The 55,886-nt window shown below is 68.7% G+C and carries 54 protein-coding genes and 1 tRNA gene (2 of these 55 cut by a window edge); 23 read left to right on the top strand and 32 right to left on the bottom strand.

Features of this window, described 5'->3' with window-relative positions; genetic code table 11:
- A protein-coding gene (locus AC3IF3_RS02080) for a glycosyltransferase family 4 protein (protein WP_489227050.1) crosses the window boundary here: on the bottom strand, positions 1–359 show its start. It extends 925 nt beyond the left edge of the window; 359 of the gene's 1,284 nt are visible here — the first part of the coding sequence; the start codon lies at positions 357–359; the stop codon falls past the left edge of the window.
- Positions 360–500: 141 nt separating this feature from the next.
- Between AC3IF3_RS02080 and AC3IF3_RS02075 the strand changes: the two genes are divergently transcribed.
- A tRNA-Pro gene (locus AC3IF3_RS02075) sits at positions 501–577 on the top strand.
- Positions 578–763: 186 nt separating this feature from the next.
- Here AC3IF3_RS02075 and AC3IF3_RS02070 read toward each other — a convergent pair.
- Positions 764–940, bottom strand: coding sequence for a hypothetical protein (locus AC3IF3_RS02070; protein ID WP_489227048.1), 177 nt, complete (start codon positions 938–940; stop codon positions 764–766).
- 213 nt (positions 941–1,153) lie between these two features.
- On the opposite strand from AC3IF3_RS02070, the gene AC3IF3_RS02065 reads away from it, so the two are divergent.
- Complete coding sequence (locus AC3IF3_RS02065; RefSeq protein ID WP_489227046.1) at positions 1,154–2,026, top strand: MipA/OmpV family protein; 873 nt, start codon at positions 1,154–1,156, stop codon at positions 2,024–2,026.
- Positions 2,027–2,349: 323 nt separating this feature from the next.
- Positions 2,350–2,472 (top strand): hypothetical protein, encoded by a 123-nt coding sequence (locus AC3IF3_RS02060; RefSeq protein WP_489227045.1) that lies wholly within the window; start codon positions 2,350–2,352, stop codon positions 2,470–2,472.
- A gap of 296 nt (positions 2,473–2,768) precedes the next feature.
- Here the strand turns inward: AC3IF3_RS02060 and AC3IF3_RS02055 are convergent, their stop codons facing one another.
- Together AC3IF3_RS02055 and AC3IF3_RS02050 are read right to left on the bottom strand one after the other, a co-directional pair.
- Complete coding sequence (locus AC3IF3_RS02055; RefSeq protein WP_489227043.1) at positions 2,769–3,137, bottom strand: hypothetical protein; 369 nt, start codon at positions 3,135–3,137, stop codon at positions 2,769–2,771.
- A complete protein-coding gene (locus AC3IF3_RS02050) occupies positions 3,137–3,685 on the bottom strand; it encodes an HNH endonuclease signature motif containing protein (RefSeq protein WP_489227042.1) in 549 nt (182 codons plus the stop codon). The genes AC3IF3_RS02055 and AC3IF3_RS02050 overlap by 1 nt, the downstream gene beginning before the upstream one ends.
- A 470-nt stretch (positions 3,686–4,155) precedes the next feature.
- Here AC3IF3_RS02050 and AC3IF3_RS02045 point away from each other — a divergent pair, with 470 nt between their 5' ends.
- From AC3IF3_RS02045 to AC3IF3_RS02035, 3 genes are all read left to right on the top strand, one after another.
- Positions 4,156–4,413: a hypothetical protein gene (locus AC3IF3_RS02045; RefSeq protein WP_489227040.1), complete on the top strand. Its 258-nt coding sequence runs from the start codon at positions 4,156–4,158 to the stop codon at positions 4,411–4,413.
- A gap of 159 nt (positions 4,414–4,572) precedes the next feature.
- On the top strand, positions 4,573–4,809 hold the full coding sequence (locus AC3IF3_RS02040; protein WP_489227039.1) for a hypothetical protein: 237 nt from the start codon (positions 4,573–4,575) through the stop codon (positions 4,807–4,809).
- 406 nt (positions 4,810–5,215) lie between these two features.
- Positions 5,216–5,743 carry a hypothetical protein gene (locus AC3IF3_RS02035; protein ID WP_489227037.1) on the top strand — a complete coding sequence of 176 codons (528 nt, stop codon included), beginning with the start codon at positions 5,216–5,218 and terminating at the stop codon, positions 5,741–5,743.
- A gap of 289 nt (positions 5,744–6,032) precedes the next feature.
- On the opposite strand, the gene AC3IF3_RS02030 is transcribed toward AC3IF3_RS02035, so the two are convergent.
- The 18 genes from AC3IF3_RS02030 to AC3IF3_RS01945 form a co-directional block, all read right to left on the bottom strand.
- Positions 6,033–7,103 (bottom strand): ATP-dependent nuclease, encoded by a 1,071-nt coding sequence (locus AC3IF3_RS02030; protein ID WP_489231214.1) that lies wholly within the window; start codon positions 7,101–7,103, stop codon positions 6,033–6,035.
- Between the two features lie 11 nt (positions 7,104–7,114).
- Positions 7,115–8,050, bottom strand: a complete 936-nt coding sequence (locus AC3IF3_RS02025; RefSeq protein ID WP_489227035.1) for an AAA family ATPase — start codon at positions 8,048–8,050, stop codon at positions 7,115–7,117.
- Positions 8,051–8,185: 135 nt separating this feature from the next.
- Positions 8,186–8,653, bottom strand: a complete 468-nt coding sequence (locus AC3IF3_RS02020) for a hypothetical protein (protein WP_489227034.1) — start codon at positions 8,651–8,653, stop codon at positions 8,186–8,188.
- On the bottom strand, positions 8,650–9,702 hold the full coding sequence (locus AC3IF3_RS02015; RefSeq protein ID WP_489227032.1) for a phage late control D family protein: 1,053 nt from the start codon (positions 9,700–9,702) through the stop codon (positions 8,650–8,652). Before AC3IF3_RS02015 ends, AC3IF3_RS02020 begins: the two co-directional genes overlap by 4 nt.
- 14 nt (positions 9,703–9,716) lie before the next feature.
- Positions 9,717–12,413: a phage tail tape measure protein gene (locus tag AC3IF3_RS02010; RefSeq protein WP_489227031.1), complete on the bottom strand. Its 2,697-nt coding sequence runs from the start codon at positions 12,411–12,413 to the stop codon at positions 9,717–9,719.
- A gap of 17 nt (positions 12,414–12,430) precedes the next feature.
- Complete coding sequence (locus tag AC3IF3_RS02005; RefSeq protein WP_489227030.1) at positions 12,431–12,655, bottom strand: hypothetical protein; 225 nt, start codon at positions 12,653–12,655, stop codon at positions 12,431–12,433.
- A gap of 103 nt (positions 12,656–12,758) precedes the next feature.
- A complete protein-coding gene (locus AC3IF3_RS02000; protein WP_489227028.1) occupies positions 12,759–13,406 on the bottom strand; it encodes a phage tail assembly protein in 648 nt (215 codons plus the stop codon).
- Positions 13,407–13,588: 182 nt separating this feature from the next.
- Positions 13,589–13,924 (bottom strand): hypothetical protein, encoded by a 336-nt coding sequence (locus AC3IF3_RS01995; protein ID WP_489227026.1) that lies wholly within the window; start codon positions 13,922–13,924, stop codon positions 13,589–13,591.
- Positions 13,921–14,778, bottom strand: a complete 858-nt coding sequence (locus AC3IF3_RS01990; protein WP_489227025.1) for a hypothetical protein — start codon at positions 14,776–14,778, stop codon at positions 13,921–13,923. The genes AC3IF3_RS01995 and AC3IF3_RS01990 overlap by 4 nt, the downstream gene beginning before the upstream one ends.
- Positions 14,779–14,861: 83 nt before the next feature.
- Positions 14,862–15,893, bottom strand: coding sequence for a major capsid protein (locus tag AC3IF3_RS01985; RefSeq protein WP_489227023.1), 1,032 nt, complete (start codon positions 15,891–15,893; stop codon positions 14,862–14,864).
- A 55-nt stretch (positions 15,894–15,948) separates the two neighbouring features.
- The gene (locus AC3IF3_RS01980) at positions 15,949–16,608 is read right to left on the bottom strand and encodes a head decoration protein (RefSeq protein ID WP_489227021.1); all 660 of its coding nucleotides are present in this window, start codon (positions 16,606–16,608) and stop codon (positions 15,949–15,951) included.
- 30 nt (positions 16,609–16,638) lie between these two features.
- Positions 16,639–17,907 (bottom strand): S49 family peptidase, encoded by a 1,269-nt coding sequence (locus AC3IF3_RS01975; protein ID WP_489227019.1) that lies wholly within the window; start codon positions 17,905–17,907, stop codon positions 16,639–16,641.
- Between the two features lie 70 nt (positions 17,908–17,977).
- A complete protein-coding gene (locus AC3IF3_RS01970; protein WP_489227017.1) occupies positions 17,978–18,316 on the bottom strand; it encodes a hypothetical protein in 339 nt (112 codons plus the stop codon).
- Positions 18,317–19,225: 909 nt separating this feature from the next.
- Positions 19,226–19,645, bottom strand: coding sequence for a hypothetical protein (locus tag AC3IF3_RS01965; protein WP_489227015.1), 420 nt, complete (start codon positions 19,643–19,645; stop codon positions 19,226–19,228).
- Complete coding sequence (locus tag AC3IF3_RS01960) at positions 19,642–20,064, bottom strand: DUF6074 family protein (RefSeq protein ID WP_489227013.1); 423 nt, start codon at positions 20,062–20,064, stop codon at positions 19,642–19,644. The genes AC3IF3_RS01965 and AC3IF3_RS01960 overlap by 4 nt, the downstream gene beginning before the upstream one ends.
- An 11-nt stretch (positions 20,065–20,075) precedes the next feature.
- On the bottom strand, positions 20,076–20,279 hold the full coding sequence (locus tag AC3IF3_RS01955) for a helix-turn-helix transcriptional regulator (protein ID WP_489227011.1): 204 nt from the start codon (positions 20,277–20,279) through the stop codon (positions 20,076–20,078).
- 97 nt (positions 20,280–20,376) lie between these two features.
- On the bottom strand, positions 20,377–21,045 hold the full coding sequence (locus AC3IF3_RS01950; protein ID WP_489227009.1) for a hypothetical protein: 669 nt from the start codon (positions 21,043–21,045) through the stop codon (positions 20,377–20,379).
- Positions 21,042–22,295 (bottom strand): tyrosine-type recombinase/integrase, encoded by a 1,254-nt coding sequence (locus AC3IF3_RS01945; RefSeq protein WP_489227007.1) that lies wholly within the window; start codon positions 22,293–22,295, stop codon positions 21,042–21,044. Before AC3IF3_RS01945 ends, AC3IF3_RS01950 begins: the two co-directional genes overlap by 4 nt.
- 459 nt (positions 22,296–22,754) lie before the next feature.
- On the opposite strand from AC3IF3_RS01945, the gene AC3IF3_RS01940 reads away from it, so the two are divergent.
- Together AC3IF3_RS01940 and AC3IF3_RS01935 are read left to right on the top strand one after the other, a co-directional pair.
- Positions 22,755–23,411 (top strand): carboxymuconolactone decarboxylase family protein, encoded by a 657-nt coding sequence (locus AC3IF3_RS01940; protein ID WP_489219512.1) that lies wholly within the window; start codon positions 22,755–22,757, stop codon positions 23,409–23,411.
- A 97-nt stretch (positions 23,412–23,508) separates the two neighbouring features.
- On the top strand, positions 23,509–23,808 hold the full coding sequence (locus AC3IF3_RS01935) for a hypothetical protein (RefSeq protein WP_489219511.1): 300 nt from the start codon (positions 23,509–23,511) through the stop codon (positions 23,806–23,808).
- A 137-nt stretch (positions 23,809–23,945) separates the two neighbouring features.
- Here AC3IF3_RS01935 and AC3IF3_RS01930 read toward each other — a convergent pair whose 3' ends face one another.
- The 9 genes from AC3IF3_RS01930 to AC3IF3_RS01890 form a co-directional block, all read right to left on the bottom strand.
- On the bottom strand, positions 23,946–24,119 hold the full coding sequence (locus tag AC3IF3_RS01930) for a hypothetical protein (RefSeq protein WP_489219510.1): 174 nt from the start codon (positions 24,117–24,119) through the stop codon (positions 23,946–23,948).
- Between the two features lie 138 nt (positions 24,120–24,257).
- Positions 24,258–25,082 carry an alpha/beta hydrolase gene (locus AC3IF3_RS01925; protein ID WP_489227005.1) on the bottom strand — a complete coding sequence of 275 codons (825 nt, stop codon included), beginning with the start codon at positions 25,080–25,082 and terminating at the stop codon, positions 24,258–24,260.
- 89 nt (positions 25,083–25,171) lie between these two features.
- Positions 25,172–26,479, bottom strand: a complete 1,308-nt coding sequence (locus AC3IF3_RS01920) for a hypothetical protein (protein WP_489227004.1) — start codon at positions 26,477–26,479, stop codon at positions 25,172–25,174.
- On the bottom strand, positions 26,476–28,254 hold the full coding sequence (locus AC3IF3_RS01915; protein WP_489227003.1) for an alpha/beta fold hydrolase: 1,779 nt from the start codon (positions 28,252–28,254) through the stop codon (positions 26,476–26,478). The genes AC3IF3_RS01920 and AC3IF3_RS01915 overlap by 4 nt, the downstream gene beginning before the upstream one ends.
- Positions 28,244–30,679: a glycosyl hydrolase 2 galactose-binding domain-containing protein gene (locus AC3IF3_RS01910; protein ID WP_489227001.1), complete on the bottom strand. Its 2,436-nt coding sequence runs from the start codon at positions 30,677–30,679 to the stop codon at positions 28,244–28,246. Before AC3IF3_RS01910 ends, AC3IF3_RS01915 begins: the two co-directional genes overlap by 11 nt.
- Before the next feature lie 9 nt (positions 30,680–30,688).
- Entirely contained in the window at positions 30,689–31,624 is a 936-nt protein-coding gene (locus tag AC3IF3_RS01905) for a DUF1839 family protein (protein WP_489226999.1), read from the bottom strand.
- Positions 31,625–31,663: 39 nt separating this feature from the next.
- Positions 31,664–32,620: an amino acid--[acyl-carrier-protein] ligase gene (locus tag AC3IF3_RS01900; RefSeq protein WP_489226998.1), complete on the bottom strand. Its 957-nt coding sequence runs from the start codon at positions 32,618–32,620 to the stop codon at positions 31,664–31,666.
- Complete coding sequence (locus AC3IF3_RS01895) at positions 32,620–33,783, bottom strand: acyl-CoA dehydrogenase family protein (RefSeq protein ID WP_489219501.1); 1,164 nt, start codon at positions 33,781–33,783, stop codon at positions 32,620–32,622. Before AC3IF3_RS01895 ends, AC3IF3_RS01900 begins: the two co-directional genes overlap by 1 nt.
- Positions 33,780–34,034 carry an acyl carrier protein gene (locus tag AC3IF3_RS01890; RefSeq protein ID WP_243970667.1) on the bottom strand — a complete coding sequence of 85 codons (255 nt, stop codon included), beginning with the start codon at positions 34,032–34,034 and terminating at the stop codon, positions 33,780–33,782. Before AC3IF3_RS01890 ends, AC3IF3_RS01895 begins: the two co-directional genes overlap by 4 nt.
- 374 nt (positions 34,035–34,408) lie before the next feature.
- Here AC3IF3_RS01890 and AC3IF3_RS01885 point away from each other — a divergent pair, with 374 nt between their 5' ends.
- The 15 genes from AC3IF3_RS01885 (at position 34,409) to rpoN (ending at position 54,288) form a co-directional block, all read left to right on the top strand.
- Positions 34,409–35,551, top strand: a complete 1,143-nt coding sequence (locus AC3IF3_RS01885; RefSeq protein ID WP_489226996.1) for an acyltransferase family protein — start codon at positions 34,409–34,411, stop codon at positions 35,549–35,551.
- A gap of 463 nt (positions 35,552–36,014) precedes the next feature.
- Complete coding sequence (locus AC3IF3_RS01880) at positions 36,015–37,184, top strand: glycosyltransferase (RefSeq protein WP_489226994.1); 1,170 nt, start codon at positions 36,015–36,017, stop codon at positions 37,182–37,184.
- Positions 37,185–37,195: 11 nt separating this feature from the next.
- Positions 37,196–39,391, top strand: coding sequence for a GumC family protein (locus AC3IF3_RS01875; protein WP_489219499.1), 2,196 nt, complete (start codon positions 37,196–37,198; stop codon positions 39,389–39,391).
- 20 nt (positions 39,392–39,411) lie between these two features.
- Positions 39,412–40,608 (top strand): glycosyltransferase, encoded by a 1,197-nt coding sequence (locus tag AC3IF3_RS01870; RefSeq protein ID WP_489220450.1) that lies wholly within the window; start codon positions 39,412–39,414, stop codon positions 40,606–40,608.
- A 44-nt stretch (positions 40,609–40,652) separates the two neighbouring features.
- Entirely contained in the window at positions 40,653–41,789 is a 1,137-nt protein-coding gene (locus AC3IF3_RS01865) for a glycosyltransferase family 4 protein (protein ID WP_489219498.1), read from the top strand.
- Positions 41,770–43,017: a glycosyltransferase family 4 protein gene (locus tag AC3IF3_RS01860; RefSeq protein WP_489219497.1), complete on the top strand. Its 1,248-nt coding sequence runs from the start codon at positions 41,770–41,772 to the stop codon at positions 43,015–43,017. Before AC3IF3_RS01865 ends, AC3IF3_RS01860 begins: the two co-directional genes overlap by 20 nt.
- A gap of 110 nt (positions 43,018–43,127) precedes the next feature.
- The gene (locus tag AC3IF3_RS01855; protein ID WP_489231213.1) at positions 43,128–44,351 is read left to right on the top strand and encodes a glycosyltransferase family 4 protein; all 1,224 of its coding nucleotides are present in this window, start codon (positions 43,128–43,130) and stop codon (positions 44,349–44,351) included.
- On the top strand, positions 44,348–45,871 hold the full coding sequence (locus AC3IF3_RS01850) for a lipopolysaccharide biosynthesis protein (RefSeq protein ID WP_489226992.1): 1,524 nt from the start codon (positions 44,348–44,350) through the stop codon (positions 45,869–45,871). Before AC3IF3_RS01855 ends, AC3IF3_RS01850 begins: the two co-directional genes overlap by 4 nt.
- 123 nt (positions 45,872–45,994) lie before the next feature.
- Entirely contained in the window at positions 45,995–47,245 is a 1,251-nt protein-coding gene (locus AC3IF3_RS01845) for an O-antigen ligase family protein (protein ID WP_489226990.1), read from the top strand.
- Between the two features lie 144 nt (positions 47,246–47,389).
- Positions 47,390–48,979 (top strand): putative bifunctional diguanylate cyclase/phosphodiesterase, encoded by a 1,590-nt coding sequence (locus AC3IF3_RS01840; RefSeq protein WP_489226988.1) that lies wholly within the window; start codon positions 47,390–47,392, stop codon positions 48,977–48,979.
- A gap of 160 nt (positions 48,980–49,139) precedes the next feature.
- Positions 49,140–49,805, top strand: coding sequence for an SCO family protein (locus AC3IF3_RS01835; RefSeq protein WP_489226986.1), 666 nt, complete (start codon positions 49,140–49,142; stop codon positions 49,803–49,805).
- A gap of 160 nt (positions 49,806–49,965) precedes the next feature.
- On the top strand, positions 49,966–51,555 hold the full coding sequence (locus AC3IF3_RS01830; protein ID WP_489226985.1) for an OpgD/OpgG family glucan biosynthesis protein: 1,590 nt from the start codon (positions 49,966–49,968) through the stop codon (positions 51,553–51,555).
- A gap of 106 nt (positions 51,556–51,661) precedes the next feature.
- Positions 51,662–51,892, top strand: a complete 231-nt coding sequence (locus AC3IF3_RS01825; protein ID WP_489226983.1) for a hypothetical protein — start codon at positions 51,662–51,664, stop codon at positions 51,890–51,892.
- 4 nt (positions 51,893–51,896) lie between these two features.
- Positions 51,897–52,277, top strand: a complete 381-nt coding sequence (locus AC3IF3_RS01820; protein ID WP_489226981.1) for a hypothetical protein — start codon at positions 51,897–51,899, stop codon at positions 52,275–52,277.
- Between the two features lie 436 nt (positions 52,278–52,713).
- The gene (gene rpoN / locus AC3IF3_RS01815; protein WP_489226979.1) at positions 52,714–54,288 is read left to right on the top strand and encodes an RNA polymerase factor sigma-54; all 1,575 of its coding nucleotides are present in this window, start codon (positions 52,714–52,716) and stop codon (positions 54,286–54,288) included.
- Between the two features lie 43 nt (positions 54,289–54,331).
- On the opposite strand, the gene AC3IF3_RS01810 is transcribed toward rpoN, so the two are convergent.
- Positions 54,332–55,886, bottom strand: the 3' portion of a protein-coding gene (locus tag AC3IF3_RS01810; protein WP_489226977.1) for a M23 family metallopeptidase. Its footprint extends 470 nt past the window's final position; the window shows 1,555 of its 2,025 coding nt (coding positions 471–2,025); its start codon lies off the right edge, out of view; it ends in the stop codon at positions 54,332–54,334.

The raw sequence follows: 55,886 nt of genomic DNA, 5'->3' as shown, positions 1-55,886 counted from the left end.
GCCGTCCGGGCCTGGATCCGGCGCCGCGCATGGGTGCCGGTCCGCCGACCCGAGGCCTCAGACGCCGCGTCGAGCCCGGCTGCGCCGCAGCGCGAAGCCAAGCGGTGGTAGATCGGATCCGCCTGCGCCTCCCGGTCCTCGACCCAGCCGGCCGCCACGGCCTCGACGATGGCGAGGGACCGGTCGCGGTCGAGGACCCGCGGCCCGAACGCCGTGGAGACGACGCCGAAGCCGGTTCGGTCACGACCGAGAAAAGCGCGGGCGTAGGCGAGATCGACGCGATCGATTCCCGAGGGGCTGGCGTGGCGCAGGCGCGTGACGAGGCGCGTGAGATCGAAGGCGATCGGTCGGTCGGTCATGATCCTCGGGCGAAACCGGGGGCAGGCGCTCCCCGTAGCGGCCGAAGACGGCGAGCGCCAGCGCGTCCGGCCCGGAGCAGCGGTTCGAAGGGGTTGCACCGGCGGGGCACGAAGGCTATGAGCCCGGAGCCCTTGGGGCATCGGAGTGTAGCGCAGCCCGGTAGCGCACCTGTCTGGGGGACAGGGGGTCGTCGGTTCAAGTCCGGCCACTCCGACCAAAATACCCTATTATTTGCAGTGCTTTATGCGAGGCGGCCGATAGGTCGCCTTTCGCATTTTCGCGCTCTGGGGTTCAGCTGGGGTGCGGATTTTTCGTTGGGGACCGCCGGGGTTCGGAACCCCAAACGCACCCCAGGCGGCCGAGATCAGCTCATCGACAACCGGTCAGCATAACGCAGCGGGCGTCAGCTTGCCTTCGACCACAGCAGGATGCCAGCAGCAGCCAGCAGGAGCCACGCGGACACCCGGGCGATACCGGCCGCCGGCTCTTGCTCCTTATCGCGATCGTAGGCAGCCTCAGCCAGGATCGCGGAGCACAGCGCGGTCTCAAGGCTCAGGACGGCAGCCAACCACGGCGACATGCTCGATCCTCATCGAATACAGCCCCCCGGCAAGCAAGAGGAAAGCCCCGCCCGTAGGCCAAAGTGTGGCTCGCTTGATCACTGGCAGGCGCTTGATCGCATCGCATGAAACGTTGCGGAATCATCACGGGCAGCTCGATTGCACGACCTTCAGAGGGAGGACGGGCCCTTACCCAATGCGGCCGGGATGAAACTGCAGCATAAAGCGTGGCCATGGATTCACCGCTTCAGTGCCTATCGCGTTTCCGCGCTGTTTTCGGCGCGGGCGCACTCTTCGCTGCCTACGGCACCGCGGCCGCAAGTGCTGCGGATCTCGGCGCTGTGATGCCGCGCCCGATACCAACCTTTGCACAGGTCGATCCTACCACGTGGATCGTGACGCTCAGTGGCTCGCTTCAGGTCGTGCCGCGGTATCCCGGGTCGAGCGACTACACCGCGGTTGGCTACCCATCGATCGACATCCGCCGGGTCGGCGAGCCGCGGCGGTTCTCGGCACCCGATGATGGGTTCAGCCTTTCCCTCTACGATGATCCGATGTTCCGGATCGGTCCAACCGTCCGCGTCGTACCGGGTCGCTACTACGGTGATGACCGCGCTCACCTGCTCGGCATCCGCGATGCACGCTTTGCGCTCGAGCCCGGCGTGTTCGCGGAGTTCTACCCGGTTTCCTTCATCCGGACGCGCGTCGAGGCTCAGCAGGGCGTCTACGGCCATCACGGCACAGTCGGCTCGGTGGCGGCCGACTACCTGATCCCAACGGATAAGCTCCTGTTCTCGATCGGGCCGCGCTTCAACATAGGTGATGCCAGCTTCGCTCGAAAGTACTTTGGCGTGTCGCCCACTGAGGCGGCGATCAACGGGCGGGTTACCGCGTACGATCCGCGCAGCTTCTATTCGGCGGGCGTGCTCGGTGCCGTAACCTACACACCGAACGAGACCTGGGCCTACACAGCCTATGCCGGCTATACCCGCATCCTAGGCGCCTCCGCTGACAGCCCGTTGGTACGGCGTCCCTTCGGCAGTCCCGATCAATTCCTGTTTGGCGTCAAAATCGACTTCTCGTTCACTACCCCAGCCCTGCTCTGATCCGCTTCTTTGCGCGCGCATCGATAGCGCCGGCTCGCGGATGAGTACGACGCCGCGCAGGAGCGGGGCGAGGTGGCCACACAGTCGCGGCACGGCGGCAGTGTTCCAGCCGGGAACACTGCCCCGGCCACCGCCGCCGACCTCGGTCTGACCCGCAAGCAGGTGCACGAGGCCCGGCAGCTGCGCGACGCTGAGGTGGCCGACCCGGGCGAGATCCGTCGTACGCTCAAGCTTTTGCGCAGCAGTTGTGGAGTAATGGTCTGGTGGCCTTGCGCGCGAAAACTGATTCTGTTTCGTTCGTCTCTTCATTCAGGAGGGAAGCTATGGTCACCGGCAAAAAGGCAGCATCTGACGCCAGCAAAGAACTCAGCAGCAAAAGCTCTACGAAGAAGGAAAAGGAGGTCGCCGCGTCCGACCTGTCTCAGGCCAAGAAGAAGAAAAAGTGACCTCGAATTTGGTTGAGACCGAAGACGTTCGAGCCCCGGACCGCTGAGCGGCCGGGGCTCTTTTGTTCATTCAGCGGTGCGGGAGAGGCCGGCGGTTCGGAGATCCTCGTCCGTCATCTTAAATGTGCCGGTACCGTACGCCTCCTCATAGGCTGCGAGGCGACGGCTCAACGTCGCCATCGCCTACCGGACGCGCTTGAGCCTCCAGGCATGCAGCAAGAGGCCGAGCGGGCTCCGGCTGATCGCGCGGCGCTTCTCATCGCGAATGGCGCCGGGCGATAGCTTTGGGGGCAGGCTCATTGCTCGCCAGCCTTCCAGTCGCATCCGACCGCGCTCAGGACGAGCGCGGCGCGGTGCTGCGCATCTGCGCCGGAAGTCCGCCAAGCCTGTGGGCCGCCGGTGCCAGGCTTGAGATCGTGAAAGTACGCGCCCGCGTTGGACATCGGCACGAACTTCGAGAAAGTCCCGGGCTCCTCGAGCGGCCAGGTCACCGCGTGGAGGTAGCGCCGCTCAAAATAGAGGAAGGCGCTGTAGCTCTCCAGCAGCTCGCGGCTGATGGGCTCGGCCACCGCAGTGGGCCGGCCGGTGAGGATCACGCCGCCGCCGATCAGCGGGAGCGTGGTGAGGCCGCGGAGGATCCCGCGGCGGGATGTAGGGTTGGACATCAGGCGCGCCCTCCCTGGTTATGCACAGGGACATGCCGCCAGATTTCACCCCGGACGATCTGGCGAATGGTGCTGCTGTCGAGACCGAATTGCCGCCCAAGCACGCTGCTTGATATGCCTGCCGATGCTCGCGCCCTGATCGTAGCAACAGCTGTTTCCGTGATCTTCGCCGCGCCGTGCGCCTCCCCGCATACTCGATGATGGCTGCTAATGGCCTTGCGGCCCTTCGCAATCATGTCGGCTGTGTTATCGGCGGCAGATCTTAAAAAGAGGTGGTCGGGATTGACGCAACTCGGGTTGTCGCATCGATGACAGACCAGCGACCCAACAGGATCAATTTGGGTCGCAATCTGAAACGACACGCGGTGGGCGTAAGCAGTGTCGTTATTCTTCGTACCCCTATGCAGAACGCCATATCCGCCGTTCTGTGTTTTGCCTGTCCATAACCAACAGGCAGTCGATCCGGCCGATTTATCAACCTTCAGCCAAGAACGCCGCTTGAGATCAAGTGTCACCTCGATCTTTCGGGTCGGTATCTCAGATGTCATCGTAGTCAGTCTCTGTGAGAACCGGCTTCTCACGGCCGGCCACTATCCAAATCTGGACAGTGGATGCCCACGGTCAGCGTGGGCGCCAGGAGTGTGAGAACACGCCACAGAGAACGTGCGCCACGGCCTTCACCCGAAGGCTCTTGTATGACCCGTCGAGATCGCTCTTGACGGTGCCGTGGCACTCCCGGCATAGTTTCACCGGTCGCGTCGCACACCTAAGTGCGACACGTTCATACAGCGGGATCGAAGCCCTGCAAGGCTGTGATTTCCGCTCTGTGGCTGAACCGCCAACCCCTGCAAGGGTCCGGTTCGGGAGGTCTCACGCTCCACAAAACAGGTTGTACGCAAAACCCGCCGGGCGCAAGCCGGGGCGGGTTTTCTGCTTCTTGGCCGAGAGATCGTTAAGCCGGCCGCCGTAGCCCTGGGGCTCCTAAATGAGCGCGGGTGCCATGCCGAGACTGAGCCATATGATCGTCGACGGGACGGCCATCGTCCTGATCGGGGTCGGTCTGACCGCGGTGTTCATTGGGCATGAGCGCCCCCGGACAACCCCGGTTGAGCAGGTCGTTCAGGCCGGACCGGTTTGGACAGACCCTGACACCACCGGCTCGATTATGCTGAAGGCCGAGTCGGCCGCGGCCCTCGAGGCTGCGGCGAAAGTCGATGAGGCCGAGCGGGTACCGGCTATAGGCCCGAGGGTCTGGAGCGATCCGCCCCAAAGGTGATCGGATCCTGTGAAGTTCAAGAATCCCGTGCCTGGCAAGGCGGCGGGGTTTTTGCGTTTCAGGGCCCTATGGCCGCACCGCCCATCCGGCCTCCTTTACCCGCCGATAACCCTATCGCTCAATTATGCCGGCACAGGCCTATCGGTGAGGGGCGAACGGATGAGCATGCAAGCCCAGATTGATGCGGTGAGCGAGCTGGCTCAGAGCCACGGGCCGACTATCATCGCCCAAGGCGCCGCCATCCGTTTCCTCAGCAATATGATGAGGACCGTGCTCGGGGACGATTTTGATACCGAGGCGCAGAACATCATATCGATGTACGAAGATGCCCTCGCCAATGGGCCGCTGAAGGCCGCGACGATGGACGAGCTGAAAAGCCTCCTGACCAACGAATAGGGGCATCCCGCCAAGCTGGCGGCGCGCTCGTGGCGCCGCCGCATCAGAGCGCCTTTGCACCTGGGATTGAGCCTACAGGGAACACGATCAGGGCCTGATGGCTTTTCCCGCCTCTGTCCTGCCGTATCTGCAGGGCTCGGTTACCCCGGACCCGGTTTCGCCTTGCGGAGGGCGAAACCACATGACAACCTCGTACGGTAAGGGAGGGGCACATGGCAGCGAACGGTCATCGGACCCCACCGCGGAACTCACCGATCCCAGGTCGCATCACCAGCGGTCAGGCAAATCCGCCACCTCGGAATCCGCCAAGCCCACCATCGCACATGACGCTGGCCCGCGTTGAGCGCGCCATGGAACGAGCGAGCAACGCAACAGGGGCGTTCAAGCCGGCCGCTCCGAAGCGCTGATGCCCGAGAACGATCGCGAGGTTTTCGAGAAGCTTACCGGAGCAGACGACAGCCCGGCGCCTATCGACTTCATCACGTACGCGCTTTTCGCCTTCGAGCGCCGCGAGTGGATCGGGCACTTCGAGCAGCGCCACGGTCATCCGCCATCGGACGCTGAGATCGATGGCTGGATCAGCAACTTCACGGACTCGCAGTTCCAGGGCCTCCGGGCGAGCGCCGGCAGCTTCTTCGATGCTGCCGCGCGTGCCTACCTCGCCGACGAAATCGAGCAGGGGAAAAAAGCTGTCCTTGAGACCGCGATCGTGAGTGCGGTGAAAGAGGCCGGATCGTTCAAGAAGCAGTTCGGCATCGCGTTGCTCACCGCGATCCTGGCGCCGCTGCTCATCGGCGCTGTCATCGCTTCGGCCCTGGTGTTCAGTGACCGCGTTCCCTCTTTCCGCGACATCGCGGCGGCGTATGCCGCGCGTGACGTTCACGGAAAATCTCCGGGTCCAGCACCGCAGACGAACAGCGCTCCCGTTCAGTAGGCCCGCGACCGCTCGACGCACTGTCGGACTGGTACCAGCTCACCTATCCCCGCGAGGCCTCCGCGATCGAGGAGCAGGTGCGGGCGGAGGGCTGATCGAGCCGTGCCGGCAAATGTGGGAGATACCCACATTTGCACGCCGGCCAGGTTATCGCCACACCGCTCGGCGAAACGCCCCCTGCCAAAGGCTGTGCGGGCAAACTGAGAAACGCCGGGCTTGTGACCAATGCCGGTTTTCCCGGCATTGGCAGTCTGCGCGCCACTCAGTTCTTCGCCTTACCCTGTGTTTGCTATTTTAGAGCGCCATTGATGGCAGAGATAAGTTTCGACCACCCCTGCCTTTCACTCTCGTCCAACTCCGTCGCGGTATGATCTCGCGTCCAGCGTATATACGCTTTCGCAAGATTGTATTTCGAAAAATTTGCCTTATCTTTGCGCTCCAGCAAATCGACTAAAGGTTTGTCTGGCGAGGCCGCAACTTCCGTTTCAACATCGATACCAAGCGCCGACTTGGCAACTTTGACCAACGTTACTCGGAGCAAATCTTCAATCTCCGCTTTTTGAATTTTAGGTTCGGTGTAATCGGCGGTTCGCAGAATGCGCTTTGCGCCTAGCTTATGGACAAGGACCTCCTGCTTGGCAGCCTGATCTCCGGCGTTATCGCTATCGAGCAGAGCCGCCACTTTAAGGTTATGTGCCGTCAATATGGTCGCAAAGTACATAACCTTCCCGGCAGTATTCGAAGGGATTAAGGCAATCCTATCATTCAGAACTGCTTCGCCACTTTGAGCGAGCAGAGCTGCTGTTGCCTCGACGTACCAGTAATCTGTTAAGCCTTCGCATATTAAATTACGCTGCTGTGCAAAAAGGCTTTGCGCGAGATCATAACCCAACGCCTCTTGGAGCGGCAGCAAGGCAGCAGGATCGCTAGACGTTATCGACGTGTGGACTTTCGTACCCACTTCTCGGTCCGTCATCTCTACAACGCGCACTAAGTCCAGCTCATCAGGGCCAACCATAAATGGCGAATGCGTGGTGTAAATAGTTTGATTATGAGCTGCTAGCTTCGTTACCGTATTTCGAAATTCGCGCTGTTTAAGCGCATGGAGGCTCACACCAGGCTCATCAAGCAACAAGATAGCGTTCTGATGCTTATTGCCCGCCTCAGAGAAAAATACTACAAAAAATGAAACCAGCCACTGGAATCCCTCAGATCTCTGATCCAGCTCGACTTCTACGCCAACACTATCTTCTACAACGACTTTCAGATATTGACCGTCGGCCACTAGCCGCAGTTTGCTCGCCTCTTGCTTTTTTTCGTCCGGGTTCCAAACATCTCTAATTTCTCTTGATAATTTGATACTTGCAGCATTTAGCTGGTAATTTCTGTTGTCCAGTTGCTCCCGAAAAGCATCAAGTGCTTCAGCGTTGCCAGCAGTTGGATCTGCGACACGACCGAGTTCCGATAATTCGTCAGCCGCGAAACCAAGAAGTTTTGAAGGCAGGAATTCCCGCAATCGTAAAGCTCATCATCCATCATGCCAGTGCTCAGTCGCTGGGCAAGCTGACCAAGATGTATGTTGGGCTTTACCCGGAATATATTATTGAATAGAACAAACTTGGGCAACCGTTTTTCGAGGGTATTGAGTGCCTCTAGGTACTCGGCCCAGCCCCTTATTCGGTTGTCAATCTGATCTCGACGATCGATTTCCCTGGAATTGTCCTCGTCGATGTCTGGAATGACCTCTTCAAGCCAACTTCTAAGTGGCGCTGCTGTCTTAGGATTGAGCGCAGTATAATCCTTCCATGTGGAGGTGATACTCGCCAATTTTGCTGAATGTTTTTTGCCTACTGCTTCAGGCGCTTCTCTGTCGACGTGTGCAGCTAAGCGGAGCAAATCGGACTTGATATCTTTATAATATATGAAATTTGGTGCATTAGATAATCCATGCGTGACATGATTATCTAAATATCTATTATATGAATAAAGCACATCGGTGGATCTCAAGAACGGGGGGATTAGAGCTTTGTCCTCTTCGTCAAGAGAGAACCAGCCTGTTGAAACCAGAACGGATGCCGGGTTTGTATTTCCCTTAGCTATATCATTGTATAAAGCGCGGGGGTAGTCACGGATAGGGTTGAATGGTTTCACCCCTTCTGGGGGAGAGATCTTCTGTAGTGCTTGTAGGATTGCAGTTTTACCAGCCTCGTTTGGTCCTACCAAAATGGTTTTCAGGTTTTCGATCGCGAATACACCGGTATCTCTGATGCTGCGATAATTTTGCACTTGCGCTTTAACTAGGCGCATAAGCTTATCCCCTTGGCGTCCATCCCGACCTAGATTCGTACCATGGTCGTAGCCCTGGACCGGGCTTGCAGCCTGTAGTGGTAAGCGATGTGCACAAGCTTTTCGTCACAGGCCGATCTCGCTCTTGCAGTAATGCTAGGCCTTAGCTCGGGATAACCGCCACCCGGCCTTCCGCCGGCATACCCGCAGGCCGATTGCGGCCAGCTTCGGTCGGAAAGCCTCCAGGGCGGCCCGTAGCGCTGCCTCATCGTCCCATCGCCCAGCGGCCAGGAGGGACGGCACGGGATGCCGTCCCTTGCCCGCGAGGACCTCGCAGGTGCGCAGGAGGGCACCGCCACAGCCAACGCCGCCGAGCGGCCCGATCAGGAGCATAGCGGCCCTGTCGACAGCCGCATGACGACCAGCTGGCGGCTTCAAGCCCAGGCGCACCTCCGAGCGGATCCGGTCGACCTCGGCAGCCAGCCGGGCGGCCTCGACTTCCTTAGCCAAGGCGCGCTCGTGCGCGCGCTTGGCGCGGATCACGGCGGCATGGGCCCGGTCCCTGGCGGCATACTCGGCCCGGCGGGCGGCGGCCTCTGGGGACAGGTTGACGGAACGGGTCACGTACCGGCCGTCTTAGACGTGATCCCGCGACTGTCCGTGCCGGCGTTCCCGCTCGGTTGCTTCAGTTCGAGCGTTGTGACGTAGCCCGCCGATCGCGTAAGCTTGTGCTCGGCCGAGCTGACCCGGTACGTGCCGTCGATACCGACGCGCCAGCCAGACACCTCGCACGGGCACTCGGCTTGCGCGGTCGGATCGCCGACGATCTGCACCGAGCCGCCGCCGCGGCTCCGGTCCGCCTCAGTGTTGTTCGATGACGCACGGCGCTTGGCCGTGTCCGCGTCAGACGCGTTAAACCGGTGCTGGTGCGTGACCGTCCCGGGCTTCTGCCGCTCCTCATGATCCACGGTCACGTATTTCGCGGCCTTCGGATCGTAGTAGCGAGCTTGGAATTTCTGCCAGTCGTCGGCATCCTCGTTCGGCGAGAGGTTGCCGCTGATGAGGTTGCCCCCATCCCCGGGGGAGACGGTGATGGTCGGCAGGTTCTGCCCACTGATCGACAAGCCGGCCGAGCGCTGGGCGAACACGGCCTGGTTGCCCCGCACCTTGAACGTCGCACCGATCTCCTGGGCGATCCGGGAGCCCCACGAGAGGAAGCTCTCGCCCTGCATCGCCCAATAGTCGCGGGAGTGGTCCACCCCCGGGGCGACGCTCACGGTGAGCCCGGCATCGGTGCCCCATTTCTTGGCGACATCGGATAGCTTGCCGGTATCGTGGTGCTTCTCCCGGCGCTCCTTGGGCGCGCCCTTCTCGTCCGCCGATTTGGCGCTGATCGTGAGCATGAGGCCGCCGCCGCGGCTGATGACGGAAGTCACCTTGTCCACCTTGCCCGAGAACTGAGTGTACCGCCCTTTGTCCTCCCAGCCGATGCCGGCTTCGATCGGCGTGTTGGTCGGGGGCAGTTCGATCTGGCCGCCGGCGTCATCGAGCTCGATCTCAAGGGTGTCGCTCTTGCCGCCGTCGCTGTCCCGGATCGCGATCGAGGTCAGGATCGGATTGAGCTTCGAGCCGAGGTCGTTGCCGTTCGCCAAGACGTAGAACGTCGCGCGCATGTCCGTCTCCCGATTCAGGCGGTCGTGTAGTCGCCGGCGCCGATCCAGCCGGGATTGGCGCCCCGGCGCGGGGCCTGGACGCTCGCGATTCGCGACCTGGCGCCTGCCGCCGCCGGCCCGATAGCGCCGAGGGCATTGGCAAGCTGCTGCACAAGCCCGATCGCTTCCGAGATCGAGGACGTATCGACCGTGGGCCGGGCCGAGGCGCTCCCGAGCTCGGAGAACTTCTCCTTCGCGGCGTCGACCTTCGGTGTGACACCCTCGATCTGGGTGGTGTCGACCTTCGGGGTGAACGAGGGCGTGGACGCCGACCCGCCCATGGAGGGCGGTACCGGCAGATCCATTTTGGTCGGATCCCGGCCGCCCGCGCGGGTGCTGCCGAAAACTGTCTCGCTCCACGTCCTGGGACGGCTCGTGCTGAAGGTACCGGCTCGGGCCCCAAGGCCGCTACCGACATCCACACCACCGCCGGGGCCCCAGTCGGCGGGGTAGGAGCGGAGGTCGTTCTCCGGCCGGCGCCGGGCCCGGCCGTACCCATTCATCCTGTTGTTGTTCTCGGGCGTCAGGTAGTCGATCGCCGCGACGCCCGCGCCGATGGCGATGATGCCGAGCCCCGCCCCGCCCAGGAAGCCCGCGGCCCCGAGCTTGCCGATTCGGCCCAGTCCCTTGCCGCCGGCCGCGGCACCGGCAGCGTTGGCCGCGCCGTCCACCGCCCCCGCCGCGCCCAGGCGTGCGGCCGCGGCCGTCAAGGCCTCGGCCGCCCCGGTCAGCGACGTTGCCGAGCCCTTCAGGCCGAAGCCGTCCGCCAGGAGCCCCAGGCTCTTCACGCCCACCACGGCCGACCCGACGACGCCCAGCGCCACCGCCGCCTGGTGGGCAGTCGGCGGCAACTCGGCGAAGGCTTGGATCGTGGATGCCAGCGCGCTGGTGACACCCGTCAGCGCGCCGCCCTGGCCACCGTTGTCGAGGCTGCGCGGGAGCGCAGTCTCCACGCTGACGATCGCTCCCGAGAGCCGCTTCTTGGCGCCGGCGAACCCGCCCATGCGGGTATCGCCGACATCCTGCGCGAAGCCGTCCGGGGTGTGCTTCAGCGTCTCGCGCGCCTCGCGGAACTGCTGCTTCTTCCTGGCAAGCGCCATGACCTGGCCGGCGCGCTTGTCGCCGAACGCCATGGTAGCCTGACCGGTGGTCGGATCGGCATCGAGGATGGCATCCCACAGTCCCTCGACGTCGACACTCTGGACCATCGCCTTCCACAAACCGCCGAACACCTTGGCGACCTTGGCGGAGTCCTGGGCCTTCATCTTGCCCTTATTCTTGCCCTTGCCGACCTTCTCGAAGTTCTGGCTGACGATCTCGGAAGCGTGCTTCGTGAACTCTGCCTGATCCCCGAAGATTTCGGGATCATCCATGATCGCGTCGAAGCGCGCCTGTTGCGACTTCGACAATGCCTTACCGAAGTTGCGCTTCATCGTCATGCCGGGGGCCGCATGTCGTACCGCCTGCGGCATGGTCGTGAACTTCGAGAAGTCGATCCCCATGGCATCGTAAGCGGTGAGCGTCTTCGATGTCGGGGTGACGAGCCGCGAGGAGATGGAGCGCACCGCCGTGCCGGCCTCTGCCCCGGCAAAGCCCGCGCGCCGCAGCTGCCCGAACGCCGCGAGCATCGTCTCGTTCGACAGGCCGGCGCTCGATCCGGTCGGCGCGCCGAACTTGAAAGCGTCCTTCAGGTCGTCGGCGTCCAGACCGCCGAGCTTGGCCCCCTTCACCGCCAGGTCCACCTGCCGCCGCATGGTCTTGCCGGCGGTCTCCGCGTCGTCCACGTTCTGGTTCGTGGTGAACACCACCCCTTCCATGGTCTTGGCGGCATCGCCGAGCGTGGTGTTCATCGCCTGAGCGAACGCCACGATCTGCTCGATCATCGGCTCGACCAGTTCCTTCTTCACCCCGCGCTGGGCGAGGTCGAGCTGGGCGTGCGCCACATCGAGGTCGGAGAAGCCGGTCACGCCGCCGAGGTGGAGCGCCTGCTTGTAGCGGGACCGGCTCTCATCTTGGTTGAGCCCCGCCACGGCACGCTGGTAGCGCATCAGGTCATCCATTTCGGCGTACGCGTGCAACGAGGCGCCGCCGAAGTGCTCGGCCCGGTGCACGGCGCTCAAGCCCACGAGGCCGGCCGCGCCCTTCCAAGCATCCCGCCGGGCCTGACGCCGCTCGGCCATCGCCAGGGCGGCCGCTTCGGCCTCCTGGGCCCTGGCTGTGGCGGACGCGCGCCCCGGGGCACTCAAGCCCTCGGTCAGCCGCCGGCCGACCTCGATCCGGTCGAGCTGCGCCCGGCCGGATCCGCCCATACCGCCGACGAGGTCGCGGTGCGCTGCGCTGACCTTGTGGGATGCCGCGCCGGCTTGGTTGAAGAGGGCGATCTGCTGGCGCAGGGCGGCGTTCGCACCCTCCGTGGCCGAGGCGAGCTGGCGCTCGGCCCCGGCGATATTCAAACCGCGGCCGGCACGCTCGATGCCGCCGGCGAGCAGATCGTTCCGGCTCGCGCGCAGGGCACGCCCCTGATCGATGAACGCATCCCGTGCCGCCGCCTGGCGCTTCAGCGACGCGGCGTACGCCTTCTCGGCCGAGCGGATCGCCTTCGGATCGGCACCGGTCTGCGCCCGGGTCAGCGCCTCTGCGGTGGCCGTCGCATCGGCCCGTGTCCGGCGCATCGAGGCGCCGAGATCCCTCAGCGCTCGACTGCCGGCCTTGAAGCTGTCGAGCTTGGCACCTTGCCTGCGAGTTCGTCCAGGCTCTTGGTCAGCTGCGCGACCTGGGGGTTCGCTGCCGCGAGCCGCTTCAGGTCCGCGCCCGAGGCTCCGAGCCGCTTCAGCGCGTCGGCGTCGGCCTTCGCCTTGGCGGCAAGGCCGTCGTCCTGCAGCTTCAGGGTGAGGGTGCTGACAAGGTTGCTCATCCGCGCCTCTCCGCAATCGCAATCGCAATCAGCTCGGCCACGCGCCACTCACGGCAGAAGTCATCCCAGCCGAGCGCGTCGAGCTCCGGCATGGTCCACGGCGTCACGCGGCGGATCTCGGCGCGGTATCGTCGCCATCCGCGCGGATCGAAGTGTCGAGGCTGTCCGTCCGATCCGGGACCGGCCGCAGCCGACGCGGCAAAAAATCGGACACCTCCTCAAGGATGATCTGCAAGTCGTCGTCATCGAGCGCGTCCATGACGGCATCGGGGACCGGGCGACCGGAGGTGTCCCGGTAGATCGGGAACCGCACCAGGGCGGCCGGGTCAGCCTGAAGGGCCGCGGCCAGCCGCTCGAAGAAGCCCCCCACCTCACGCGCGGTTGGCCGGGTGACCACGATGGCCAGGTAATCGACACCGGCGAAGGCCAGTGGCCACTCCAGGGGGATCGTCTTCGCCCGGGTGCGATCGCCGAGGAAGGCGGGCGGCAGCACGGCAGGCGCCACCGGAGCGACGGGGGCCGCGGGCCGTGGCTCGTCCGCAGCAAGCGCCACCGCGCCGGCCAGCAGGCCGGGCGCCGACTCGGACGGGAGTGGGGCGGCAACGGGGGCAGCAACCGGGGCGGGCGCCAACGCCTGCGGGGCGGTCTGCGCGGGCATCAGGGGCACGATGCCGGGCGGGGGCGAGATGCCGGTCGCGGACGCGGCATCGATCACCGGCACGGCACCGGCAGTAGTGAACATGGCGGCCACATCGGCCGGGATCGCGGGGGCGGAGGGGTTGGCCATGGAGTTGTTCACCAGATTGAAGTTGAAGAGGTCGCGCCGCTTCTACCTTGACGGCTCGTCGCCATGCTGGCTGGGGGCACCGAGGTAGAATTTTCGTTGTTCGATGGGCGCGGGCACCGTCAAAGGCAGCCCCCGATCTCGGGCGCTCAGTTGAGCGCGGTGTTCGGTGATGCAGCCACCAGCGAGGCCGCCTCCTGCGCGGTGGCGATCGTCGCTTTCAGCTTCGCGTCGAGGTCGGCACGAAGCTCTAGGGCCTCGGGGGTCCCGACCCGCTCCAGCATCACCAGGCCAGCGCGGATGCTGTCGAAGTCGCCCGGCTGCTCGAACAGCTGCGCCAGGGCGACGGCAGAGCGGCCGAGAGCTGTGGCGATGATCGCCCGCCGGCCCGCGTCCGTCGAGGCGTGAACCCGGCTGTCGTCGGTGAGAGCGAAGAGCACCTCCTCGCCCAGCATGACGGTCACGGAAGCCTTGGGCAGGTTCATGTCCGCCTCTCCGATTGGGGAACGACATCGATCGGCGGCCCGATCGGGGTCTGCGAGGTCTTCGGTTCGGGCGGCGTGTCGTCCGCCGGCGGTAGGCGTTCGAGCCGGTCCAGCTCCTTCAGGATCGCACGCGGGTCCGGCCGTAACAGGGGCGCCCAGCCGACGGGGTGCCCGAAGGCGGGGCTCGGAAGGGAGAGCCCGGTCGCCAACGAAGCGGCGACCCTGGCGGAACGACCCGGCACGTAGGTGACCACCTCGTGGGGCTGCTTCTGGGTGGCGTAGATCGGTCGCTCGCCCGGCAGCATCCCGCGGCCGTCCGCCTGCACCTTGATCTGAGCCTGCAGGCGGTCGGCGAACACACCGCCGTGCGGGTTGCGCCAGAGATGCACGATCCGCCGATCGAGAACTTGGCGCTCGCGACCCGGTAGCCCGCGGAAGGTATCGGCGGGGGGCAGCGTCGCGCCGGCCTGCGCGGCCGCCTCTCGCGCGAGGTCGGCCTCCGCCTGTAGCCGGATGAGGAGCCGGCTCCTGGCGACGATCTCCGGATAGTGCTCGGTGAAGGCCTCGGCGTACCGTGACGCCTTCTCCTCGGCATCGGCGATCAGCGCCGCCCGCTCGGCCGCCTCGGCCGCCGTACGAGCGCCCTGCAGCAGGGGCGTGAGTTCGGCCTCGAGCCGCTCGACGGCGCGGGCCGCGATGTCCCGGTCGACCATAGCCTCGCGGACGCGCCGCTGCACGTCGAGCGCTTCCTGTCGCCCCTGGTCGAGGGCGGCGGAATAGGCCGCCTCCGCGGACGCCAGCACGTCGCCGGCGTCCTCATGTCGGGCCTGCGCCGCGGCGAGCTCGCCTTCCACGAGAGCTGCCGTCCGCTCTGATGCCGGCTCGGCAGCCGCGGGCGGTGGCTCGACCATTCTGCTCCTGGGAAGGCGCATGATGATCAGGCCCCGGCGCGGCCGGTGGCCAGCGCCTGCGGCATCGTGCAGACGTACAGCGGGTAGCTGTACATCTCGACGTCGGCCCACATGTCGCGGTCGCGGTCGGTCACGATCCAGGAGTACTCGGCCTGGCCGAGCTGATTGGCGAACTCGAACTTCTCGGCCGGGGCCTGCGCCTTTTGGAAGATGCCGGCACCGACCGGGAAGAACTTGCACTTGCCTGGCTGCACCGCAAGCGTCGTGTTGTCGTCCGTGCCACGGTAGTTGTGCCAGACGATATTGCCGTACTTGAAGCTCTCCCAGATGCCGCCGACATCGTTCTGGAGCTTCTTGGCGTCCAGCGAGTACCGATAGGTCTCCCGCACCTCGTGGCTGGTGACGAAATCGTCCCAGAATTCGTCATCACAGATGGCGTGCACGGAGACATTGTTGCCGCCGACGCCCTGGAGGGCGCGGCCGATCGAGCGGCGCACCTCGTTGCACTTGCGCAGGATCTCGCCATCGACGGGCGTTGGGTTCAGCAGGTCGAAGCCGACCTCTGTGGCGACGCTCTGACCGAACTCCGCGAACCAGTCGTTGATGACCGAGCCGTCGGCGTCGACCATGAGGCCCTGGATCAGACCGAAGCGCATGTTCTCGTGCGTCAGGTCGAAGTCCTGCTTCATCTTGAACTGGCGGCGCGTGATCTCGCCCGTGAGGGTCTTGAGCGTGACCTCGCTGCCGAACTCGCGGATCCCCTGGAGCTCTTCGGCGTAGATGCGCGACGCGGTGGCGATGCGCACCGTCCGGAAGTCGCGGGCGTTGCGCTTGTCGCCGGGCTTCTGAGCTGGGGCCGAGCCGCGTGGGGTGGTCTGGATGAGAGCCGGCGCGTTCGAGCGATCCTCGATCCAGACGCTGGTGGTGCGGATCGGAACCGGCGTGATCAGCCCCGGGATCTGGCCCAGGTAGCCGGGGACGTAGCCGACCTTGTCGACGGAGGCGGTGAGGGAGACGGCCGAGAATGCGTCGCCGTGAAAAACGTCCATGATCGGCATGGAGGTAACTCCTGAAAGGATGAGAGAGCGAGGCGGAAAGCGGGGTGCTGACGGCTCAGCGGAGCTTGATGCCGAGGGCGCGCAGCTGCTGGATCGCCTCGGCTTGCTGCGGAGCGGTGATGCCAACCGGCCAGATGAGATCGGCGGCGCGGACCTCGCCCGGGCCGTTGAAGATGGTCGAGCGCACCGACGTCGTCGTGGTCGTCACGACGTGGCAGACGATCGCGCGAGCCACCGCCGAGCCGTCCGTCGCCGAGAGGTTCAGCGCCACGAACTGCTCATCCTTGATCGCCTCGCGGCCGACCTGCACGGTGAAGGCATCGTCGGCCACGAACGCGGTGGCTCCGGCGGCGATGGTGAACTTCACGTCCTTGGCGAAGGCGGTCCCTGTCGTACCCTTGCCGATCTCTCGGCCGGTCGGATCGGTCACGATGAACGCCGTCGGGGCGGTGAACACCACCCGGTACGCGCCATCCTTGGCCTGGGCCGCGATCGGCGCGGTGGGGTCCATCGTAATGGCACCGTTGCCGGTGTTGTCCGCATCCGGGGTGGCGGAGACCGTCATGCTGGCTGGCATGCCGACGGCTCCCAGAACCTGCCCCGGGAGCAGCGCTTGGTTGAGGCCGATGTTCGCCGCGTCGCGGGCGCGGAACGGCCCCTCCGGCTCGCTGACGATGAAGCAGAAGGCGTGGGGCTTTTCGCTGATGAGCGTCATGGTGTCGTGCTCCGGCGCGGCGCGCGGTGATCAGAGGTGACGGACGGGCTTCACGCCGTGGGTCGCGTTGATGGTGTCGACGGCGCTGGCCCAGGCGTCCGTGCTCGCCTTCTTCTGGTCTGCCGGGGGCTGATCCGGATCGAGGCTGAACGGCTTGCGAGCCGCCATCTCCCGCTCGAACCGAACCGCGTCGCTCTCGGTGGCGGCCGGCGACATCGCGAGGATCTTCAGGGCCTGCTCGGCCGTGAGATCGGTCTCCAGCGCCAGGGTCAGCGTCGGGCCCTCGCGGCCCTTCGCTTCCTTCGACCCGGTGATGGCGACGATGCGGGCCCGCTCCTCGGCCCGGACTTCCTGCTTCTCTGCGTCCGTCACGGCCGCGCTCCTCGTGGTGCTGGTGGTGGGAAGGGTGGCAGTGCTGCGGGCGGGCAGCCGCTGGCCGCGCAGGTCGGTGAGCACGTCGCTCAAAGTGCCGACGTCATCGGCGAGGCCGGCCTCGACAGCCTGGCGGCCCATGAACACGCGTGCCTGCGTCTCGCGGATCGCGTCCGGCGAGAGGTCCTTCCGGCCGGTCGCGACGCACTCAACGAACATGGCCATGAGGCCGTCGACCTCGCGCTGCAGGTCGGCGCGCACGCTCTTCGGGAGGGCCTCGAACGGGTTGGCGTCGCTCTTATGAGCGCCGGCCTGGATGATCGTTGGCCGCAGGCCCGCCTTGTCCAAAGCGCCCGAATGATCGACGTGAACCAGCAGCACGCCGATCGATCCCGACAGGCCGCTCTCCGTGGTCACGATCCGAGTGGCGCTGCTGGCGATCGCGTAGGCGGCCGAACAGGCCATGCCGGCGACGAGCGCGGTGACGGGCTTGACCGCGGCGAGCTCGCGCACGGCGCGGGCGACCTCGAAGCATCCCGTCGCCTGTCCGCCGGGAGACTCCAGATCCAGGACGACGCCGCGGACCTTGGGGTCCGCGCCCGCCTGCCGAAGCTGATAAGCGAAGCCCTCGTAGCTCAGGATCCCCGAGCTTGCCCCGACGTAGCCGCCCCTGTTCACCCACGAGCCCACCAGGGTGATGATGGCCACGCCATCGGCCGTCCGGGCGTAGGCCAGGGGATTGCCGGTTTCCTGATCGCGGCGGCTGCCCTCGAAGCGCGACGCCTCCGGCATCTCGCGAAGCTCGGACATGTCGAGCGCCCCCAATCGTCCGTCGAGGGCGGCGAGAAGCGCCGGCACCTTGCCCGGGGCGAGCAGCAGCGGCGTGTCGAACATCGCGCCGGCGATGTGGGGTAGCAGAGATGCCATGCGCGAAGGCTATGGCGAAGGTTCCCTCCCCGTCAGTAAGGCAAACGGGGGTGAACGGGGGCAAACGCCTCTATCGCCGGCTCTCGGGCGGGCGATGCGTGAGGATGTAGTCCAGGAAGCGACCTTTGTGGATCTTAATGCGACCACCGACAAGCCACCCGAACGCGTGTTCCTTGGCGAGATCCTTCAGCCCGTCTTTGCTGACCTTGATGTATTGGGCAGCCCACCCGACGCTGACCATCTCATCATCATCGACCCGGACACGCGCTGGAGCGCGCGCCAGTTGACCCTCGTCATGGCCGAGTTCCTCGAGCAAGGCGGTGAGCCGCTCCTTGACCGCGGCCAGGTCTCTACGGATCTCGGCCAGCCCACGTCCCTGCGGCGCCGGCTTGGGGTCACCGGCCGGCATGGCATGCGGCCCCTCGGGCCTGCGAGATCAGTGAGTTAAATCGCATCGGCATCCAATCCAACCCGAATTTTCGAAACTGGGAATATGCGCGAAAGTCGGACTGCCCAGCCGTGCGGTCGTTTCCAACCCGCGTACGGTCCCTAAGACCATCCCCGTGGATGGGCCTTCCCGGTAGTTCCGCGGGCCGTGCGCGGGCGCTGGTGCCGGTGAGATGATCCGGACCGACCTTGGCAGCCCGGAAGCTCGGCGGGCCTGTACGGCCAGCTGTCGAGCGATCTGCTGCAGACGTTAGGGACACGAGGGACAGAGCGGGACACGCGGGGACATGGCTGTGACGTCCCCGGTCTTCAGCGTGACGCTCCGATGCGCTGGCGTGACATCCGACGCCTTCAGATGCTTGGTGCTGCTTCGATCCGTGACACCGCGGCTGTCCGTGGTGACGTTTCTGCTTCTCGGGGTGTGTAGGGCGTCGTGAACGCGCGGCCCGATAGTGGCCGTGCGCGGTCACGCGGCCACCCGCCGGAGCAGTGTACGACTGGTCCAAGGTCAGGAGGGTGTCGATGCTCAGAAGGGTTCTGGGTCTGCCTGGACCGACACCTTGCCACCTGGATGCGCGCCGGTCGGATCGGTCGCCTTGGGGCGCCGACCGCCGGACGCTCAGGGCGTGCCAGAATTCTGGATGGGTCTGGCTTATAATATCCTGGATAGGTCCTGGTATAATCCTGGATAGTGCGCACAAGCTGCTTCGCATTTGATGCGCACAAGCTACTGCGCACCCCCTGCGAAGAAGCTGCTTCGCATTTATGGGGGAGATAAATGCGCAAAAGACGTTCGCATTTATGGGCCTGCAAATGCGAAGCCTGGAGTGCGCATTTATGGGGCGAACAAACCGGGGTAAGGCAGGCTGTCTCATGCCGCCTCCCGGACCGGTCGGAGCAGCCGTAGTCGGTAGCGGTTCGCGTGCCCGGCCCCCCGGCTAACGGTCACGTCGAGGTGCCCGCGGTCTTGCAGCGACTTCAGAGCCATCTGGACGCCGCGCCGGCTCACATCGAGCTCACTGGCGAGCCAGCCATGCGAAGGGTGTGCATAGCCCTTCCGGCGGTCGACGCATTGGCTCAGCTCGATCGCGAGGCGATATCCGAGCGGCGGCAGCTCCGGGTCACGAGCGATCTGACGAAGCCACAGGAAGACGTTTCGGGCGGCGCTCTTGCCGCTCGACGGCTCTGCAGCGCTTGCGGCACGATCATGTCCGCTCAAGGGGTCAAGGTCGGGCGGTTCGACGGCGTCTTGAGCGGCCGAGCGTGATGGTCTGCTGGCATGCATGTTCAAGCCGCTGACCCTCCGCCCGAACTGTAGGAGGGCCGCCCGTCAGCGTTCCAAACTACCCGCGCAACAGCCTTCTCTAGCTGGGCAAGCTCATCATGGATCGCGTCAGCCGACATGCCCATCTTGCGGAGGCGAACGCCAATCGGCCGGAAGCGCTTATCCAGCAGTATGGCCCGGCACCGGCGACCGTGCTTCTCGCGAAGGCCGATGAAGGCCTCCGCAAGCTCGGCGATGAGGCGAACATCCCGGCTGGCTGGGAACGGCAGGAGCACTGCAGTGCCCTCAGGAGTCGGCTCCGGCGCGACGTGGGTCGGGACTAACTCTGCCACGAGACTACGTTGCCGGGGGCGCCGCCGCTTTTGCGGTGGCGGTTCAGAGGCTGGCGTGCCGCTAAACAATGGCAGATCGGGAACGTCGGACATGGCCGCGCCCTTCAAGCCATAGAGGCGGAGCGGAGCGGCTGGCGCTCACGGGTCGCCAGCCAATTCTCGACCTCGTGCTCAGGCCAGGCGATGCGTCGCTCGCCGATCCTGATCGGGTCCGGGAACCGACCCTTGCGGCGCAGGCGATGTAGAGTGGCACCGGAGAGGCCGGTCTTCTGCTCGACCTCGCGTTGTGTGATGTACCGGGACGTCAAGGCTACCTCCTGCAATTCAGGGTAGCCTTCTGATTAGACACGGGCCGTCGGGTCGTGACGGGGGTAAATCGTTTTTATTTTTGAGCGCGATTTACCCCTACTCGGTGAAACCCACCGCGGCCGAAATCATCCGGTACTCGGCTATCTCGTCCCGGATGTCAGCGCTCTCGGAACTGCGGTACCAGTCTATAAACTGATCGACCATGTCAGAGGTAACGCGCTCGGTTGGGCAGATGTATTCCGTGACCGCAGTGACCATGCGAACAAAATCACCCTGGATGTTGCCGTCTTTATTCTTCGAAGTTGCGGCCCTTCTCTCAGTCGCATCTTCGTAAATCATGGCGAGCTGGCACCATAAGCGCCGGCGAAAATACACAACTTCCTTTCCACTTTGATCCGGCGCCTCCCCTAACGCTACTTTCACTCTGTCGCGTAAGGCTCGAAGCGGAGAGGCATCGTCCTGGATGATCGCTTCTATATCCACACCACCCTGATCGACTGATTCTAAGTTGGCATCAAGCCAGTCACGACTCTCAGCCACCTCGGCCATAAGATCATCGCAGAGATCTACGATGTGATTGAGCTTCTTGACGCGGGATTTGTTCTTGAGACCAACCCTACGCTCGCGCCGATATTTTCTTACAGCTTGGACGATCTCCTCGCCAAAGCGATCAATCGCCGACTTGCCTCCCAAAGCGAGACACAACGTCAGCCAGAAAGAAGCTGCGCGATCAGCACGGGAAGGCTGGATGGCCTCTACGGTCATGCCTGCCTCCCCACGACAGAGCTGACGTGCCGATCCCAGGCCTCCAGAGCCGCGCGCTTCTCAGCGAGCCGCTCGTAAAGGTCATAGTGCCTGCCATGGACGTCGTCCTCGACATGCGCGAGGACGGCCTTCCGATCCTCGCGCACGACCTTTAGCCGCGCGAGGCCTGTGCCGACCGTACGACGGAAGTCATGCGGTGTCGGTGGTCGCTCCTGCAGCGAAGCCACCGCATCCCCGTCGCGTCCTTCAGGTTCAAGGCCGGCGATGAGCCGGCGCATAGCCTGGCTCAGCGAGTGGCGTGCCAGCGTGTCTCGGGCGACGAAGCGGCTTGAGAACACCCGCAGGCCGTCCCCATCCACTCCTCGCCGCTCAATGGCTTCGCGAAGGATCTGGAGGGCAGCCGGCGCCAGTGGCACCACATGAAGCCGCCGAGCCTTCATCCGCTCTGCGGGGATCTCCCAGCGCGCTTCACCGGGGTGATCCAGGTCATGGAGCTCTGACTGCAGGATGCCGGCGACCTCGCCCGGCCGTTGACCCGTGAGCAATAGGAAGCGGAGGGCGTCGGCTACATCGCGGGACATGCCCTCGCCCTTCGCAAGGGCTGCCCAGAGAACGCGGAGCTCCGGGTCCGACAGAACTCGGTCCTTCGCCGTTTCAACCGACCGCTTGCGGAGGCCAGCGATCGGATTGACCTCAAGATGGCCTTCCTCGACGCTCCAGTTGAAGAACGTGACCAGTACCGTTTGTGTGCGGTTGGCGCTGACCGGCGCAGCTTTTTTGATGCCATCGAGAAACGTGATCGCGTCCCGGCGGGTGATGCTGGCGGCCGCACGCTTGCCCCACGCGCCGCAGGCTCTCCTCAGATACCCCTCGTCGTTCTTCCACGACGATTTCCGCGGCTTCGCGTATTCCTCGATGTAGCGGTCCGCCAAGGCCTCGAAGGTCAGGATGCTGTCGGCCGCGGACTTGCGCGCTTTCAGCTCCCTTTGCGGATCTCCGCCATCGGCCACCGTCACGCGGTGGCGGGCCGCTCGCTCGCGCGCATCGGCGAGGGTGAGATCTGCCAGCCGGCCCAGCGTCACCCGCTGGTACCCGCCTCCCACTTTCGGCCGGTACCGGAATGACCAAGTGCCCGAGCCATTCGTGCCGATGCGCAGGCAGAGACCGGGCGTTTTCTGGTCCCAAACTTCCATGCGAGCCTCGGGCGGCTTCGCCGTGAGACCGGTGACGTAAGTGTGGGTCAGATTCATCACCGGCATCTCGTGCACTAGTCTCCGCGGAGCTCTGGGGTGCGGCTGGGGTTCAACGATGCGAAACGTCGTGAACCCCAGCGCCAACGCCTGACGCGGAAAGATACGCTACGACAATGAGATGTGAAGCCCCATGAGACTTGTTGACTCCCCCTGAATGGCCGGTTTGGGAGGCTGGGGGACAGGGGGTCGTCGGTTCAAGTCCGGCCACTCCGACCATTTTTGATTTGCTCTGGCAATGCGTTAGCAGAGGCGGTCTTCGGGCCGCCTTTCCCATGTCTGAACCCCGGATGGCTCACCGCCATCCGAGGATCACGACGGAGCCGGAGACCGCCACGGCCGCGGCCCTGACGGTGGGCGGCTCGCGCCACGCCGGGCGACTGGATCTTCGCAGGGGCATGGCGGACTATCCCCGCCCAGAGAGGCGCGCCAAAGCGTGGCCGTACCAGGGAGGGATCGATGGGCCTGTTCGGAGCCAAGGGGCATGCGGCCGCGGCCATCGTGACGGCGGCCGGCGGATGGCTGGCGGCACAGACGTCCTGGGGCGCGCCCGGCCAGGAACCGCGGTTCCCGCAACTGACGCTGGATCAGCTCACGCCGGCCCAGCGTCCGGTCGGCGAGAAGATCATGAAGGTCTCGAGCGTCGGGATCGGCGGACCGTACAACCCGATGATCCGCAGCCCCGAGATGGCGCAGCGGATGTACGACCTGCTCGATTACCTGCGCTGGCACACGTCGGTCCCGACGCGGCTGAACGAGTTCGCCATCCTGATCCAGGGGCGCCTCTGGCGCTCGCAGGTCGAGTGGTATGCCCATTATCCGCTCGCGATCAAAGCCGGGCTCTCCGAACAGGTCGCGGCCGACCTCAAGGCGAACAGGCGGCCGGAGGGCATGACGCCCGACGAGGCCGCCGTGTACGACTTCTGCATGGAGCTCTCCACGAAGCAGGCGGTCTCCGACGAGACCTTCGCGCGCGCCAAGGCGGTGCTGGGTGACCAGGGCGTCGTCGACCTGACCACGCTCACCGGCACCTATGTGACGATCGCCATGCTGCTGAGCATGGCGCAGGAGGGTGTGCCCCCCGGGAAGGAGCCGCCGTTCAAACCGGGCGAGTAAGCGGCAGCTGCGCGACGGTATGGCACCTGGGTTCGGCGGGCTGAACTTCGCTGAGCGTCAGCCGTTCCCGAGGCGCAACACTCGTATGGATGTACTCATGACCCGCACTCTCGTAGCCCTGGCGAGCGCCCTCGGCATCGCCCTGGCCGGTCCTGCCGTGGCGCAGGTGGTCACCGGCGGCGCCGGCAACACCGGCGTGGCCCCGCCGGCCACCACGGGCGGTGTCGCCCCCGGGGCACGCGATCTCGGGCCCAGCCCAATCACCCGGGGGAACGAGGCCAATTCGAGCAACTCGTCCGTCCCTGGCACAACGCCGGATGTGAACATCGGTGGCACGCCGACCGGTGGGCCGCCCGGTACCGGAGGCACGTCGGGCGGCCCGTCGCTCGGCCGATAAGCCCGCCCGGATATGCGCCTCACGGAACGCGTAGAGCGCCGTGATGGCGCCCAGGTCGACATCGTGGCCATCGGGCGCCGCAGCAAGAAGCGCCGGTGCCGTGCGGGGCCGGCGCGGGCGCGATGCCCGGAGACCCGCTACTCGTCGGACGCACCGGCCGCCTCACCGCCGACCACGGCGGCGGCATAGGTCATCTCGCGCGCGGCACGCTGCAGTTCGGAATGCGCGATACTGTCGGCGAGCTTGACGAGGCTCACGAGCAGCAGCGCGAGCAGCAGAAAACGGCGGAGCGTGAGCGCGGCGACGGGCATGGGGAGCGCCTCGTGGAGACGCCTGAACGCTATCCGAGCCGCCGCGCGATGGCTGCAACGGCGAGAGCACAGCGGCACGAAATGACAACGGCCATGATGTGGCGGCGATCCGGCGCGACGGTGACGACGGCCCGTGCGCTACGGTCCGGCATGCGCGCCCGCCACGAACCGCGCGACATCGTCCGCGGTCGGGGCCATGAGGCTGAAGGGAAAGCTCAGCGACCGGACGATCTGGCCGTGACCGAGCCCCGCATAGATGTGCATCTCCTGACGGGCGTGGTCGTCGCGCAGCCGGTCCGCGAGCGCCATCGTTCCGGACGGCCGCACGTCCTGGTCCGCGGCGCCGGTCAGCAGCAGCAGCGCCGGGTGCGGGCCGGCGGCGTGATTGATCGGCTGCAGGGTGGGGTCGGCGCCGGTGAAGACCTGCGCATCCAGCGGATCGGTCAGCGCGGTGACCGCGTAGGGTCCGGCGAGGCCGACGATTCCGGCCAGATCCTCCGGGCTGGATCCGGCCTGCTTCAGCCATGTCGCGTCGAGCCCCAGCATGGCCGCGGCCCAGGCGCCGGAGGAATGGCCCGCCACCACGACGCGGTGGGGATCTCCTCCGAACTCGGGCGCGTGGGCGATGGTCCAGGCGACCGCCGCGGCGTTGTCGGCCAGGATGCCGGACAGGCTGGCGGCCGGGAAGTGCCGGAACTCGGGGATCACCACGACGAAACCCCGGCGCGCGAAGGCGGCGCCGACATAGGCGACCTCCTCCTTGGAGCCCGTCCGCCACCCGCCCCCGTAGAGGAACACCAGGACCGGGCTCGGACCGGGCACGCTCGGCCGGTAGATGTCGGCCTCGTGCCGGATCCCGGGGGCGTAGGCGAGGTCCCGGTCAACGTGGACCTCCACCGGGGCGAGGAGGTTCAGGAGCACCAGGGTCGCGCTGACGAGCTTGTCGCAGAGGACGCTCAACATGGGATGCGCACCGTCCTCGACGCCGGGTCCGGGCACCGGACCAAAGCTCCGGCGGCCGCTTTCGCAAAGGAATGTCGCCCCATCGCCACTTACAGCACCTCCAGCACGCCGAGCCGGTCGGTGACCTGGAGCGGGACGCGCCGATCGGGCGGAAGCGCATGCACGCTCACGGAGCCGTCATCCGCGAAGCGATGCAGCCGCACCGCCCGCGGCTGCTGCGACAGGCGGATCTCGACCGCCCGCGGGGGAGCGTCGGGTCGGGGGGCGCGACTGCGCCGGTCCCACCCGTCGAGGCCGAGCCAGACCACCACCAGAACGGCGCCGTCCCGCCGGGCGAAGCGGGCGGTCACGAGGTCGGGGGTCGCGGCGGGGGCCGCCACCTCGACCGCCCCGGCGAAAGGCGCGCCGGCCGCCTCGCCGCCACCGAACAGCCGGACGAGGCTGCGCAGGGCCGCGAAACCGGGGGTCGGCCGGCCGTCATGGGCGAGGAGGCCGAAGCGGCTCTCCGGGTCGCCGTCGCCGTGATCGAAGCTGGAGATGAGTTCGTAGAGGTAGGTCCGGCGCACACCCTGCAGGTAGCTCCACAGGAGCAGGCGCGGGATGTAGCGCGCCCGGATGCCCTCGGAGATCGGCAGGTGGGCGCTGCCGGTGGCGAGCGCCGTGTGGTAGCCGTTCTCGGTGGCGATCACAGGCGCGGGCCCGAAGACCGGCCGGGCCGCCGCGACGAAACGGGCGAGGCTGCCGCCGCCGCTCGTCTCGGGGTGCTCGGCCCCCGGATAGGCATGGATGTTGGCGAGATCGACCACAGCCGCGAGATCCTGCGCGGCGGCGACGTTGCCCTGGATGTAGCTCGGTCCGGCGACCCTCACGGATCGATGCCGGGCATCCGCACGCACCGCCCGGAACAAAGCCGCCTGATGGTCGGCGGAGAGGCGTGGCAGGTCGGGCCGGCCGGCAATCGGGGGCTCGTTGCCGCCCTCGGCCACAACGAGCCCGCCGCCGGCCCAGCCGGCGATCTCGGCGAAGCGCTCCGGGGGAACCCGCGGCCCCGGCGTCAGACCGTCATAGAAGACGAGGCTGAAGCGATAGCCGCGTTCGGCCAGGGCGGCGATCCGCGCGAACTGGCCGGCCGGCTCGCCGCCGGTGAGTACGATGTCGTCGCGCAGATGGCGCAGGCCGAGCTCGTCGAGGGCGGCCGCGCAGGCGGCGAAGCGCTCGACATAGGGGCTGCCGCCGTGGCCGAGATGCACGTTCACGCCAATGGAATCGATCAGGTCCTCGCACCGGTGCAGGGGCGCGGCTGAGGCCCCCGTGGCCAAGCCCCCCGCCGCCAGGGACCCTGCGGCCAGCGACCCTGCGGCCATCGTCATGGCCGACCGGCGCGTGAAGGCCGTCATGTCGCGACCATGTGCCAGGTGGCCACGGCTCGATCCGGCTTCCTGGAGCGCGCCGCGGGAACGCGCCGTGCCGCGCGCAGGAGGTCGCGCACCGCGAGGCCGAGCACCGCCTGCGCCGCGGCCGAACCGAGGTTGTGGTCGGCATCCGGCACGATCGTCACCGGGGCACCGAGGCGCCGTCCGGCACGGCTCGGCGAGCGTCCCAGGTGACGGCGCAGGGCGGCCAGGCCGGGATCGCCCGCGCTGTAGACCAGGCGGATCTCGGCGCCGCGCCGCCGGATCGCGGCCACGCGCCGGGCGACCGACCCGCCCGGAGCCTGCACCCGCCAGGCGCGTCGGACCCGCCGCAGCGCCGCGACGAACCCGCGCCGGGCCAGGACACCGGCGATCGCCCCGACCCGGATCTGGCCGCGGATCAGGCGGCGCCACGTCGCGCCCTGGGTCAGGAGCGCTGCGTAGGTGGCGGCGCTGCCGTAGGTCTGGCGGATCACGCTGTCGACATCCTGATCCGGATCCCAGTCGAAGCAGTGGAGGTTGACCAGCAGCGCCCCGTCGATCCGCGGATCCCGGCAGAGCGCGTGGAAGGCCGCGTAGGCCCCGCTGCAGCCGCCGACGAGCACGATCGGCCCGCCTTGGGCGAGATGGTCGACCGCCCGGACCACGTCCGCGTAGCCATCCGGGGCGAAGAGCGGCCGGCCGCCGTCCGCACGCCCGGCGCTGTCGCCGATCCCGCCCAGGTCGAGGCGGAACGAGCCGACGCCCTCGGCGGCGAGATTCCGGGCGAGCCGGGTGGTCTGCCGCCCCCACCCCGAGCGGACGGTCATGCCGGTGGAGACGAAGAGAATTGTCGGCGTGCCGGGTTCCGGCCTGTGCGGGGTGCAGCGGATGCCGAACAGGCCCGAATCGAGCCGGATCGGCTCCTCGGTCCAATCCGCGCCCGCCAGGCGCGCCGGGGGCGGGACCGTCGCGGCCGCCTCCGCCGGGGCGACCCCGTCCGCCACGAAGGCGGTGATGCGCTCGAAATCCCCCTCCGGCACCTTCACGAAGATCGGATCGCCCACGAGATGCGCCAGGCCTAGGAAGGGTCCCGCCTCAACGGCGCAGCCGATCGCGCCAAGGCGGGCAGCCAGCGCCGCCGGGTCCGGGGCGAGGAGCAGCACGCGGGGGGCCGGGGGCTTGGCGATCCGCGCGAGATTCAGCCCAGCGAGTTCGGCCAGGAAGGCCGCATCCATGCGGAAGCCACCGACGGTGAGACCCTCCAGCTCCGGGGGCGGAGCGGAGCCGTCCGGGAGGCGCCCGATCGTCTGCGCCCGCATCCGCATCTCGCGCAGGTAGGCCCGTCCGGTGGCGACCGGCGCGAGCAGGACGAGGCGGTCCACGGGCTCCGCCTCCGCGGCCAGGGCCGCGAAGGTCGCGCCGAGCCGTAGGCCGACGAGGACGATTTCGGCGACGCCGGCCGTCTCGCGCAGGAACCGGATCGCCTGGCCGATCGCCGCGACGGAGGCAGCGACCCCAGCGGCATCGAGATCGGCGGAATCGCCCTCGCCCGGGGCGTCGAAGCGCAGGGTCGGGCAGCCCGCACCGGCGAGCCTCTCGGCCAGCGCCCGCCAGGGGCGGTACGCGGCCATCTGCTCGAATCCATGCGCGCCGCAGAGGACCACGCCGCGCCGCCCGGGTGCCGGATGAAACCAGCCGAACAGACCTGCGAAGGTCACCGGAGAGGGATCGAGCGGGCCGGGGGCGGGGGCGATCATAGCCCGGGCTTCAGATGTCATGACCGAACTCCGCGCTCTCGCTGCTGTTGATGGCCCGGACGCTGCCGCGGGGGAGCCGGGTCCGGCCGGGGAAGGCGATCAGCCGCGCCGTTCCCGGCGCCAGATGGAAGCCGGTATCGGCGGGGCGTGCGCCGGGGGCCTGGATCTGGACACCGAGGGCGAGGCACTCCGTGGCGATGCGCAGGGCCGGACCCGACTCGGTCATCACCGGCTCGGCACGAAGCCCGATGGCGCCTTGGGCGATCGGGCGCGGGCCGGGGAAGTGGAAGCTCTCGGCAATAATACCTCCGTCCGCCCCGGTCAGGCACGCATGGGCGAGATCGTGGATTCGCGGCCCGAACTGGTAGCTGTCGGTGGCATCGAAGAAGCGGCCGAGCAGTTCGGCGGAGGTCAGGGTCAGCGCGGCGCGGGCACCAAGCGTCACGCCGCGCTCGGCCCGCGCCGCGACCCGACCGCCGCAATTGGCGAACGTCAGCGTGACGGTCAGCGCGCGGATGTCCGCGGTCTCGTTGAGGACGTGGAGGTGCAGGCCGTCCAGACCCTCGTCGGTGAGGAGAACCTGCACCGGGCGAAAGGCGCGCTTGAGCGCGTACCATGCGGATTTCGGCTGCTGCCGCCAGTCGATCACGCCCCAGCCGGCCCCCGGCCCGAGATCGCGCAGGGCCAGGACGAGGCCGCCCGCGGTCGGCGAGCGCGGCCGGCGCCACTCCGCGAACGTCGCCTCCATCACCTCGGCGACGGCGGCACGCCCGAGTTCGAGATAGCGCTCCGGGTCGTCGAGGCGCAGCGCGGCCGGATCGACCCCGTAGAGGAGGCCGACGTAATGGTCGCGGACGGTCTCGAAGTCCCAATCGGCACCCCGATCTCGGGGGATGCCCGCCGCCCAGGCCGGATCGGTCGGATCGACGGGGCCGGCGGTCCCCGGCTCGGGCGGGTTGGCGAAGGCGAGGCACTCGCTGGCGAATCCGACCTCGGCCCGGCGGGCATCCGCGAGGGGCCGGCGATAGGCACCGACGCCGAAGTAATGCGTGCAGCCGGCGCGCGGGGAGAACGGCAGGGCCCCGCCGGAGGGCGAGTTGGGCACGACCACGAGGTCGGGCCGCTGGGCCGCCGCCAGCGTCGCGAGGGTCGTCTCGCAGAAGGTGTCGGCCCAGACGGCACGCGGGGCGCCGAGCATGGCGGCCTGCTGCCAGACCTCGCTGCCCCCGCACAGGACGCAGAGCGACGGCGCGGTCTGGGTGCGGTCGAGGAACGCCGTGACCTCCCGGGCGAGGCCGGCGGCGAAGTCCGGATCGTCGTGCGGATAGTCGAAATTGGCCAGCATCAGGTCCTGCCAGACCAGGATGCCGAGTTCGTCGCACTGATCGTAGAAGTCGGTCGATGGATAGAGCGTCGTGCCGGGGACCCGCAGCATGTTCATTCCGGCCTCCCGGGCCAGCGCGAGCAAGGTCCGGGTCCCGTCAGACCCCAGCCCGACGAGATCCGGCGGCGTCCAGTTGGCGCCGCGGCAGAAGACCGGCACGCCGTTGACGGCGAGCGACAGGCCCTCCGCGAAGGGGCGGGTCAGCGACAGGGATCGGAAGCCGACCCGGCCGAGATCGACAAGCGCCCCATCGACCCGGGCCTCGACCCGGTGGAGATGCGGCGCGCCGTGGGTATGCGGCCACCAGGGTGCGACCCCGGGCAGCACGAGTTCGCCGGCGAACAGGCCGGGCGCGATCTCGGAAAGCGGCGTCTCGCGCCCGTCGCACAGGAGCACCACCGTACCGGCCCGGCCCTCGATCCGCAGGCGCGCGGCCAGGCGACCGGTATCCCCATCCAGGGTCGCACGCAGGTCGGCGGACGCGAGTCCGGGGCACACGGCCTCGACGGTGATCGGCCGGTAGGGGCCGACGATGTCGATCTCCGGGCACCAGCCCGGCATGAAGCCGAGGGCGCTGGTGCGCATGTGGCGCAGCGATCCCGGCGTGATCATCCGCGGCCGCCAGCGCCCGCGCTTGGCCGGCCTGTCGAGCGCCGGGCGCAGAGCGCGGAAGCAGAGCGCGAGATCGGAGTCGGCGCCGAGTTCGGCCTCGACGGCGTGCGGCTCGAACATCGTGCGGGCGCTGAGGAGCGGGGCGCCGTCGAGCCAGACATCGGCAAGCGTCGCCAGCCCTTCGAACCGCAGGCGGACGGAGCCGGGACCGGCGAGGCGGGTCCGATACCAGACGTCGCGGTCGTGGATCGGCGTGGGGGCGGTCTCGGTCCAGCGCCCGGCCGCCGTGAGGGCGGACGCGGCGGTTCCGGGAACGTGGGCCGGGATCCAGTCGGTGATGCCGCCGAGATCGCCCGGACCGGCGCAGGCCCCGGGCGGCGTCAGGGCGAGCCGCCAGGGGCCGGCCAAAGACTCCGGCGCCCGCCCGTCGACGCTGCGGATGAGGGCCATCGGGCGACCCTAGCGGCCGAGGGCGCCGTCGAGGGACGCGAACACGCGCTCGTAGGTCGCAGCCAGACGGTCGAGGCGCGGGGCCAGTCCCTCGGCTTGGCGGCGGTGGAAGGCACGGGCGAGTTGGAACTGGAACGCCTTCGCCTCGCGGCTCAGGCCGGCGGCCGCCTCCGCGGCGGGCGCGAAGGCGCCGGCGCCGGACGCGTCGAGCCAGGTGAGGTGGCTCGCCAGCATCTCGAAATTCGCGCCGAGCTGGCGGGTCGTGTTGAACGCGTAGGCGTGAAACACGCCGAGCGGCTGGCACACGAGCCCGTCTGCTGTGACGGCCAGCGCGTCGCGGAACGCCAGGACCGGGTTCCGCTCCGGCGCCCGGGCCCGATGCCGGACGAGCAGGTCCAGGGCGACGCCCGGAAGCTCCGACGCGGGCAGGGGCGGGGCGACCGTCTTCACGAACTCGGCGTAGGGCGGCAGGGTCGCGGGGTCGAAGATCCCGGCATAATCCGCCCCCGAGAGGCGGAAGCGGCCGGCATTGTGCAGGTAGTCGAGTTCACCCGCCGCCGGGTCGAGGGCGAGGATGCCGATCGTCGTCTTGCTGTGGTCGCGCCCGTAAGTGGTGCCATGGGTGTCGGGCAGGTAGATCGCGTCGACCTCGACCAGCACCGGCCGGCCGGCCGCCATCTGGGTCAAGGCGTGCGCCTCGAGACCGGCGTAGACCGCGAGTTCCAGCACCTCCAGGCCGTAGAGCCGCTCGATGTCACCGGGCGGCGGCTTGAAGAAGGTGAACTGGTCGCCCTCGAAATCCTGCCGAAGCGTGAAGCCCAGCATCGCCTCCGGGACGAGGCCGCGACCGTGCAGCAGCTCGATCCAGAGGTCGACGTAGCAGTTCGTCTCCGGCCAGTCCCGAACCCCATCGTGGAGCGGATGCGGCACGTAGGGGCCTGCCATTCCGAGCCCCGAGGGCAGGCGCAACGCGGCGGTCACCGCTCAGCCCCAGAGCGCGGTGCGCACGGAATCGGGCCATGCGGCGAGGTCGAGACCGTGATGCTTCAGGAGCGCCAGGGTGATCCGCTCCAGGCCGAAGCCGACGCAGGCAGTGTGGGCGACGCCGCCGTCCGCCTGGCGCAGCTCCCAGGTGCTGCCGAAATGGTCCTGGTGGTAGTTGAAGCTGAGGCAGGCGGTCGGCTTCTCGACGCTGTTGACCGGCACGTTCAGCTCGAACTTGAGGCCCTGCGCCCGCTGGTTGTTGGCCAGCATCCGGCCGGCGCGCCCGAAGAACGGGTCGTTGGCGGCGTCGATGGCGACCGGCAGGCCGAGATCACGCATCATCGCGGTGCCGCGCTCCAGCCAGGATTCGCGGAAGGCCAGCACCTGTTCCGGGCTGCCCATGCGCACGTATTCGCGCATCCGGAACAGCTGCATCCGGGTCGGCTCCAGCGAGGGCTCGCGCCGGAAGCAGTAGGATTGCAGGTCGAACAGGCGCCCCTCGGCGGGCAGCGCCCCCCGGGCGGCGGCCACCGGATAGAGCGGGTAGCAGGCGGCCGGCGTCAGGACGACGTCGGTGGCCTCCTGCTGGCCGGTCCAGTCGCGGCCCTCCTCGACGCAGGCCAGGATCTCGGCGTGTCCCGCGCCGTCGCCGCAGAAGCTGTGGATCGTGCCGGCGAGGTTCGGAAAGCCCTTGAGATAGCCGCTGCGCTCGAAGGCCGGCCGGCTCATGCCGGGCGGGAAGCGCATCACCTCGGCGCCGTCGGCGGCGCCGAGGCGCGAGATCAGCCGGTCGAGGGCCTCGACCACGCTCTCGAAGGCGCCGCTGCGGCCGTAGAGACCGTCGACCCCGGTGCGGATCAGCAGGCCGTGGTCGAACAGCCGGTCGAGGAAGGTCGGGCCGCCCTCCGGCTCCTCGTCGAGGATAAGGTCACCCTGGGGAGAAGAGATCGATTCCATCACGCGCTCATGAGCTGGCCGCTGCCCTTCTGCACGAGCAGGAGCTTGGCGGTGTTGGCGAGGATGCGGTCGTTGCCGATCATCAGCGGCGCCGAGAGGACGTCGCGCAGGGATCGGCCGAGGCTGTAGGGGGTGTCGTTCTTGTAGCCGGAGAGCCCGACGATCGAGAGGGCGCGGCGCACGATGTCGACCGCCATGTCGGAGACAGTGACCTTCAGGTTGTTGAGCATCACGCTGAAGCCGAGCGAGCCGATCGTGTCGGCATCGCCGTGGGCATCCTCGAACCGGCGCAGGGCCGACACGACGGTGCCGCGCATGGCCTGATGGGCGTTGACGACCTCGGCGAGCCGCAGCGCCGTCGGCGGTACCTTGCCGGGGGCGCGGCGCGCCTCGGCCTGGACGAAGGCCCGGGCGCGGTCGACCGCGTAGGTGGCGATGCCGTACCAGACGCTGCTCCACAGCAGGTGCGACGAGGCCAGCATCGAGACGGCGGCGATCTCGGCGAAGGGCTTTGGCAGGATCTGCTCCACCGGCACGCCGCGGGCCTCCAGCCGGAAGCCGTCGCTGCAGGTGCCGCGCATGCCGAGCGTGTCCCACTGGCTGGTGCGGGCGAGCGAGATCTGATCGGCCATCAGCGCGACCAGCACCTGATCGGAGGTCGCGGCCTCCGGGTGGCGCCGGGCGGTGGCGAGGATCAGGTCGGCCTGGGCGCCGTAGGAGATCACGGAGGCGTCCTTGCCCAGCGAGAAGGTCTCGCCGGTCGTCTCGACCGCGCAGAGGGAGTTGCGCAGGTCGCCGCCGATGCCGGCCTCCGTGGTCGAGGAGGCGACCAGAAGCTGCTCGCGGGCGATCCGCTCCATCAGCCGGCAGTGCCACGCGCTGTCGAGCCCGTGTGTCACGAGGCTCGACACCTTGATGTGGTGCATGGCGAAGACCATCGCGGCCGCGCTGCAGGCATGGCCGAGCGTGCTGCAGACCTCGGCGATCTGCACCAGCCCGGCGCCCTCGCCGCCGAACTGTCCCGGGATCTGAAGGCCCAGAAGGCGCTCGTCCTTCAGGGCGGCGACCGCTTCCGCGGGGAAGCGGCCCTCGCGGTCGACGGCATCGGCGTGGCGCGCCGCCACCGCCGCCGCCCGCTCTGCACGCGCGGCCAAGGTGCTCATGCGGCTTCCTGCCGGACCAGGGTGGACACCGCCTCGCTGATCGCGCGGATCGACGAGAAGGACTTGCGGTTGAGGAGTTCGTCGGGGAACTCGATGTTGAAGCGCTCCTCGAGCGCCAGCATCAGCTGCACCGAGCCGAACGAGTCGAGGCCCATGTCGAACAGGCTTGCGTCGTCGGAGAGCTGATCGGACTTCCCCGCGAAGGCTTCGTTCGAGCCCAGGATCTCACGGATATCTTGGGAGATGTTCAAGGGGGAACTCCTTAATTCAGTGCGCGGCACTTTATTGATCCGCCCCGCTGGGCGTCAAATATTCTACTGATTAATAGTAAACAATCACACGATGCGCAGCGCGAAGCTGGGAAGCGTGGCCATGAGCAGCCGGACTGCACCGGTTTGGCTATAATGGACGTCAGCGCCTTTATAATGACTTTCCATCGCATATTGACGCGTGTTTCAGCCCGGACATGTGGACAACACTGTTCCGATCCCCGTGTCGGGCCGGGCCTGGGCAGCTTATTCAGCACGAATCGCGAGTCTCCGTGACTCGGCGGAGCCGGTTCCGGCATGGTGGCACGTCCTCGCCCCACCCCGGCGGGCAACCTCCCGCGGCTAGCCGGCGCGCCATGCTCTACAATCTGCAGATCCTGCGTGCCCTCGCGGCCTACCTCGTCTTCCTGACGCATTTCGGCCTCTATGCGGGACCGGTCCTGCCGCGGCCGGATTTCCTCGCCTTCGGCGCGGCCGGCGTCGACGTCTTCTTCGTCCTGTCCGGCTTCATCATGTTCGTGAGCACAGGCGCGCGTTCCGCCCGAGGGGAGGGGGGTCCGGCGCAGGCGGGCGCGTCGCGCCGGGACCGAGGCGAGGGGATCGGCGCGTTCCTGGTGCGGCGGGCCGCGCGCGTCATGCCGGTCTACTGGCTCGTCACCCTAGGTCTCGCGCTCATGGCACTGGCGGGCCTGAAGCCGATCGGCATCATGGAAGTCCGGCCGGAATACCTGCTCCAGTCGCTGCTGTTCCTGCCGTTCTCGCGGGGCGGCTACGTCGAGCCGCTGAATTCCGTGGGCTGGACGCTCAATTACGAGATGTTCTTCTACGCCGTCTTCGCCGGGCTGCTGCTGGTGCCGACGCGGGCCACGCGCGCCCTCGCGGCGGTCGCGATCTTCCTCGGCCTGAGCCTGCTGGGGCAGTTGCCGGTCCCCGGACTGTACTGGGCCTATTACACGAAGCCGATCGTGCTCGAATTCGCCGCGGGCATCGGCCTCGGCTATGCGTATTTGCGCTTCGGCGCTCCACCGGCCGGCTTCCCGGTCCGGCGCGTGGCCGGCAGCGCCGTCGTGATGGCCGGACTGCTCGTCCTCGGCGGCCAGGCCGGCGCCTACGCCCTCGGCGCGCAGCCCGAATTGACGGGGTTCGTCCGCCCCCTGGTCTGGGGCTCCGCCGCCAGCCTGATCGTCGGCGCGATGCTGCTGCTGGAGCGGGGGGGCATCACCCTGCGCTCCCGCTGGCTGCTGTCCCAGGGGAACGCCAGCTACTCGTTCTATCTGGTCCACAACCTGCTGCTCCACGCCGCCTCCAAGGTCGCGGCTGTTCTCCCGGTCGCCGGCGGCGTACGGGCCGTGCTGATCTTCCTGCTGGCCTTCGCCGCGTCCGCGGCGGTCGGGGAGGTCCTGTACCGGCGCGTGGAGGCCCCGATGAACGCGGCCCTCCGGCGGCGCTTCGACCGCCGCCCGCTCCCCGCACCGTTGCCGAGCGCACTGACGCCGTAACGGCGATCCGGCACCCGACCGCGCATACGCGATTCACGGCGGGGATCGGCGGCCGTGGATGGGGGGAGGGCGGGCACGTGGCCGTCCTGGACCGCCACACGCGCCGACCATGCGCTGATCCCGAACGCGAAGCGTGAAGGCGCTGGCCCGCACACGATGGGGCAGGGCCGTCGCTCCCCTGCGGGGCAATGCTGTCCCCTGCCTGCGTCCAGCCGATGAGACCACCACCGACGGATGCGGCCCAACCAATATATTAACCATACTTACAAATGAAAATTAAGTCTGTTACCGATCACGGCCGCCCGCATAAGCACTAATTTCCGCGACGGCTCCCGTATTCACTCCTTTTTTAAAGGCGATGTTCCATCTAGAGTCCGGTCTGTGCCTCTGCTCACCGTTTCCTGTGAGGTCGGCCGGCGGAAACTCTTTCTCCCGGCCGCGGCGCGTCGACGAGGTAGCTGTGATGCGTGTCGCGATTGTTCACGACTGGCTGTACGTCGTCGGCGGGGCCGAGCGCGTCCTGGAGCAGTTGCTGAAGCTCTACCCGGACGCGGACGTCTTCACGCTGTTCGACTTCCTGCCGGCGGCGGACCGGACGCGGATCGGCTACGAGAACGCCCGGACCAGCTTCATCCAGCGCCTGCCCTTCGCCCGCACGCGGCACCGGGCCTACCTGCCGCTGATGCCGATCGCGATCGAGCAGTTCGACCTGTCGGCCTACGACCTCATCATCTCCAGCAGCTACGCCGTGGCCAAAGGGGTGCTGACCGGGCCCGATCAGTTGCACGTCTCGTATGTGCATTCGCCGATGCGCTACGCCTGGGACCTGCAGCACACCTACCTGCGCGAGAGCGGCTGTGACGCGGGCGTCAAGAGCCTGGTCGCCCGCCTCATCCTCCACCGCATGCGCCTCTGGGACGTGCGCACGGCCTCCGGGCCGAACGCGATCGTGGCCAACTCCGCGTTCGTGGCGCGGCGCATCCAGAAGGTCTACGGCCGCACCGCCGAGGTGATCCATCCGCCGATCACCCTGTCGAGCCAGCGCTTCGACGGCCCGCGGGGCAACCACTTCCTCGTGGCGAGCCGGCTCGTTCCCTACAAGAACGTGGAGGCGGTGGTCCGCGCCTTCGCGCTGCTGCCGAACCTCCACCTCGTGGTGGCCGGCAGCGGCCCCGATGCCGCCCGGCTGCGGGAGATCGCCGGGCCCAACGTCTCGTTCGTGGGCTTCGTCTCCGACGAGGGGCTGCGCCAGCTCATGGCCACCGCCCGCGCCTTCATCTTCGCCGCGGAGGAGGATTTCGGCATCATCGTGGTCGAGGCTTCCTCGGAGGGCACCCCGGTCCTCGCCCTCGGCCGCGGCGGTGTGCGCGAGACGGTCCAGACGCGCGGCCCGCAGCGGACCGGCATGTTCTTCGACACGCCCGATCCCGAGGCGATCGCGGCCTGCGTGCACGGCTTCATGCAGCAGGAACACCATTTCACCCGCGAGGCCTGCCGGGCGCAGGCCGACCTGTTCTCGGCCGAGCTGTTCCGGAGCCGGTTCTCCCGCTTCGTCGATGAGCAGATGGCCCTGCACCGGGCGGCCTGCGAGCCCCGGACGCGCACCCTCCCGCGCCTCGAAGCAGTGGGCTGAGACCGATGTCCATGTCGCTCGTCACCGTCGATCTGGCCGACCGGACCCCGGTGCGCGCGGCCGCGCCTGAGCAGCCGCGGGGCGCATCGCTCGCCGCGCCGCTCTTCCGGATCTGGCGCCGCCGCTACCTGTTCGCGACGGTCTTCGCCCTGGTCATGGGCCTCGCGATCGCCGCGCTGATGAACATCACGCCGCAATACGTGGCGACCGGCTCGGTGATCGTGGCGGAGGCCGAGCCGGGCGCGCACAACGCCTCCATGGCCTGGATCCAGAAGATCGGCGACCCGGCCGACATCGAGAGCCAGATCCTGGTGATCCGTTCGCCGCGGCTCCTGCGGCTCGCGATCGATGCCGGACTCGCCGCCCCCGTCCTGGCGGAGTGCCGCTACGCCGCCGGCGGCGGGCGGCCGGGGCCCATCTCCGAGAAGAAAGACGCCGCCTGCACGAAGCTCACGGCCGACCGCAACGCCTTGGTCGAGTACCTGCAGAAGCGCTACAGCGTCCTCAGCTCCGGCCGCTCCCGGATCATCACCATCGGCTACCGGTCGCCCCTGCCCGAGACCGCGCAGACGATGACCAACGCCCTGATCGAGGCCTTCCTGGACGACCAGCGCGAAGCGCAGGCCTCGAGCCGCAAGGCGGCCTCAGACTGGCTGCACACCGAGATCAACCAGCTCGACGCCTCGATCCGCGCGGACGAGACCCGGATCCAGACGTTCCGGCGCCGCAAGGGCCTGGTGAAGGGCACGAACGCGCCGATCAGCGCCGAGCGTCTGACCAGCATCAGCCAGCAACTCTCCGCCGCTGAGGCCGCCAAGGCCGACGCCGCCGCGCGTCTGGGCGAGATCGAGAGCCGGGGCGCGCGCGGCGCCGAGACCGCGCCGGCCGTCCTGGCCAGTCCCACGATCGGGGCCCTCAAGCAGCAACTGAGCGGCGTCGCCGCGCAGCTCGCCAACCAGAGCACCCTCCTGGGCGCGAACCACCCGGCCATCCGGGCCCTGACGACCGAGCGGGCGAGCCTGCGCGAGCGCATCGATCAGGAGGTCAGGAACGTCACGCAGGGGCTGCGCAAGTCCTACGACGCCTCGAACGCGCTGGCCCAGGCGCTGCGCACCCAATTGGACAATGCCAAGACCGAGGCCGCGGCCGCCATGGACGACGAGGCCTCGATCGAGGGGATGGTGCGCAACGCTGAGATCCAGCGGACCCGCTACGCCGACCTCGTGAAGCGTGCCGGGGAGCTGGAGACCGAGCGGCGCATCCTCACCGGGAGCACCCGGCTGGTCAGCCTGGCGGAACTGCCGCAGGAGCCGTTCTCGCCCAAGGCCGTGCCGTTCCTGGCGGGGGGTATCGTGCTCGCCGGCGTGCTGGCGGCGGCGGCGGCCCTGCTGCGCGACTACACCGACCAGCGGGTCCGGACCCCGGGGCAGCTCATGGCCGGCACCGGCGCCCCGGTCTTCGCCCAGCTCCCCCGTCTGGAACCCCGCGGGCTCATGGGCCGCCTCTCCGACCGTCGGAGGGACCTCGACCTCCCCGAGGCCCTGGCACGGGCCCGGGTCGATCCGGTGATGCAGACCGTGCTGCGCAATCTGCACGCGCACCTCGTCCTGGCGGGCGGGGGCGAGTCCCGGGTCATCCTGGTGACCTCGTCGAAACCCCGCGAGGGCAAGTCGTTCACCGCCTTCGCCCTGGCCGGCATCGGCGCCGCGAGCGGGCGCCGGGTTCTGGTGATCGAGTGCGACCTGCGCCGGCCGAACTTCGACGCCTCGCTCGGACTCGGGCGCGGACCGGGCCTCGTGGGCGTGCTGCGGGGCGAGATCGCCCCCGCCGAGGCCGTGGTCTCGGCCGGCCGGTTCGACGTGATCCCGGCCGGCACGCCGACCTCGGAATCCACCGACCTGCTGATGAGCGAGCGCATGGTCGAGTTCCTGCGCTGGACCCGCCGCTACGACCTCGTCCTCCTCGATTCTCCACCCACCAGCGTGCTGATGGACGCCTCAATGCTCGCCCGCCACGCGGACGGCGTGCTCTGCTGCGCGCGCTACGGCCGCTCGCAGCTGTCGGACATCGTCGAGACCGTTGGCAACCTCCGCCGCGCCGGCGGCGTCGTGCTGGGGATCGCCATGACGATGGTCCGGGCGGGACGCCAGCCGACCTACGATGTGATGCGGCTTCCGGAGCCCCGCCACGCCGGTGACGCGCGATGACCGAGGCCCTGTCCGTCGGCATGCTCGCCGAACCTGCGTCGCTTGACCCTGCCCGAACGGCCGAGCCCCGGAACCGCCCCCGCGTCCTGTTCGTGACTCATACCGGGACGATGTCGGGGGCCGAGCTCGTCCTGCGCGATGCCGTGGCCCCCTGGGCGGGCTCGACGGCGTTCCTGTTCGAGGATGGCGCCTTCGCCGGCATCCTGCGCGGCCTCGGCCTCGAGATCCGTCTCGCCCGCCCGGGGGCCGGCCTGTCGGGCCTGCGCCGGGACGCCTCGGTCCTGCGGGCGCTGCCCAAGCTTGGCCGGCTCGCCGGGCTCGCCCTCGACATCGCCCGCGCGGCGCGGACCTGCGACGTGGTCTATGCCAATTCGCAGAAGGCCTTCCTGCTGTCGGCTCTGCCCGCGCGGCTGGTCGGGCGGCCGATCATCTGGCACCTGCACGACATCCTCGACGGCGCGCATTTCGGCCGGGCCCAGCGGATCGTACAGGCGCGGCTGGCCAATCTGTGCGCCACCCGGGTGGTCGTGCCCTCGCGGGCTGCGGCGGACGCTTTCATCCGGGCCGGCGGCCGCGCGTCCCGCGTGAGCGTCGTGCCGAACGGTCTCGATCTGGATGTCGATCCGCGATCCCCGGCGGCCCTGCGGGCGGAAATGGGGCTGCCGGCCGGACCGCTAATCGGGGTGTTCAGCCGCCTCGCGCCCTGGAAGGGGCAGGACGTGGTCATCGAGGCGCTGGCGCGCCTTCCCGGCCTGCGCTGCATCGTCGTCGGCGCGGCGCTGTTCGGCGAGGACGCCTACGCGGCGCGGCTGCACGCGCTGGCCGCGGCGCACGGCGTCGCGGACCGGGTGCTGTTCCTCGGCCAGCGGTCGGACGTGCCCCGGCTGATGCAGGCGGTCGATGCGGTCGTGCATCCCTCGGTTGATCCCGAACCGTTCGGCCGAACCCTCGTCGAGGCGATGCTGGCCGGGATCCCGGTGATCGCCACCGATACAGGCGCCGCCGCCGAGATCCTCGACGGCGGTGCGGTCGGCACCCTCGTGCCGCCGCGGCGGCCCGACCGCCTCGCCGCCGCCCTCGCCGTGCTGCTCGACGACCCGGACGCCGTCGCGGCGCGCACCCGTCTCGCCCGGGACCGGGCGCTGACCCTCTACGGCGCGGATCGGATGCGGGACGCCCTGACCAAGCTGATCCTCGACGCCGCCGCCCGCCCCTGACCGATGGGCCGTCATCAACCGCGATCGGAGCTTTCGGAGCCGCCATGCCGCGCGTTCTCGTGAACATGCCGACCCAGTTCGGCGGTCGTCCGTCGGGCGTCGCCCTCGTCGCCTTCCGGGTGATCGCCGGCCTCATCGAGCGCGGCACCTTCACGGTCGTGCTGCGCTCGCCCTGGACCCGCGCGCAGCTGCCCGAGGCGATCCGCGACCGGATCGAGGTCGTGACCGTGCCGCGCCCGCGCATCATGCTGTTGGACGTCCTGCGGCAGGCCGTCACCGTCCCGCGGCTGTGTCGAGCCTTCAACATCGACGTGGTGCTCAACGCCGATCCCTACGGTGCGGCCTTCGGCGGCCGGGCGCGGGTCAGCGTCGTCCACGATCTCTACTTCCGCACGATGCCCGGCCGAAGCCGCTCGCGCGAGGCGCTGACCACCGATCCGATCTTCCGCCTCGTCCTGGCCAACAGCGCCCGGGTGATCGCCGTCTCGGAGGCGACGCGGCGCGATCTCGGGCGCTTCTACCCGACCCTCCGGGACCGGACCCACACCGTCCCGTCGGCCGCGATGATCGACCCCGATGCGGTCGATCCGGCACCGGAACTCCCGCCGGGACCCTTCGTGCTGGCGGTGGGCAACGCCATGTACAACAAGAACTTCGCGACGCTGGCGCGGGCCCTGGCCGCGCTGGGCCGCCCGGAGATCGGCATCGTCCATGTCGGCGAGGATCCGGACGAGGCGATCGCCGGAGCGCTCGGCGGCGCACCGGTCCGGCTGACGCGCCTGTCCCGGATCGGCGAGGGCCGGCTCGCGGCGCTCTATCGAAACGCCCTGTGCCTGTGCGTCCCATCCTTCGCGGAGGGGTTCTGCCTGCCCGTGCTGGAAGCGCAGGCGCTGGGCTGCCCGGTGATCTGCTCGAACCGGTCGGCGACCCCCGAGATCGCCGGCGCGGGCGCCCTGACCTTCGACCCCACCGATGCCGGGGCGCTCACCGCGTGCCTGCGCCGCCTGCTGGACGAGCCCGGCCTGCGCGCGGCGCTGATCGACCGCGGCCGCGACAATGCCGGCCTGTACGATTGGGCCGAGACCGCCCGCCGCTACGAGACGCTGCTGCTCGACGCGCTCCGGGACTCCGCCCGCGCGGAACCGGCCGGAAAGGTGCCGCATGCGCATCCTGCACCTTAGCTCGCTCTACCCGCCCGAGCAGGTCGGCGGGGCCGAACTCATGGTCGAGACGCTGGCCCGCCTGCAGGCGGACCTCGGCCACGCGGTCGCGGTCGCCTGCGCGGCCCGGCAGGCCGCGGCCCCCGTCGTCCAGAACGGCGTCACCGTCTATCGGACCGGGTACGGAACCCCGTTCCACATCCTCGACTGGCCGCAGCGCGGGCGCCTCGACCGGATGCGCTACAAGCTCGCCACCCAGTGGAACCGCCAGACCCTCGCCCGGATGGCGGCGGCGGTGCGGGACTTCGCGCCGGATCTCGTCAATACCCACTCGATCTCGGAGCTGACGCCGGCGCTCTGGCCGATGCTCCGCCGGCTCGGCGTGCCGGTGGTGCATACGCTGCACGACTTCACCAGCCTGTGCACCAACGGCGCGATGGTGCGGGACGGCCGGGCCTGCACTGGCCAGCACCTCAAGTGCCGGATCTACGCGGCGCCGCACCGGCGCTGCCAGCGCGCGGTCTCGGCCGTCACCGCCGTGGGCTCGGACATCCTGGCCCGCCACTTGGCCGCCGGCTTCTTCGATGCGGTGCCGCCTTCGCTGCGCCGGGTGATCTGGAACCCGATCGCGCCGGGCGCACCGTCGACCCGCCGGCCGCTCGCTCCGGGGGCACCGGTGACCTTCGGCTATCTCGGCCGGATCGAGGCGTCCAAGGGCATCGACGTCCTGCTCGACGCCTGCCGGAGGCTGCCGCCGCAGGGCTGGCAGCTCACGATCGCCGGCCGGGCCGTGGACGGACTCGACCGCTACCGCGCCAGGGCCGACGGGCTGCCCGTCTCCTTCGTGGGCTTCGCCGGGCGCGACGCCTTCCTCGACGGGATCGACTGCCTCGTGGTCCCGCCGATCTGGCCGGAACCCTTCGGCCGCACCGTGGCGGAAGCCTACGGTCGCGGCGTTCCGGTGATCGGCACGGAGGCCGGCGGCATCGGCGAGCAGATCGGGCCGGGACCGTGGCTCGTGCCCCCCGGCGACGCCCCCGCGCTCGCGACCGCGATGGCCCGGATCGTCGCCGAGCCCGGCCGCCTCGCCGAGGGACTCGGCCGGGCCGCCACCATCCGCGCCGGGACCGATCCGGACGCCGTGGCGACCGCCTATCTCGACCTCTACGCGGCGGCCCGCGACGCCGCCCGCCCCGAATCGCGCTCCGCGCCCACGGAGCGCCCGCAGCTCAGCGAGTGCCGCCCATGATGACCCCGTCCCTGTCCCAGCCCTATGCCCGCGTCGCGTCCGCCACCCCGGCCTCCGAACGGCGCGACCGGCCGGTGGACGGCGTCGCCCTGCGGACTGCGACCGGGCCCCTGCGGATCCTGCATCTCAGCGCCCTCTATCCGCCCTACATCGTGGGCGGCGCGGAGCGCTCGGTGGAGCACCTCGCCGAGGAGCTGGCGGCGGCGGGCCACACCGTGGCCGCGGCCTGCATCGCCCGGGAGCCCGAGCCGAAGGCGGTGCGGGGCGGCGTCACCGTCTACCGCATGGCGCACCACAACGATTTCTGGCTGGAGGACTGGCCCAAGGCGAGCCGGTTCGGCCGCGCCTGGGCGAAGCTCAAGCAGCAGTGGAACTTCGCCGTCGCGGCGGAATTCGGACGCGTCCTCGACGATTTCCGCCCCGACATCGTCAACACCCACTCGCTGCTGGACGTCTCGACCCTGGTCTGGCGCGAGGCGGCCAAGCGTGGGATCCCGATCGTCCACACGGTCTGCGAGTACGACCTGATCTGCGGCAACGCCGCCATGTTCCGGGACGGCAAGCCCTGCGAGCGCTGGCACCTCGGCTGCAAGGTGGTCAACGCGGCCAAGCAAATCACCAACCGGTCGGTGGACGCGGTCGTCAGCGTCGGCACCGAGATCCTCAAGACCCACGTGAACCACGGGCTGTTCGCACATCTGGCGCCGGAGCGCCGCCGCGTGATCTACTATTCCTGCACGGTCCCGGGGGGCGACCCCGAGGCGCGGCGCCGGATCGACCGGACGGGCCAGCCCATGACCTTCGGCTATCTCGGCCGGATCAACACCGAGAAGGGGGTCGGCACCCTGATCGACGCCCTGCGCCGGATCGGCCCCGGCAACTGGCGCTGCCTCGTCGCCGGCCAGGCGATGGACGATTCGATCGCGCGCTTCAAGGCGCAGTCCGAGGGCCTGCCGGTGGAGTTCGTCGGCTGGGCCAAGCCCGCCGACTTCCTCAGCGAGATCGACGTGCTGGTCGTGCCCTCGTTCTGGGCCGAGCCGTCCCCGCGGACGATCTACGAGGCCTACACGATGGGCGTACCGGTGATCGGCGCGGCCTCCGGCGGCATTCCCGAGCTGATCGGCGAGGACAACGCCGACTGGCTGTTCACCCCGGGCGACGATGCCGACCTCGCCGACCGCCTGCGGACCGCGATCGCCCGCGGCCGCACCGACCTGCCGGACGAGCGCGCCTTCCAGCACGTCATCCGCGAATCGACCTCAGAGCGCGTCGCCGAGAAGTATCTCGACCTCTACGCCGAGCTCGTCGCCGAGCGCCGGGCGGCCCGTTCGTGACCGCCGGCACGCCGACGCTCACAGAGGCCGGGGCGGCCGCGGACGCCTCCGAGATCGTCCCGGGGCTCCCCTCCGGCGCCGAGGTCACCGGCCGCTCCTTCGACGCGGCCCGCTGGGTGGCGCTCGCGTCCGTGGGCAACGTCATGCTGAGCTTCGGGGTGTTCCTCGTGCTCGCCCGGCTCATCGCCCCCGCCGAGTTCGGCATGGTGGCGATCGCCGTCGTCTTCATCGACATCCTGCAGATCGTGGCGCGCTGCGGCCTGCCGGATGCGGTGGTTCAGCGGGTCGACCTCGACGAGGACTTCGCCGCCACCGCCTTCTGGGTGATGCTGGCCGCCGGCGGCCTCTGCGGCGGGGCGCTCGTAGCCCTGTCCGGCCCGATCGCCTGGGTGTTCGATCTCCCGGAACTGCGCCCGGTCCTGTACGCCCTCTCGGCCTGCTTCGTGATCACCGCCGCGGGGGCCATCCACGAGGCCCGCCTGCAAAGGAGCTTCGGGTTCCGCAAGCTCGCCCTCCGGGCCCTGGGCTCCAACCTCCTCGGGGGCGGGGTCGCCCTGGCGATGGCGTTTGCCGGCTACGGCGTCTGGAGCCTCGTGGTGCAGCGGATCGTCGCCGCGACCGCGACCACGCTGCTCACCTGGGCGGCGTCCCGGTGGATGCCGGCCCGGCGCCTGGACCTCGCCGCCGCCCGCGCCCAGATCGCCTTCGGGTCGCGGGTGTTCTGCACCTACCTCCTGCTCGTCCTCTCGATCCGCAGCCAGGAGGTGATCGCCGCCTACTTCCTGTCGGCCGCCGATGTCGGATACCTGCGCCTCGCCTGGCGCTGCATCGACCTCGTCAGCCAGGTGGCGGTGATCCCGCTCACGACGGTGGGCCTGACCACCTATGCCCGCCTCCAGGATCGGCCGACGGAGCTGGCCACCGCCTTCTACGGTTTCACCGAGGCCTCCTCCTTCGTGGCGGTGCCGGCCTTCTTCGGCATGGCGGCCGTTGCCCCGACCCTGATCCCGTTCCTGTTCGGCGACCAGTGGCACGAGGCCGCCCCGGTGCTGCGGATGCTGGCGCTCCTGGCGCCGGAATTCGTCGCGACCTCGATGCTGTGGATGATCTTCACGGCGCTGGGGCGCAACGGGACGGCCCTGCGGCTGGCGGGCGCGCAGTTCGGCCTCGGGGCCGTGGCCGCCCTGGTGACCGCGCCCCTGGGCCTCGCGGCGCTCGCCGCCGGGCACGTGCTGCGGGCCTACCTGTTCACGCCGGTGATCGTCGCCGGGATCGGACGGCTCGTCCCGATCGGCAATCGGAGCCTGGCCCGGGCGCTGCTGCCGGTCACGGCCTGCTCGGCCGCGATGGCGGGCCTCGTGCTGGTGGTCCAGGAGCCGATCCACGCCGCACTGGGCGACCGGATCGGCCTGTTCGGCGCGGTCGGAATCGGCATCCTCGCCTACGCCGGCCTCGCGCAGCTGTTCATGCGCGACACGGTCAGCACCGCCCTCGGCTTCTTCCTGCGCCGGACCACCTGATCTCCACCCTCCGCCAACCTTTGTGCGCGAGGATGGCCGCCCGGGGGCCGGTCGCCGGGCCGGCTTGTCCGACGCCGGCTTGTCCGGTGGCGGCTTGCCTCGGCGTTCGAACGGATCGGGACCATGACGGGACAGGCGTTGCCGATCGGAGCGGGTGCCCCGGCTGTGTCGGTCGGGGCCGACCGCGCCGCCGTGTTCGTGCTCGGGGTGGCGCTGCAGTTCAACGTGCTGACCTCGAGCTTCGGCCTGCCGTTCCAGCGCCTGTCCGACCTCCTGCCGTTCCTCCTCATCCCCTTCCTCGGGATGCGCCGGGCCGTCATCGCGGAGGTCCTGCGCAACGTCGCCCCGCTCGCCGGGATCGTCGTGCTGATCGGTGCCTCCCTCGTGCTCAAGGCCCACAAGGAGGCGGGTGACGTCTACCTGACGCTGGTGCTGCTGCTCTACGTCGTGCAAGCCTTCATCCTGCTCGTGCATTTCCAGGACCGGCGCGTCGAGAACGCCTTCTGCATCGGCCTGCTCGCGGGCCTCCTGGCGTCCCTGGCGGTCCTGCTGCTCGCCTCCTCGGGCCTGTCGCTGGAACGCTACGGCCTCGCGGTGCCGACCGACGGGCTCGACGAGGAGCTGAAGCTCTTCGTCGAGGACAAGCAGGGCGGCCTCTGGGCATCCGGAAACGAGACCGGCCACGTCTTCGGGCTCTGCGGTGTCGCCGCCCTGGTGCTGAGCCTGCGCTACCGGCTCAAGGCGATCTACCTCGTCTATTTCGGAGCCCTGCTGGCGAGCTTTCCACTGACCAACAACAGGGCCGGCCTGTTCATGCCGCTGCTGGTCTTCGCCCTGCTGATGCGGCGCAACCTCCGGGCCTCCGCGGTCCTGAGCGTGCTCGGGATCCTGGGCGCCGTGCTGATCGCCTGGTCGCTGACGGGGGAGCTCCCGCTGCCCAACACCCTGGCGCAGGCGATCGAGCGCCGCTTCGCGGAGGACAACAACGTCACGAGCAACTTCGACGAGCGGTTTCTCTCGGGCATCACTGCCCTGCGCCTCGTCGTCGCCTACCCGTTCGGCCTCGGCGAGGTCGCCCGCCGGGAGGAGCTGCGGGCGCTGACCGGCCTCGTGACGCCGCATAACGGCTTCGTCTCCATGGCACTTCAGAGCGGCGTGGCCGCCGCGCTGCTCCTGATCGCCGGCCTCGTGCGGATCCTGCTGGACCCGGCGCGAGCCGGTCCATTCCTGACCTACAGCGCCCTGTTCCTGATCCCGTCGATGATGTTCGAGGAACTCTCGGTCAATCAGTACTTCCTGTTCTTCATGGCCTTTGCCCTGGCCTCCCTGGCTCGGCCGGGCGACCCTGGACCGCGGCCTGCAGGGACGAAATGACCGGGTCGGCCGGCCTTCATATTCGGACAGCATCGCCGCATCACGTCTCGGATTTCTAAATCTTCACGATCTGCTGAGGGTCGAATTTACAGCGCCTTAGCACTTGGCATGCTTCCATTACGGACCGAAAACTGGACGCACGATATGCCGAGCGAGACGTCAAATGCGTGGGGCCGCGGCGAGCTCTACGAGACCCTGTGCCTGCTCGTCATCGGCGCGGGGATCTGGTTCGTCGGCGTCACGCTCGGCACCTTCGACTCCCTGACCGGCTTCGTCTTGGCCTACGGCCTCAACGACTTGCTGATGCTGGCCGCCTGCATGGGCGTTGCCCTGTGCGGGGCCGTCATCCGCAAATCGATCCTCCTGCGCCGGCTCATGCTGGAGCGCGACGCGGCGGCCGCGCAGGCCGAGGCGATCGCCCGGCACGACGGGCTGACCGGACTGGCCAACCGCCGCCGCTTCATCGATGCCGTCGCGCGGGCGCATGCCACGGCCGGTGCCGAGCCGTCCTCGGCGGTCCTGCTGATCGACCTCGACCGGTTCAAGCCGGTCAACGACCTCTACAGCCACGCGGCCGGCAACGCGGTGCTCTGCGCCGTGGCCGAGCGCCTCCACCAGCTGCTGCCGTCCGGCGGCGTGGCGGCGCGGCTCGGCGGCGACGAGTTCGCCATGCTGGTCCCGGTGGAGCACGGCAGCGAGGGCCTCATGCGCCTGGCCCAGGCGGTGATCTCCGCCATCTCCGTGCCGGTCAGCTGGAACCAGAACGATCTCAAGGTCGGCGCCACGGTCGGCGTCGCCGTCGTCGCCGCGGATCACGCGGATTCCGACGCGGTTCTGCACGCGGCCGATCTCGCCATGTACCAGGGCAAGAAGGACGGGCGCGGCAATTACCGCTTCTTCCGCAGCGCCATGGACGAGGAGCTGCGCGCCCGGGCCCGTACCGAGGCGGAACTCCGCGTCGCGATCGAGACGGGCGCGATCGAGCCCTATTACCAGCCGGTCGTGTCGCTGCCCGAGAAGGAGATCGTCGGCGTCGAGGTGCTGGCGCGCTGGCGCCATCCGATCCGCGGCCTGATCGGCCCGTCGGAATTCATCCCCGTCGCCGAGGAGACCGGGATGATCGCCGATCTCAGCTACAACCTGATCCGCCGGGCCTGTCTCGATGCCCGGGCCTGGCCCTCCCACCTGATCCTGGCGGTCAACATCGCCCCCCACCAGTTCCAGGATGCGTGGCTGGCCGAGCGCATCCTCGCGATCCTCACGGAGACCGGATTCCCGCCCCGGCGCCTCGAGGTTGAGATCACCGAGAGCGCCCTGATCCAGGATCTGGAGGCGACCCGCGCGACCCTCCTGTCGCTCCGGCAGCTCGGCGTGCGCATCGCGCTCGACGATTTCGGCACCGGTTATTCGAGCCTGTACCACCTGCGCGAGCTGAAGTTCGACAAGCTAAAGATCGACCGGAGCTACGTCGACGCGATCACCATGAGCGACGAGCGCGCCAAGCTGGTCGATGCCATCATCAAGCTCGGCACCAGCCTCGGCCTCACTACGACCGCGGAGGGGATCGAGACGGATGCGAGCCTGGACTGGCTGTCGGACCAGGGCTGCCATTTCGGCCAGGGCTACCTGTTCGGGCGGGCGATGCCCAAGGCCGAGATGGACGCGGTCCTGAACGGTGCCGAAGCGGCGCAAGAGCCGCAGGTCCTGATCGCGGCCCTGGCGCAGGCCTCCTGAAGGCGCGCCGCAGTCGGCGCGACGGCATCGGACAAGACCCGCATCCGGTTCGCTGCGCCCCGGGGCGGGACCGAGCCGTCCGACGACACGATCCGGATGCGGCCTCGCGCCGGTCGATGGGCGCCCCATATTCGGGCCTCGACGCGCCGCAGGTCACAGCATGGCACCGAGCCCGATCGCCCTCATCGCCTCCGCCGCCCTTGTCGGCATGGTCGCCGCCGGAACGGGGGCGATCGTCCTGCAGCAGGGCGCGCGCTTCAGCCATCCGCGCCGGGTCGGCGGTACCTTCGCGATGGCGGACCTCGACGGTCGTCCGGTGAGCCAGGCCGATCTCCTGGGCAGGCCGACCGCGCTGTTCTTCGGCTTCACCCATTGTCCGGACGTCTGCCCGACGACGCTGGCCAGCCTCTCGGGGGCGCTCGGCCAGATGGGCCGTGACGCGGACCGCCTGAACCTGGTGTTCGTCACGCTGGACCCGGAGCGCGACACCCCCGACAGCCTGCGCGACTACCTGGCCTCATTCGATCCGCGCATCCGCGCCTTCACGGGCACGCCGGATCAGGTCGCCCGGATGGCGGACGCCTACCACGTCGCCTACCGGCGCGTGCCGCGGAAGGACGGCGATTACACGATGGAGCATTCGGCCACCGTGGCGCTGTTCGACAGGACCGGGCGCATGGTCGGGGAGATCGGCTATGGCGAGGACGAGGCACGGGTCCTGTCCAAGCTGATCACGCTGGCGCTCCCCGGCCAGTGCGCCCCCGGCGGCGGCGCAGACCTCTGGGCGAGCGACGGCGCCACCGGCACCTGCGGCCCGCGCAGCTGATCCGAGGGCCGACACGGATCGGACCGCGGCTGTTTCCGCGCGGGAGCCCGTTGCAGCCTGCGGCGGGTGACCGCCAGGTCCCGTGTTGCAACGCCCTCGGGCTCGGCTCTACAGGGCGGCGCGGGCCAGCGAAGCTTGGCCGAATCCCGGGGGTCTCACCTTGATCACGCGACGCGTCCTGACCGCCCTCGGGCTCCTCGCCCTCACGCCGTTCCCGGGCGCCGCCCGGGCCGCCTCCGGCGGGCCGCGGCTCGGGCCGCCCGAGCCGATGGATCTCGACCGGCTGAAGGACCTCGCCCGCAGCCTGCGCGACCGGCCCTACGCGCCGCCGCCGGAAGCGCCCGGCGCTGCGGCGCTCGATGCCCTGACCTACGGACCGCTGCAGGAGATCCGCTATCCGCCCGGTCGGGCCCTGTTCGCCGACAGCCCGTACCCGGTGACCTTCTTCCACCTCGGCAACCTGTTCCGGCATCCCGTGAGCGTCTACGCGCTGGAGGGCGGACGGGCCCGCGCGGTGCTCTACGCCAACGACCTGTTCACCTACCCGCCGGGCAATCCGGCCAAGGATGTCCCGGACGGCGCCGGCTTCGCCGGGTTCCGGTTCCAGAAGGCCCCGGCCGGGCAGCCCGGCGACGACGCCGACTGGCTCGCCTTCCTGGGCGCCTCCTATTTCCGCGCCGGCGGCGACGGGCAGCAATACGGCGCCTCGGCCCGCGGCATCGCCATCGACACGGCGCCCGGGGCCGGCAGGACCGAGGAGTTCCCGGTCTTCACGCGCTTCTATGTCAGCCCGGCCGCGGAGGGTGCGGTCACCGTGCTCGCCCTGCTGGAAGGGCCGAGCCTGACCGGGGCCTACCGATTCGTCGCCCGGAGGGAACCGCACGTCGTCATCGACGTCGCCTGCACGGTCTACATGCGCCGGTCCGTGGAGCGGTTCGGGATGGCGCCGCTCACGTCGATGCTCTGGTACTCCGAGGGGATGAGCCGCTTCCGCGCCAGCGACTGGCGGCCCGAGGTCCACGATTCCGACGGGCTGCTGATGCAGACCGGGGCCGGCGAGATCATCTGGCGCCCGCTCAACAATCCGCCGCGCCTCAGCGTCAGCGCCTTCGCCGACCGGTCGCCCAAGGGCTTCGGCCTGCTCCAGCGCGACCGGAGCTTCGACCACTACATCGACGATGGCTTCGAGGAGAACCGGCCCGATATCTGGGTCGAGCCGCAGGGGGATTGGGGCTCGGGCAGCGTCCAGCTCGTGGAGATCCCGACGCACCAGGAGACCGACGACAACATCGGCGCGATGTGGGTGCCGGCCGATCCGCCAAAGGCGGGGGATGAGCGCAGCTTCGCCTACCGCCTCCGCTGGACCGTTCAGGAGCCGGTCGCGACCGATCTCGCCCGGTGCGTCGCCACCCGGGCGACCAAGGCCTCTTGGCTCGCCGAGTCGGATCGCCGCCCCGGCCGGGCCAACCTGGTGCGGCAATTCGTGCTGGAATTCGAGGGCACGGCGCTGGCCGGGCTCGATCCCGAGAAGGCCGAGGTCGCGCTGACGCTCACGCGCGGCAGCGCCGAGGAGGTCGGCGCGACCTGGGCGCCCTACGGCAAGCCGAGCCCCTGGCGGGTCTTCCTGAGGGTCTACGCCGAGGGGCCGGAGCCGGTGGAGATGCGGCTGCAGCTCAAATCCGGCGGCCGGTTGCTCTCCGAGACCTGGGCGTACCAGCTCTATCCGGAAGCGCCGGGCACGGTCCTGTAGGCCACCGGCGGATCGGACACATTGCCGGGACCGCGCCGGCCTCAGTAGAGAAGTCCGGTCCCGGGCCGCCGCCGCGGCCGGGATGTCCACCGCCGCAGAGGTCGTCATGGACGGCGAAGGCCCGCCCGGCCCGCACCTGCCCGAGACGCTGACGCGCCTCCTGAAGGCACCCAAGAACGCGATCTGGCCGACGCCCGAGGATCGGCACCGCCCGCGCCTCGGCCGGCAGCGGCCGCACAAGCCGAGCCGCGCCATCCTGGGTGTCTGGCTCTGGGCGATCCTCTACAATGTCATCGGCTTCGCGATCCTCGCGATCCTGTGGCGGACGATGCACTGACCCGATGACCCGAGCCACCCATCCCCGTCCGCGCCTCACGCGCCCGACGATCGCGGCGCTGCTGTCGCTCACCTTGGCCACCGGATCCGCGGCGGCGCAGGCGCAAGGCGACGCCCTCAACGCGGATGACGGCACCGGTGCGGTGAAGGTCTGCGCGCCGGTGGCGATGCCGCGGTGGCGCTCCATGAGCCCGGTACCGAAGACTTGGACGTTCCTCGATTGCATGGCCTTCTCGGGCGAGATGGGCGCCACCCATTTCCAGCTCGGCTGCCTGTTCACCAACGTCACGCTCTACGCGCAGAAATACGCCTGGGGGGCGATGGTGCAGATCGACAAGTCGGCCCTAGCGAAATCACAGCCCCCGGTCCCCAATTGCGGCTGGTGAGCGGCCCGGTCACGCGGCGGGGGATTGCCAGTCGAGATCCGGCGCCAGAGGGGATGCCGGTCCGGTGCAAGCGAGCAGGTTGGACCGAGACCATTGTGCGGCGCGCGCCACGCAACATCCGCCCGGAGAAGCGCCCGTAACGTGCTTCACGCAAGCCGGGCGAAATAAGCCCGCCAGGATCAGTCCCGCGCGGCCGCGCGCGCCGAGTGCAAAGCTTCCTTAAAGGCCGAACCTCAGACTAGCCACGCCCGCCGCCGATTTGTCCGGCGCGCCACGCGACGCGCATCGCCGTCACATGGCCAGGGACAAACCCACCGACCCGCTTTGACGCGCGGCGACGAAGGGGCTACAGAGATCAGAGCGATTTAAGCAAGATTCATGCCGCCGATCCTCGGCGGCTGCCGGCAAACCGCGCAGGAAGGACATCGGGGCCTCCATGAGTTTGGTGCAACGGCTGGAAGTGCGTCAGGGCCAGGCCCTGGTGATGACGCCGCAGCTCCTGCAGGCGATCAAGCTCCTCCAACTCTCGCAGCTCGACCTCGCCGCCTATGTCGAGGCCGAACTGGAGCGCAACCCCCTCCTGGAACGTGCCGAACCCGAGCCATCCGGCCCGGGTGAGGCCGCCGATCCGGTCGGCCAAGCCGAGGACCCGGCCGGCGATGGTTTCGAGGCGGCCGAATCCGAATCGTGGCTGTCCGCCCAGCTTAATCCGAGCCGCGGCGAGATCGAGACCGATTTCGACACGCGGCTCGACAACGTCTTCCCCGACGACGTGCCGGCCCAGGCGCGGGAGGGCGGCGGTGGCGACATGCTCTCGCTGACCCCGCCCCCCTATGGCAGTACCGGCGGCAGTTTCGACGCGGAGGCCCCCGATTTCGAGGCCACCCTCACGGCGGAGGTCTCGCTGCGGGAGCACCTCGCGGGCCAGCTGGACCTCGCGACCCGCGACCCCGTCGAGCGGCTGGTCGGCGGCTTCCTGATCGATGCGGTCGACGAGGCGGGATACCTGCGCGAATCGGTCGAGGCCGTAACCGAGCGCCTCGGTGCCGACCCGGCCCTGGTGGCGCGGATCCTGGCGCTGGTGCAGACCTTCGACCCGCCTGGGGTCGCCGCCCGCGACCTCGCCGAGTGCATGGCGATCCAGCTCCGGGACCGCGACCGGTTCGACCCGGCGATGCGCGCTCTGGTCTCGCGCCTCGACCTCGTCGCCAAGCGCGATTTCGGGGCGCTGCGCCGCCTGTGCGGGGTGGATGACGAGGATCTGGTCGAGATGCTGGGCGAGATCCGCCGCCTCGATCCGAAACCCGGCCGGGCCTTCGGATCGAGCGCCGTGGAGGTTCTGGTCCCCGACGTGTTCGTGCGGGCGGCACCGGACGGATCCTGGCTGGTCGAGCTCAACAGCGAGGCCCTGCCGCGGGTCCTGGTGAACCAGAGCTACTATGCCCGGGTCGTGCGCGGCGCCAAGGCCGAGGGCGACAAGGCCTTCCTGTCCGAAGCGCTCCAGAACGCCAACTGGCTCACCCGCTCCCTGGAGCAGCGCGCCCGCACGATCCTGAAGGTCGCCACGGAGATCGTACGCCAGCAGGACGGCTTCTTCGTCTACGGCGTGACGCATCTGCGGCCGCTGAATCTCAAGACGGTGGCGGAGGCGATCGGCATGCACGAATCGACCGTCTCGCGGGTCACCTCCAACAAGGCGATCGGCACCAGTCGCGGCACCCTGGAGATGAAATACTTCTTCACCGCGGCGATCCCGGGGGCGGCCGGCACGGCGGCCCATTCCTCGGAGGCGGTGCGCCACCGGATCAAGCAGTTGGTCGACGGCGAGACGCCGGACGACGTGCTCTCCGACGACGCCCTGGTGCAGAAGCTGCGCGGGGAGGGGGTCGACATCGCCCGCCGCACGGTGGCGAAGTATCGGGAATCCCTGCGGATTCCGAGCTCGATCGAGCGCCGCCGCGAGCACTTCGCCCACGGTGGCGGCCACCACGCCGCCCTGGCGCTGCGCTAGAGAGATCGACCCGGCGCGCGGGCGCGCGTCGGGCCGGTTCCCGTCAGCGCACGACCGCGTCCCGCTGGGCCAGCGCCGTGGCGCTCTTCGACTTCTGCATGGTCGCGTCGATCTGCTCGCGCTGACGCCTAAAGTCAGCGAGCAGGCGGCCATCGAGTTCCCGGCCCCGGGGGACGCGGATCTTCATCGGATCGACGAAGTGGCCGTTGATGATCACTTCGTAGTGCAGATGAGGCCCGGTCGACAGGCCGGTGGAGCCGAGATAGCCGATCACCTGACCCTGCCGGACCTTCACGCCCTCCCGGATGCCGCGGCCGAACCGGGACATGTGATTGTAGGTGGTGACGTAGCCATTGACGTGCTGGACCTCGACCCGGTTGCCGTAGCCCGAGGTCATCTCGGACCGGATCACCACACCATTGCCCGCCGCCATGATCGGCGTGCCGATCGGGTTCGCCCAATCGACACCCGTATGCAGCTTGGCGTAGCCCAAGACCGGGTGGCGCCGATAGCCGAAGCCGGAACGCATGATCCCGTCGGCGATCGGTTTGCGCAGCAGGAACTTCTTGAGCGACCGCCCCTGGTCGTCGAGGTAGTCGATCGTGCCGTCGTCGGGGGATTGGAAGCGGTAGACCTTGCGCGTCTCGCCGCCGAGGGTCAGCGCCGCGTAGAGCAGGTCCGGACGGTCCGCGCTGGCCTCGTCGTCATACGTGTAGAACACGTCGAGGCCGTCGCCGCTGGCGATCCGACGCTGGAAGTCGAGGTCGTAGCTGAATACCCGGACGATGTCCTCCACGGTGGCCCGCGGCAGGTCGTGACGCGCGGCCGTCTCGTAGAGGCTCTGGTAGAGGCGCGGACCCGAGCCCGAATCGGCATCCTCGTCCTCGCCGGACTCGGCCTGGGGCTGCGGCTTGGGGGAGGGGGCCTCCTCGGCGGGGGGCGCCACCGAGACGAAGGCGCCCCGGTCGTTCAGGGCGGCGATCCCCTCGATGCCGGACTCGCCGTACAGCACCACGCGGGTGACCTGACGCGGGTCGCCGGGATGGGGGCCCGGGGCGACCTGGACGCGCATCGGCTGACCCTCGTTGAGGGCGGCGGTCCGCGCCTTGCCGCCGAGGGCCGCGACGATTCCGCGGATCGCCTCGTCGCCGGCGAATCCGGTGGCCTTGAGCACGCTCTCCACGGTCTCGCCGCGCTTGAGCGCCAGATCGCGCTCCTCCACCAGGGGCGCCTCGTTGGGCTTCAGTTCGACCTTGGCGACCTTGGTGACGTTCTCCGGGACGACCAGCACCTCGATCGCCTTGAACGGGTTTGCCTCCTTCGGCGCGGCCCCGTCGCCGTCGCCGGCCGCGCCCTGCTGCAGGGTGCGTGACAGCATGATCTGCGGCGCGATCGGGATGGCGGCCCGGCGGCCCGCTTCGGCGGTGATGCGGCGCTCCTCCTCGACCTGGGCGGTGACGTCGTCATCGGTGAGCGCGGGGGCGCTGGCATCGACGGCGGCGTCGGCCAGGTCGCGCTTGACCACCGTGACCTCGGCCCCGGGGGCATCGGCGGCGGCATCGGGGGCACGCTCGAGGGGCTCATCGGAGACGAATTTC

The organism is Methylobacterium sp. J-118 (assembly GCF_057836565.1).
The sequence above is the reverse complement of the archived record's forward strand: the minus strand, read 5'-3'. Positions and strand labels throughout refer to the sequence as shown.

Coding starts and splice junctions, on each gene's coding strand:
- AC3IF3_RS02070 (WP_489227048.1), bottom strand. CDS start 940: ATGTCGCCGTGGTTGGCTGCCGTCCTGAGCCTTGAGACCGCGCTGTGC.
- AC3IF3_RS02065 (WP_489227046.1), top strand. CDS start 1,154: ATGGATTCACCGCTTCAGTGCCTATCGCGTTTCCGCGCTGTTTTCGGC.
- AC3IF3_RS02060 (WP_489227045.1), top strand. CDS start 2,350: ATGGTCACCGGCAAAAAGGCAGCATCTGACGCCAGCAAAGAACTCAGC.
- AC3IF3_RS02055 (WP_489227043.1), bottom strand. CDS start 3,137: ATGTCCAACCCTACATCCCGCCGCGGGATCCTCCGCGGCCTCACCACG.
- AC3IF3_RS02050 (WP_489227042.1), bottom strand. CDS start 3,685: ATGACATCTGAGATACCGACCCGAAAGATCGAGGTGACACTTGATCTC.
- AC3IF3_RS02045 (WP_489227040.1), top strand. CDS start 4,156: ATGATCGTCGACGGGACGGCCATCGTCCTGATCGGGGTCGGTCTGACC.
- AC3IF3_RS02040 (WP_489227039.1), top strand. CDS start 4,573: ATGAGCATGCAAGCCCAGATTGATGCGGTGAGCGAGCTGGCTCAGAGC.
- AC3IF3_RS02035 (WP_489227037.1), top strand. CDS start 5,216: ATGCCCGAGAACGATCGCGAGGTTTTCGAGAAGCTTACCGGAGCAGAC.
- AC3IF3_RS02025 (WP_489227035.1), bottom strand. CDS start 8,050: ATGCGCCTAGTTAAAGCGCAAGTGCAAAATTATCGCAGCATCAGAGAT.
- AC3IF3_RS02015 (WP_489227032.1), bottom strand. CDS start 9,702: ATGCGCGCGACGTTCTACGTCTTGGCGAACGGCAACGACCTCGGCTCG.
- AC3IF3_RS02010 (WP_489227031.1), bottom strand. CDS start 12,413: ATGCGCCGGACACGGGCCGATGCGACGGCCACCGCAGAGGCGCTGACC.
- AC3IF3_RS02005 (WP_489227030.1), bottom strand. CDS start 12,655: ATGAGCAACCTTGTCAGCACCCTCACCCTGAAGCTGCAGGACGACGGC.
- AC3IF3_RS01995 (WP_489227026.1), bottom strand. CDS start 13,924: ATGAACCTGCCCAAGGCTTCCGTGACCGTCATGCTGGGCGAGGAGGTG.
- AC3IF3_RS01985 (WP_489227023.1), bottom strand. CDS start 15,893: ATGCCGATCATGGACGTTTTTCACGGCGACGCATTCTCGGCCGTCTCC.
- AC3IF3_RS01980 (WP_489227021.1), bottom strand. CDS start 16,608: ATGACGCTCATCAGCGAAAAGCCCCACGCCTTCTGCTTCATCGTCAGC.
- AC3IF3_RS01975 (WP_489227019.1), bottom strand. CDS start 17,907: ATGGCATCTCTGCTACCCCACATCGCCGGCGCGATGTTCGACACGCCG.
- AC3IF3_RS01970 (WP_489227017.1), bottom strand. CDS start 18,316: ATGCCGGCCGGTGACCCCAAGCCGGCGCCGCAGGGACGTGGGCTGGCC.
- AC3IF3_RS01960 (WP_489227013.1), bottom strand. CDS start 20,064: ATGTCCGACGTTCCCGATCTGCCATTGTTTAGCGGCACGCCAGCCTCT.
- AC3IF3_RS01950 (WP_489227009.1), bottom strand. CDS start 21,045: ATGACCGTAGAGGCCATCCAGCCTTCCCGTGCTGATCGCGCAGCTTCT.
- AC3IF3_RS01945 (WP_489227007.1), bottom strand. CDS start 22,295: ATGAATCTGACCCACACTTACGTCACCGGTCTCACGGCGAAGCCGCCC.
- AC3IF3_RS01940 (WP_489219512.1), top strand. CDS start 22,755: ATGGGCCTGTTCGGAGCCAAGGGGCATGCGGCCGCGGCCATCGTGACG.
- AC3IF3_RS01935 (WP_489219511.1), top strand. CDS start 23,509: ATGACCCGCACTCTCGTAGCCCTGGCGAGCGCCCTCGGCATCGCCCTG.
- AC3IF3_RS01930 (WP_489219510.1), bottom strand. CDS start 24,119: ATGCCCGTCGCCGCGCTCACGCTCCGCCGTTTTCTGCTGCTCGCGCTG.
- AC3IF3_RS01925 (WP_489227005.1), bottom strand. CDS start 25,082: ATGTTGAGCGTCCTCTGCGACAAGCTCGTCAGCGCGACCCTGGTGCTC.
- AC3IF3_RS01920 (WP_489227004.1), bottom strand. CDS start 26,479: ATGACGGCCTTCACGCGCCGGTCGGCCATGACGATGGCCGCAGGGTCG.
- AC3IF3_RS01915 (WP_489227003.1), bottom strand. CDS start 28,254: ATGACATCTGAAGCCCGGGCTATGATCGCCCCCGCCCCCGGCCCGCTC.
- AC3IF3_RS01910 (WP_489227001.1), bottom strand. CDS start 30,679: ATGGCCCTCATCCGCAGCGTCGACGGGCGGGCGCCGGAGTCTTTGGCC.
- AC3IF3_RS01905 (WP_489226999.1), bottom strand. CDS start 31,624: ATGGCAGGCCCCTACGTGCCGCATCCGCTCCACGATGGGGTTCGGGAC.
- AC3IF3_RS01900 (WP_489226998.1), bottom strand. CDS start 32,620: ATGGAATCGATCTCTTCTCCCCAGGGTGACCTTATCCTCGACGAGGAG.
- AC3IF3_RS01895 (WP_489219501.1), bottom strand. CDS start 33,783: ATGAGCACCTTGGCCGCGCGTGCAGAGCGGGCGGCGGCGGTGGCGGCG.
- AC3IF3_RS01885 (WP_489226996.1), top strand. CDS start 34,409: ATGCTCTACAATCTGCAGATCCTGCGTGCCCTCGCGGCCTACCTCGTC.
- AC3IF3_RS01880 (WP_489226994.1), top strand. CDS start 36,015: ATGCGTGTCGCGATTGTTCACGACTGGCTGTACGTCGTCGGCGGGGCC.
- AC3IF3_RS01875 (WP_489219499.1), top strand. CDS start 37,196: ATGTCGCTCGTCACCGTCGATCTGGCCGACCGGACCCCGGTGCGCGCG.
- AC3IF3_RS01870 (WP_489220450.1), top strand. CDS start 39,412: ATGCTCGCCGAACCTGCGTCGCTTGACCCTGCCCGAACGGCCGAGCCC.
- AC3IF3_RS01865 (WP_489219498.1), top strand. CDS start 40,653: ATGCCGCGCGTTCTCGTGAACATGCCGACCCAGTTCGGCGGTCGTCCG.
- AC3IF3_RS01860 (WP_489219497.1), top strand. CDS start 41,770: ATGCGCATCCTGCACCTTAGCTCGCTCTACCCGCCCGAGCAGGTCGGC.
- AC3IF3_RS01845 (WP_489226990.1), top strand. CDS start 45,995: ATGACGGGACAGGCGTTGCCGATCGGAGCGGGTGCCCCGGCTGTGTCG.
- AC3IF3_RS01840 (WP_489226988.1), top strand. CDS start 47,390: ATGCCGAGCGAGACGTCAAATGCGTGGGGCCGCGGCGAGCTCTACGAG.
- AC3IF3_RS01835 (WP_489226986.1), top strand. CDS start 49,140: ATGGCACCGAGCCCGATCGCCCTCATCGCCTCCGCCGCCCTTGTCGGC.
- AC3IF3_RS01825 (WP_489226983.1), top strand. CDS start 51,662: ATGGACGGCGAAGGCCCGCCCGGCCCGCACCTGCCCGAGACGCTGACG.
- AC3IF3_RS01820 (WP_489226981.1), top strand. CDS start 51,897: ATGACCCGAGCCACCCATCCCCGTCCGCGCCTCACGCGCCCGACGATC.
- rpoN (WP_489226979.1), top strand. CDS start 52,714: ATGAGTTTGGTGCAACGGCTGGAAGTGCGTCAGGGCCAGGCCCTGGTG.